The sequence below is a fragment of the Ideonella alba genome, assembly GCF_018069845.1.
GTDB classification, from domain to species: Bacteria; Pseudomonadota; Gammaproteobacteria; order Burkholderiales; family Burkholderiaceae_C; genus Ideonella; species Ideonella alba.
Window position 1 is genome coordinate 225,462 of sequence record NZ_JAGQDD010000004.1, and the last position, 44,155, is coordinate 269,616.

The 44,155-nt window shown below is 69.4% G+C and carries 51 protein-coding genes (1 of these 51 running past the window's edge); 20 read left to right on the forward strand and 31 right to left on the reverse strand.

All coding sequences use genetic code 11. The annotated features are described in order from the left end of the window. The 7 genes from KAK03_RS08710 to KAK03_RS08740 all read right to left on the reverse strand — a co-directional run. A protein-coding gene (locus KAK03_RS08710; RefSeq protein ID WP_210853422.1) for a branched-chain amino acid ABC transporter permease crosses the window boundary here: on the reverse strand, nt 1-637 show its 5' portion. The gene continues 377 nt to the left of window position 1, outside the view; the window shows 637 of its 1,014 coding nt (coding positions 1-637); it begins with the start codon at nt 635-637; its stop codon lies off the left edge, out of view. Further along, nucleotides 634-1,380, reverse strand: coding sequence for an ABC transporter ATP-binding protein (locus tag KAK03_RS08715; RefSeq protein WP_210853424.1), 747 nt, complete (start codon nt 1,378-1,380; stop codon nt 634-636). The genes KAK03_RS08710 and KAK03_RS08715 overlap by 4 nt, the downstream gene beginning before the upstream one ends. Next, on the reverse strand, nt 1,377-2,135 hold the full coding sequence (locus KAK03_RS08720; protein ID WP_210853426.1) for an ABC transporter ATP-binding protein: 759 nt from the start codon (nt 2,133-2,135) through the stop codon (nt 1,377-1,379). The genes KAK03_RS08715 and KAK03_RS08720 overlap by 4 nt, the downstream gene beginning before the upstream one ends. Then, nucleotides 2,135-3,322, reverse strand: coding sequence for an extracellular catalytic domain type 2 short-chain-length polyhydroxyalkanoate depolymerase (locus tag KAK03_RS08725; protein WP_210853428.1), 1,188 nt, complete (start codon nt 3,320-3,322; stop codon nt 2,135-2,137). Before KAK03_RS08725 ends, KAK03_RS08720 begins: the two co-directional genes overlap by 1 nt. Before the next feature lie 8 nt (nt 3,323-3,330). Further along, nucleotides 3,331-4,521, reverse strand: coding sequence for a substrate-binding domain-containing protein (locus KAK03_RS08730; RefSeq protein WP_210853430.1), 1,191 nt, complete (start codon nt 4,519-4,521; stop codon nt 3,331-3,333). A 77-nt stretch (nt 4,522-4,598) separates the two neighbouring features. After that, nucleotides 4,599-4,982 carry an MAPEG family protein gene (locus KAK03_RS08735; RefSeq protein ID WP_247661024.1) on the reverse strand — a complete coding sequence of 128 codons (384 nt, stop codon included), beginning with the start codon at nt 4,980-4,982 and terminating at the stop codon, nt 4,599-4,601. Next, nucleotides 4,979-6,457, reverse strand: coding sequence for a sigma-54 interaction domain-containing protein (locus tag KAK03_RS08740; protein WP_210853432.1), 1,479 nt, complete (start codon nt 6,455-6,457; stop codon nt 4,979-4,981). The genes KAK03_RS08735 and KAK03_RS08740 overlap by 4 nt, the downstream gene beginning before the upstream one ends. A 130-nt stretch (nt 6,458-6,587) precedes the next feature. Here KAK03_RS08740 and KAK03_RS08745 point away from each other — a divergent pair, with 130 nt between their 5' ends. The 7 genes from KAK03_RS08745 (at nt 6,588) to KAK03_RS08775 (ending at nt 14,120) form a co-directional block, all read left to right on the forward strand. After that, nucleotides 6,588-7,583: a Bug family tripartite tricarboxylate transporter substrate binding protein gene (locus tag KAK03_RS08745; RefSeq protein ID WP_210853434.1), complete on the forward strand. Its 996-nt coding sequence runs from the start codon at nt 6,588-6,590 to the stop codon at nt 7,581-7,583. Between the two features lie 10 nt (nt 7,584-7,593). Continuing rightward, nucleotides 7,594-8,373 carry an enoyl-CoA hydratase/isomerase family protein gene (locus tag KAK03_RS08750; RefSeq protein ID WP_210853436.1) on the forward strand — a complete coding sequence of 260 codons (780 nt, stop codon included), beginning with the start codon at nt 7,594-7,596 and terminating at the stop codon, nt 8,371-8,373. A gap of 19 nt (nt 8,374-8,392) precedes the next feature. Beyond that, nucleotides 8,393-9,931 (forward strand): malonate--CoA ligase, encoded by a 1,539-nt coding sequence (locus KAK03_RS08755; RefSeq protein ID WP_210853437.1) that lies wholly within the window; start codon nt 8,393-8,395, stop codon nt 9,929-9,931. Nucleotides 9,932-10,001: 70 nt separating this feature from the next. Next, nucleotides 10,002-11,720 carry a M14 family zinc carboxypeptidase gene (locus KAK03_RS08760; RefSeq protein WP_210853439.1) on the forward strand — a complete coding sequence of 573 codons (1,719 nt, stop codon included), beginning with the start codon at nt 10,002-10,004 and terminating at the stop codon, nt 11,718-11,720. Nucleotides 11,721-11,891: 171 nt separating this feature from the next. Then, nucleotides 11,892-12,503 (forward strand): OmpA family protein, encoded by a 612-nt coding sequence (locus KAK03_RS08765; protein ID WP_210853441.1) that lies wholly within the window; start codon nt 11,892-11,894, stop codon nt 12,501-12,503. Then, complete coding sequence (locus KAK03_RS08770) at nt 12,500-13,363, forward strand: patatin-like phospholipase family protein (RefSeq protein ID WP_210853443.1); 864 nt, start codon at nt 12,500-12,502, stop codon at nt 13,361-13,363. Before KAK03_RS08765 ends, KAK03_RS08770 begins: the two co-directional genes overlap by 4 nt. A gap of 55 nt (nt 13,364-13,418) precedes the next feature. Further along, entirely contained in the window at nt 13,419-14,120 is a 702-nt protein-coding gene (locus tag KAK03_RS08775; protein WP_210853444.1) for a hypothetical protein, read from the forward strand. A 26-nt stretch (nt 14,121-14,146) separates the two neighbouring features. Here the strand turns inward: KAK03_RS08775 and KAK03_RS08780 are convergent, their stop codons facing one another. After that, on the reverse strand, nt 14,147-14,764 hold the full coding sequence (locus KAK03_RS08780; protein ID WP_210853446.1) for a hypothetical protein: 618 nt from the start codon (nt 14,762-14,764) through the stop codon (nt 14,147-14,149). Between the two features lie 57 nt (nt 14,765-14,821). On the opposite strand from KAK03_RS08780, the gene gspG reads away from it, so the two are divergent. The 13 genes from gspG (at nt 14,822) to KAK03_RS08845 (ending at nt 27,743) form a co-directional block, all read left to right on the forward strand. Continuing rightward, nucleotides 14,822-15,262: a type II secretion system major pseudopilin GspG gene (gene gspG / locus KAK03_RS08785; protein WP_210853448.1), complete on the forward strand. Its 441-nt coding sequence runs from the start codon at nt 14,822-14,824 to the stop codon at nt 15,260-15,262. Then, on the forward strand, nt 15,246-15,725 hold the full coding sequence (locus KAK03_RS08790; protein WP_210853450.1) for a pilus assembly FimT family protein: 480 nt from the start codon (nt 15,246-15,248) through the stop codon (nt 15,723-15,725). The genes gspG and KAK03_RS08790 overlap by 17 nt, the downstream gene beginning before the upstream one ends. 6 nt (nt 15,726-15,731) lie before the next feature. After that, nucleotides 15,732-16,088, forward strand: coding sequence for a type II secretion system minor pseudopilin GspI (gspI, locus tag KAK03_RS08795; protein ID WP_210853452.1), 357 nt, complete (start codon nt 15,732-15,734; stop codon nt 16,086-16,088). Nucleotide 16,089: 1 nt separating this feature from the next. Further along, nucleotides 16,090-16,728, forward strand: coding sequence for a PulJ/GspJ family protein (locus KAK03_RS08800; RefSeq protein ID WP_310738522.1), 639 nt, complete (start codon nt 16,090-16,092; stop codon nt 16,726-16,728). Beyond that, nucleotides 16,725-17,711, forward strand: coding sequence for a type II secretion system minor pseudopilin GspK (gene gspK, locus KAK03_RS08805; protein WP_210853454.1), 987 nt, complete (start codon nt 16,725-16,727; stop codon nt 17,709-17,711). Before KAK03_RS08800 ends, gspK begins: the two co-directional genes overlap by 4 nt. Nucleotides 17,712-17,835: 124 nt before the next feature. Beyond that, nucleotides 17,836-19,242 (forward strand): type II secretion system protein GspL, encoded by a 1,407-nt coding sequence (gspL, locus tag KAK03_RS08810; RefSeq protein ID WP_210853456.1) that lies wholly within the window; start codon nt 17,836-17,838, stop codon nt 19,240-19,242. Continuing rightward, nucleotides 19,239-19,727: a type II secretion system protein M gene (locus KAK03_RS08815; protein ID WP_247661025.1), complete on the forward strand. Its 489-nt coding sequence runs from the start codon at nt 19,239-19,241 to the stop codon at nt 19,725-19,727. Before gspL ends, KAK03_RS08815 begins: the two co-directional genes overlap by 4 nt. Beyond that, nucleotides 19,724-20,569, forward strand: a complete 846-nt coding sequence (gspN, locus tag KAK03_RS08820; protein WP_247661026.1) for a type II secretion system protein N — start codon at nt 19,724-19,726, stop codon at nt 20,567-20,569. The genes KAK03_RS08815 and gspN overlap by 4 nt, the downstream gene beginning before the upstream one ends. Nucleotides 20,570-20,571: 2 nt before the next feature. Next, entirely contained in the window at nt 20,572-22,776 is a 2,205-nt protein-coding gene (gene gspD / locus KAK03_RS08825) for a type II secretion system secretin GspD (protein WP_210853458.1), read from the forward strand. A 1-nt stretch (nt 22,777) separates the two neighbouring features. Beyond that, nucleotides 22,778-24,199 (forward strand): type II secretion system ATPase GspE, encoded by a 1,422-nt coding sequence (gene gspE, locus KAK03_RS08830; RefSeq protein WP_210853460.1) that lies wholly within the window; start codon nt 22,778-22,780, stop codon nt 24,197-24,199. A 185-nt stretch (nt 24,200-24,384) separates the two neighbouring features. Then, a complete protein-coding gene (gspF, locus tag KAK03_RS08835; protein ID WP_210853462.1) occupies nt 24,385-25,605 on the forward strand; it encodes a type II secretion system inner membrane protein GspF in 1,221 nt (406 codons plus the stop codon). Between the two features lie 140 nt (nt 25,606-25,745). Then, nucleotides 25,746-26,744: an AAA family ATPase gene (locus tag KAK03_RS08840; protein ID WP_210853464.1), complete on the forward strand. Its 999-nt coding sequence runs from the start codon at nt 25,746-25,748 to the stop codon at nt 26,742-26,744. Nucleotides 26,745-26,849: 105 nt separating this feature from the next. After that, entirely contained in the window at nt 26,850-27,743 is an 894-nt protein-coding gene (locus KAK03_RS08845; RefSeq protein WP_210853466.1) for a 5'-nucleotidase, read from the forward strand. Nucleotides 27,744-27,753: 10 nt separating this feature from the next. Here the strand turns inward: KAK03_RS08845 and KAK03_RS08850 are convergent, their stop codons facing one another. The 23 genes from KAK03_RS08850 to KAK03_RS08960 form a co-directional block, all read right to left on the reverse strand. Then, nucleotides 27,754-28,386, reverse strand: coding sequence for a CPBP family intramembrane glutamic endopeptidase (locus KAK03_RS08850; protein ID WP_210853468.1), 633 nt, complete (start codon nt 28,384-28,386; stop codon nt 27,754-27,756). Between the two features lie 43 nt (nt 28,387-28,429). Further along, the gene (locus KAK03_RS08855; RefSeq protein ID WP_310738524.1) at nt 28,430-28,828 is read right to left on the reverse strand and encodes a GNAT family N-acetyltransferase; all 399 of its coding nucleotides are present in this window, start codon (nt 28,826-28,828) and stop codon (nt 28,430-28,432) included. A gap of 10 nt (nt 28,829-28,838) precedes the next feature. After that, nucleotides 28,839-29,243 (reverse strand): SRPBCC domain-containing protein, encoded by a 405-nt coding sequence (locus KAK03_RS08860; RefSeq protein WP_210853471.1) that lies wholly within the window; start codon nt 29,241-29,243, stop codon nt 28,839-28,841. 80 nt (nt 29,244-29,323) lie between these two features. Further along, nucleotides 29,324-29,692, reverse strand: coding sequence for a hypothetical protein (locus KAK03_RS08865; RefSeq protein ID WP_210853473.1), 369 nt, complete (start codon nt 29,690-29,692; stop codon nt 29,324-29,326). Nucleotides 29,693-29,699: 7 nt separating this feature from the next. Then, nucleotides 29,700-30,221, reverse strand: a complete 522-nt coding sequence (locus KAK03_RS08870; protein WP_210853475.1) for a GNAT family N-acetyltransferase — start codon at nt 30,219-30,221, stop codon at nt 29,700-29,702. Between the two features lie 214 nt (nt 30,222-30,435). Continuing rightward, nucleotides 30,436-31,125, reverse strand: coding sequence for a putative signal transducing protein (locus tag KAK03_RS08875; protein ID WP_210853477.1), 690 nt, complete (start codon nt 31,123-31,125; stop codon nt 30,436-30,438). A 100-nt stretch (nt 31,126-31,225) separates the two neighbouring features. Further along, nucleotides 31,226-31,837, reverse strand: a complete 612-nt coding sequence (locus KAK03_RS08880; RefSeq protein WP_210853479.1) for an energy transducer TonB — start codon at nt 31,835-31,837, stop codon at nt 31,226-31,228. Between the two features lie 376 nt (nt 31,838-32,213). Beyond that, nucleotides 32,214-32,846, reverse strand: coding sequence for a nucleotidyltransferase domain-containing protein (locus KAK03_RS08885; protein WP_210853480.1), 633 nt, complete (start codon nt 32,844-32,846; stop codon nt 32,214-32,216). A 28-nt stretch (nt 32,847-32,874) separates the two neighbouring features. Further along, nucleotides 32,875-33,303 carry a hypothetical protein gene (locus KAK03_RS08890; protein WP_210853481.1) on the reverse strand — a complete coding sequence of 143 codons (429 nt, stop codon included), beginning with the start codon at nt 33,301-33,303 and terminating at the stop codon, nt 32,875-32,877. A 167-nt stretch (nt 33,304-33,470) separates the two neighbouring features. Further along, nucleotides 33,471-34,031 carry a hypothetical protein gene (locus KAK03_RS08895; RefSeq protein ID WP_210853483.1) on the reverse strand — a complete coding sequence of 187 codons (561 nt, stop codon included), beginning with the start codon at nt 34,029-34,031 and terminating at the stop codon, nt 33,471-33,473. A 126-nt stretch (nt 34,032-34,157) separates the two neighbouring features. Then, nucleotides 34,158-34,529, reverse strand: coding sequence for a VOC family protein (locus KAK03_RS08900; RefSeq protein ID WP_210853485.1), 372 nt, complete (start codon nt 34,527-34,529; stop codon nt 34,158-34,160). Between the two features lie 70 nt (nt 34,530-34,599). Next, a complete protein-coding gene (locus KAK03_RS08905) occupies nt 34,600-35,031 on the reverse strand; it encodes a DUF1801 domain-containing protein (protein ID WP_210853487.1) in 432 nt (143 codons plus the stop codon). A gap of 259 nt (nt 35,032-35,290) precedes the next feature. Next, nucleotides 35,291-35,641 (reverse strand): hypothetical protein, encoded by a 351-nt coding sequence (locus KAK03_RS08910; protein WP_210853489.1) that lies wholly within the window; start codon nt 35,639-35,641, stop codon nt 35,291-35,293. 144 nt (nt 35,642-35,785) lie between these two features. Continuing rightward, on the reverse strand, nt 35,786-36,490 hold the full coding sequence (locus KAK03_RS08915; RefSeq protein WP_210853491.1) for a glycine-rich domain-containing protein: 705 nt from the start codon (nt 36,488-36,490) through the stop codon (nt 35,786-35,788). A 127-nt stretch (nt 36,491-36,617) separates the two neighbouring features. Then, nucleotides 36,618-37,010 (reverse strand): VOC family protein, encoded by a 393-nt coding sequence (locus KAK03_RS08920; RefSeq protein WP_210853493.1) that lies wholly within the window; start codon nt 37,008-37,010, stop codon nt 36,618-36,620. Nucleotides 37,011-37,184: 174 nt separating this feature from the next. Beyond that, nucleotides 37,185-37,994 (reverse strand): SRPBCC domain-containing protein, encoded by an 810-nt coding sequence (locus KAK03_RS24920; RefSeq protein ID WP_247661028.1) that lies wholly within the window; start codon nt 37,992-37,994, stop codon nt 37,185-37,187. A gap of 759 nt (nt 37,995-38,753) precedes the next feature. Next, complete coding sequence (locus tag KAK03_RS08930) at nt 38,754-39,464, reverse strand: DUF4386 domain-containing protein (RefSeq protein WP_310738528.1); 711 nt, start codon at nt 39,462-39,464, stop codon at nt 38,754-38,756. A 122-nt stretch (nt 39,465-39,586) separates the two neighbouring features. Next, the gene (locus KAK03_RS08935; RefSeq protein WP_210853496.1) at nt 39,587-40,108 is read right to left on the reverse strand and encodes a hypothetical protein; all 522 of its coding nucleotides are present in this window, start codon (nt 40,106-40,108) and stop codon (nt 39,587-39,589) included. A gap of 911 nt (nt 40,109-41,019) precedes the next feature. Further along, nucleotides 41,020-41,460 carry a hypothetical protein gene (locus KAK03_RS08940; protein WP_210853498.1) on the reverse strand — a complete coding sequence of 147 codons (441 nt, stop codon included), beginning with the start codon at nt 41,458-41,460 and terminating at the stop codon, nt 41,020-41,022. 140 nt (nt 41,461-41,600) lie between these two features. Beyond that, on the reverse strand, nt 41,601-42,197 hold the full coding sequence (locus tag KAK03_RS08945; protein ID WP_210853500.1) for a hypothetical protein: 597 nt from the start codon (nt 42,195-42,197) through the stop codon (nt 41,601-41,603). A gap of 110 nt (nt 42,198-42,307) precedes the next feature. Then, a complete protein-coding gene (locus tag KAK03_RS25510) occupies nt 42,308-42,844 on the reverse strand; it encodes a metal-dependent hydrolase (RefSeq protein WP_210853501.1) in 537 nt (178 codons plus the stop codon). 141 nt (nt 42,845-42,985) lie between these two features. After that, nucleotides 42,986-43,399 (reverse strand): hypothetical protein, encoded by a 414-nt coding sequence (locus KAK03_RS08955; protein ID WP_210853503.1) that lies wholly within the window; start codon nt 43,397-43,399, stop codon nt 42,986-42,988. A 309-nt stretch (nt 43,400-43,708) separates the two neighbouring features. After that, nucleotides 43,709-44,020, reverse strand: coding sequence for a DUF5076 domain-containing protein (locus KAK03_RS08960; protein WP_210853504.1), 312 nt, complete (start codon nt 44,018-44,020; stop codon nt 43,709-43,711). Between the last annotated feature and the right edge of the window lie 135 nt (nt 44,021-44,155).

Sequence of the window (44,155 nt, forward strand, 5' to 3'; positions counted from 1 at the left end):
GCTTGGTGCGGCCCAGCACCCAGGCCAGCAGCGCGAACACGCCCAGCCCGATCACCACCGCCAGCAGCCGGTAGCGCTCGACCGCGGCATCGCCGAGCAGGAGGGCGCCGCGCAGGGATTCCGGCAGCGGCAGCGGGATCTGCGCCGGGCCCCAGATCACCTTGATCAGCTCCTCGCCGATGATCATGCCGCCCATCGTGATCAGGATCTGCTTGAGGTGCTGACCATAGACCGGCCGCACGATCAGCCGCTCGAAGACCAGGCCGATCGCCCCAGCCACGGCCATCGCCACCACCATGGCCGCGCCCACCGCCACCAGGTTGGCGCCCAGCGAGGCCGAGCCGGTCCAGTCGGCCATGCCGCCCATCACGCTGGTGGCCACGAACGCGCCCACCGCGATGAACACGCCGTGGCCGAAGTTCAGCACGTCCATCAGCCCGAAGACCAGGGTCAGGCCCGAGGCGATGATGAAGACGATCAGCCCCATCGCCAGCCCGGCCACGGTGAGCGTGAGCCAGGTGCTGCCGCTGCCCACCAGCGCCGCGCCGGCGGCCATCACCGCGGCCAGCAGCCACAGCGGGCGGGTGTCGAACTGCGCCTTCGGAATGGCCGCGCCGGCCGATGGTGCGTGGCTCATGCGTGCGCTCCCAGCGACAGGCCCAGCAGGCGCTGCTGCAGCCCGGCATCGGCGGCGAGTTCGGCCATGCGGCCGGTGTGGACCACGCGGCCGTCGTCCATCACCGCCACCTGGTCGCCCAGGGCGCGGGCCATCATCACGTTCTGCTCGACCAGCAGGATGGTGGTGCGCTCGCGCTTCAGTTCGGCCAGGCACTGCACCAGGTTCTGCACGATGGCCGGCGCCAGGCCCTTGCTGGGCTCGTCGATCAGCAGCAGCGCACGCGGCTCGATGATGGCGCGGGCCACCGCCAGCATCTGCTTCTGGCCGCCGCTGAGCTTGCCGGCCGGGTAGAGCCAGAACTTGTGCAGCGCCGGGAAGAAACCGAAGATCCAGTCGAGACGGGCGCGGTCAAGCTCGGCCTCGCGGCGCGCGGCGCGGGCGGCCAGCAGCATGTTCTCGCGTACCGTCAGGTCGCTGAAGATGCCCATGCTCTCGGGCACGTAGGCGATGCCGGCGCGGGCGATGTCGGGCGTGGCGAACGCCGAGCCTGGGCCGCCGATGGCCTGGCCGCGGAAGGCCACGCGGCCGGCGCTGGCCGGCCACAGGCCCATGATCGTGCGCAGCGTGGTGGTCTTGCCGGCGCCATTGCGGCCCAGCAGCATCGTCACCTCGCCTTCGGGCACCGCCAGGTCCACGCCATGCAGGATGTGGTACGCGCCGATATGGGTGTGCACCCCGTCCAGTTGCAACAAGGCCGTCATGCGCTGTCTCCGGTGGGTGCCGTGCCCAGGTAGGCCTGCTGCACGACATCCGAGGCGATCACGGCGGCGGGCTCGCCGTCGGCCACCAGCGCGCCCTGGTGCAGCACGACGATGCGGTCGGCCAGTTCGCGCACCACGTCCATCTTGTGCTCGACCAGCAGGATCACGCGGTCCTGGCGCGCCTTCAGCGCGCGGATCAGGTCCAGCACCACCGGCGCCTCGTCCAGGCTCATGCCGGCGGTGGGCTCGTCGAACATGTAGACGCGCGGGTCCAGGGCCATCAGCAGCGCCACCTCGAGCTTGCGCTGGTCGCCGTGCGACAGGCTGGCGGCCAGCGCGTCGCGGCGATCGAACAGGCGCACCGCGGCCAGCAGCTCGCGGGTCTCCTCCAGCCAGTCACGGCGGTCGCGCCAGACCTGCCACAGGTTCAGGCCGCCGCCGTGCCGGGCCTGCACCGCCAGGCGCACGTTCTCCTGCACGCTCAAGCCCGGGAACAGCTGGGTCAGCTGGAAGGCGCGGCCCAGGCCGCGGCGGGTGCGCTGCGGCGCCGACAGGCCGCTGATGTCCATGTCGTCGAGCAGCACCTGGCCCGCACTGGCGGGCAGCTGGCCGCTGATCAGGTTGAAGTAGGTGGTCTTGCCGGCGCCGTTGGGGCCGACGATCGCGGTCAGCGTGCCGGGCGCGAAGGCACAGCTGACCTGGTCCACCGCCACGTGGCCGCCGAAGCGGATGGTCAGGCCGCGGGTTTCCAGCATCAGTCGCAGCTCCCTCGGCGGAACTCGCCGGCCGGCCATTCGCGCAGCGTGGTGGTCTGCCACCACCAGCCCAGCGACTCGCCGCTGCCGGCGGCGCGCACGCCGCCGAAGCCGTCGGTGGTGGCGCGGTCGGCCCAGTAGTGGGTCCAGTTGCTGGCGGTGGTGCAGGCGGCCACCGGCGCATCGGCCGGCGCACCCTGCAGCCGATGCACCATGGCCATCACCGCGCGCAACTGCGGGCCCTGGCGGGTGGCGTAACGCGCATCGTCGTGGCCCCACCAGTCCCAGCAGCCACGCGGGTTGCCCGGCGATGAGGACTCGGTCTGCGGGTACAGCACCACCAGCCGGTTGCTGGCCGCCCAGCGGTTGAAGCCGGCATGGTCGACGAAGTCGCTGCCGATCGCGCCCAGCGATTGGCGGCAGCCGTGCAGCGCCACATGCAGGCCGCAAGGCTTCTCGCGGCTGCAGTCGGCCGGGATGAAGACGCGGCCCTCGGTGGCCAGACCGTGGCCGGTGACGAAGGCGCGCTGGTCGAAGGCCTGCGCCGCTGGCGTGCCCTCCACCCGGGGCCGCGGCGGCCGGGCCTGACCGCTGCCGACCAGGTGGCCCAGCAGTTCGCCGGCCAGGTCGACATCGCAGTCGTTCATGAAGTTGGCCGATTCGGCGGCGCAGGTCGGTCCGAAGTCCTCGGTGACGAAGCTGTGGCCGGCCGGCACGTCGCGCCGCTCGCGCAGGCGCTCGGCGGGCACGAAGGCGCGGTAGAAGGCGCGCAGGTCGTTCATCACGCCTGGGCGCACAGTCTCGTCGCGCGTGCCGCCGAACAGGTAGACGCGGCCCGCCCCCACCTGGCTCAGCGGCGCCAGCTGGCCCTGCTGCGCCGCGCTGCGGGCGCGCTGGACCAGCGCCTCCACCGGAATCGGCTGCTCATGGGCCATGCAGCGGCCCAGCGCCTTGGCCACGTCCCCTTCGGCGCAGCCCAAGGGGCCACCGGCCACCACGCCCACGCCCAGCGTGAAGGTCTCGGCGTGGGCGAAGTGCAGCTGCACCGCCATGTAGCCGCCCGAGGAGATGCCCGACACCGACGCGCCTTGCGCCGGGTCGACGATGCCCGCGGGCAGCGGCGGCAGCGCGGCGCCGGCGCAGGGCACCACGCCGGCCAGCAGCCAGGCGGCCAGGTGTCGCGTCACGCGCGGGCTCAGCGCTTGTTGCGGATGGGGACGTCCATCTCGGACGCCTTGATCTCGCGCACCAGCTCAGGCACGCCCCAGGCGAAGGCCGGGTCGACCTTGATCCTGAAGTGGTACATGCTCTGCATCGCCTGGTGGTCTTCCTTGCGGAAGGTCATCACGCCCTTGGGCGTGTCGAAGCTCATGCCCTCCATGGTGCTGATCAGCTTGGGTGTGGCGGTGTCGCCGTTGGTCTTCTTCAGCGCGGTGACCACGGCCATCGCGGCGCTGAAGCCGCCGGCGGTGAAGAAGTCGGGCGGCTGCTTGAACTGCTTGTAGTGCTGCGCCACCAGCGCCTCGTTGACCGGGTTCTTCGGGATGCCGAAGTAGTAGTAGGTGGCGCCTTCCATGCCGGGGAAGTTCTTGTACGAGGCCATGGCCGGCAGGATGTTGCCGCCGGTGGCGATCTCGATGCCATGGCGCTTGAGGTCCAGGTCGGCGATCTTGAACGGGTTGCCCGAGCCGGCCCAGATGATGAAGATCACCTTGCGGCCCGGCTGGTCCTTGAGCTTGTCGATCAGGCGCTGCGCACCGGCGGTGAAGTCCGTCGTGTTGGTGGGCAGGTATTCCTCGTGGACCAGCTTGGCCTGCTTGATCGCGTCCTTGAAGGCCTTGACGCCATCACGGCCAAAGGCGTAGTCCTGGGCCAGCGTGGCGATCACGGTGCCGGGCTTGTCCAGCGCGACCGCGTTGCTGATCGCGTCCTGGCTGCTGTTGCGGCCGGTGCGGAAGATGTACTTGTTCCACTTGTCGCCGGTGATCGAGTCGGCCACCGCGGGCTCGACCAGCAGGATCTTCTTGTACTCGGCGGCCACCGGCAGCATCGCCAGCGCCACGCCGGACGAGGTGGGACCCACGGCGATGTCGGCCTGGTCGTCGCCATAGGCGGCGGCCAGCAGGCTCTTGCCCAGATCGGGCTTGCCCTGGTCGTCCTTCTCGATGACCACCAGCTTCTTGCCGGCCACCTCCATCGTGCCGTTGGTGGCGTACTCCAGGCCCATCCTGAAGCCCAGCGCCGTCTGCTTGCCATAGGCTTCGAGCGGGCCGGTCTTGCTGTGGATGTGGGCGATGCGGATCTCGCCGGCGGCCAGTGCAGGCAGGGCGGTGCTGCCCAGCGCGATCAGCGCGGCAGCGGCGAGGGTGAGGCGACGCAGGGTCATCGTGTCTCCGGGTCCAGGGTGTTGGATGGAGACACGAGTGCAACGGCCGTGCCTGCACGGCCCCGGACAAACCCGGGTCAGGCGCGCAGCATCCCCACCACGGCGCCGATCAGCAGGGTCAGCGTGGGGCCGATGCTCAGCGCAAAGCCGGCGGTGCGGCTGGCCGGGTTGCGCACGTAGCTGAGCGCGTACACGCCGCGGCCCACCAGGTAGACCAGGCCGCCGACGACGGCCGCGGTGGGCGACCAGAACTGCCCGGCCAGCCACAACGCCGGCAGCAGCATCACCAGCATCTCCAGCGTGTTCATCTGCACCCGGTAATGGCGCTCGAAGACGGGATGCCCGCTGACGGCGGGCGCCGCCACACCGTACTTGCCACGCGCCCAGCCCACGATATAGCTGAAGACGAAGTACTGCAGCAGCGCGGCGATCGCAACCAGGTGAACGGCGGTCATGCTCATGAAGGGCTCCGGGTCAAAGGGGGGTTCAGGGTGCTGAGTTTCTCGTACAAGGTGGCGCGGGCGATGCCCAGGCGCCGCGCGGCGGCCAGCTTGTTGCCGCCGGTGGCCTGCAGCGCCTCAGTGATCAGGCGCTGCTCCAGCGCCGCCACGGCGGCGGGCAAGGACTGACCGTCGGCGGGAGTGTCCGGACCTCGGACAGTGGTCGGCAAGGGCCGCGACTCGTCCACCGCCAGCAGCGGCCGCAGGTGGCGCGCGCCCAGCAGCCGCTCGTCGCTGACCAGGCTGGCCTGCTCCAGCAGGTTGCGCAGCTCGCGGATGTTGCCCGGCCAGTCGTGGCGGGCCAGCCAGTCCAGCGCGTCGGCGGCCAGGCTGCGGGGCGGCAGGCCGTCGCGGCGGGCGATGTCGTCCAGCAGGTGCTCGGCCAGCGCGTCCAGGTCGTCCAGGCGTTCGCGCAGCGCCGGCACACGGATCGGCAGCACGTGCAGCCGGTAGTACAGGTCGGCACGGAACTGGCCGGCCGCCACCATCGCCGGCAGGTCACGGCTGGTGGCGGCGATCACCCGCACATCCAGCGCCACCACGGTGTTGCTGCCCAGCGGCTCGACCTCCTGCTCCTGCAGCACGCGCAGCAGCTTGGCCTGCAGCGGCAGCGGCATGTCGCCGATCTCGTCGAGGAACAGCGTGCCGCCCTCGGCCAGCTGGAACTTGCCGGGTCGGCCCTTGCGCTCGGCGCCGGTGTAGGCGCCGGGCGCCACGCCGAAGAACTCGGCCTCCAGCAGCGTGTCGGGCACGGCGGCGATGTTGACGCCGACGAAGGGCCGCGCCGCCCGCGGGCCCGCGTTGTGGATGGCCTGGGCCAGCAGCTCCTTGCCGGTGCCGGTCTCGCCCAGCAGCAGCACGGTGGCGTCGCTGGCCGCCGCGCGGCGCGCCAGGCGCTTGAGTTCGAGCACCGAGGGGCTGGAGCCCACATAGCTGGCGATGGTGTGCTTGGCACGGCGCCGGCGGCCCTGCTCGGCGGCCAGCTGGCGGCGTGCGTCGGCCAGTTCCTCGGTGAGCCGGCTGAACTTGGTCATCAGCGGCTGCATCGTGGTCTCGGGGTGGTCCAGCAGCACCAGGCCGAGCGCGCCGATCACCTGGCCCAGCTCGTCGCGCAGCGGCAGACGGCTGACCAGGAAGGTGCCGGCCTTGTTGGTCAGCAGGTCCAGCAGGATCGGCTGGCCGGTGTCGATCACCTGGGCCAGCAGGGTGTTGGGCACCACGTCCTCGACCCGCTTGCCGACGAACTGGTCCTCGCGCTCGAAACCCAGCGCCGGCAGGAAGCGCTTGTAGCCTTCGCTGATCCAGACGATGCGGTGGCGCCGGTCCACCACCAGCATGCCCTGGGCAGCCTGGGCCAGGGTGTCGAACATGGTCCGCGCGGCCAGCTCCAGCACCGCTTCGGCGGAGCGTGGCAGGTGGCTGGCGGGCAGGGTCATCGGGCCAGTGTATTGCTTTTGGACACTGATTGTATGGTTTTCAGTCAACGGCGGCTCGGGGAAACGCCTTGGCAGCCCATGCGGGGCCTGCCGTTACGATCCGGGGCAGAACCACAGGACAGGAGACTCCATGCCCTTGATCGACACCGATCGCCGCGCCCTGCTGGCGGCCGCCGCCGGCTCGACCCTGCTGGCCGGGCTGCCGGGCGCCGCGCGGGCCCAGGGCAGCTGGCCGGCGCGGCCGGTGACCATCGTCGTGCCCTTCCCCGCCGGCGGTGGCACCGACGCCTTCGCGCGGCCGCTGACGGCCCATTTGAGCCACAAGCTGGGCAAGCAGTTCATCATCGACAACAAGGGCGGCGCCGGCGGCACGCTGGGCGCCACGCTGGCGGCCAAGGCCGCGCCCGACGGCTACACCTTCTTCATGGGCGCGGTGCACCACGCGATCGCCCCAGCCATGTACCCCAGGCTGGAGTACGACCTGGAGCGCGATTTCGTGCCGGTGGGCCTGATCTCCAGCGTGCCGCAGGTCATCGTCGTCAACCCGCAGAAGGTCACGGCCAAGGACCTGCCCGCGCTGCTCGACTTCCTGCGCCGCAATCCGGGCAAGCTGAACTACGGCTCGGCCGGCAACGGCACCTCACATCACCTGGCGGGCGAACTGTTCAAGCTGCAGACCAAGACCTTCATCACCCACATCCCCTACCGCGGCGCCGGCCCGGCGCTGCAGGACCTGATGGCCGGTCAGGTCGACCTGATGTTCGACGGCCTGGGCAGTTCCGCCCAGCACATCAAGTCGGGCCGCATCAAGGCGCTGGCGGTGGCCTCGGCGCAGCGCGCGCCGGGCTTCCCGGACATCCCCACCGCCGCCGAAGGCTCGGTGCCCACCTACCAGGTCGCCACCTGGTACGGCCTGTGGGCGCCCAAGGGCACGCCGCGCGAGATCGTCGAGCAGATGCAGGCCGAGCTGAAGAAGGCGCTGAGCTCCGACGAGCTCAAGACCACCTGGACCGGCCTGGGCAGCACCGTGCCCACGCTGTGGGGCGATGACTTCGGCCGCTTTGTCAGCGAAGAGATCAAGCGCTGGGGCTCGGTGGTCAAGCTCTCGGGGGCCAAACTCGATTGATACTGCCGGCATGACCGGACATGTTCGACTCGACGCGGCCGATGCCCACGGCATCGCCCGCCTGACGATTGCCCACCCCGGCAAGCTCAACGCACTGGACACCACGATGTGGCGTGAGCTGCGCGCCCACGCCGAGTCGCTGCAGGCCAGCGATGCCCGCGCGGTGATCGTGCAGGGCGAGGGCGGGACCTTCGTGGCCGGCGGCGACATCGAGGAGTTCCCCGCCTTCCGCTTCCAGGCCGACACACTGGCGCATTTCCACGAGGAGATCGTCGCGCCGGCGCTGTGGGCGCTGCTGGCACTGGAGGTGCCCCTGGTGGCCCAGATCGACGGCGCCTGCATCGGCGGTGGCCTGGAGATCGCCTGCTGCTGCGACCTGCGCATCGCCGGCCAGGGCAGCCGCTTCGGCGTGCCGATCGCCAAGCTGGGCTTTCCGATGGCGCCGGCCGAGATCGAGATCGTCGCCCGCGTGGTGGGCGAGACCGTGCTGCGCGAACTGCTGCTGGAAGCCCGTGTGCTGAACGCCGACGAGGCCTTGCGCCGCGGCCTGCTCACCCGCGTGGTGCCCGACGCCGAGGTGGCCGCCGAGGCCCTGGCCAGCGCGCGCCAGATCGCCCGCCTGTCGCCGCAGGCGATGCGCCTGAACAAGCGCGCGCTGCGCCAGTTCGCTCACCGCGACCAGCCCAGCCACCGCGCCGAGCGCGAACCCCATTACGCCTACGCCCCGTCCGACGAACACCGCGAGGGACTGGCGGCTTTCAATGAGAAGCGTCCGGCGGTTTTCCGCTGACGGACCAGGAAAACGACCCATGCTCAACCACAACCTCTTCGTCACGCTGCGCCAGCACTTCCCGGCCGACCTGGATGCCTGCGCGATCGAGACCGCCGATGGCCCCGGCGCACCGCTGTACTACAGCTGGCGCGACCTGGACCGCGCCAGTGCCCGCATCGCCAACCTGCTGGAGTCGCTGGACCTGCCGCCGGCCAGCCGCGTGGCGGTGCAGACCGAGAAGAGCGTCGAGGCGCTGATCCTGTACCTGGCGGTGCTGCGCGCCGGCCATGTCTACCTGCCGCTGAACACCGCCTACCAGGCGGCCGAGATCGAGTACTTCATCGGCAACGCCGAACCGGCGGTCTTCGTCACCACGCAGAAGAACTTCACCTGGGTCAGCCGCATCGCGTTTGCCGCCGGCACCACCCATGTCTTCACGCTGAACGAGGACCGCACGGGCACGCTGCTGGACCGCGCCGCCTTCCAGGCCGACGAGCACACGCCGGCCTTCAAGGAAAGCGACGAACTCGCCGCCATCCTCTACACCAGCGGCACCACCGGCCGCAGCAAGGGGGCGATGCTGTCGCACCGCAACCTGGCCAGCAATGCCCAGGTGCTCAAGCACTACTGGCGCTGGCAAGCGGGCGATGTGCTGATCCACGCGCTGCCGATCTTCCATGTGCACGGCCTGTTCGTCGCCTCGCACGGGGCGCTGCTCAACGGCAGCAAGATGATCTGGTTCGCCAGGTACGACCCCAAGGCGGTGCTGGCGCGCCTGCCCGAGGCCACGGTCTTCATGGGCGTTCCCACGCTGTACGTGCGCCTGCTGGCCGAGAAGGGCCTGGACCGAACGGCCTGCCGGAACATGCGCCTGTTCATCAGCGGCTCGGCGCCGCTGCTGATCGAGACCTTCACCGACTGGCAGCAGCGCACCGGCCACACCATCCTGGAGCGCTACGGCATGAGCGAGACCATCATGCTGACCTCCAACCCCTGCGACCCGGCCGACGGCGCGCGACGCGGTGGCACGGTGGGCTTCCCGCTGCCTGGCGTGGGCCTGCGCATCCGCGATGACGCCGGCCAGGACCTGCCCGCGGGCGAGATCGGCGGCATCCAGGTGCACGGCCCCAATGTCTTCGCCGGCTACTGGCGCATGCCCGAGAAGACGAAGGAGGAGTTCACCGACGACGGCTGGTTCAAGACCGGCGATGTCGGCCAGCGCGATGCGGATGGCTACGTGACCATCGTCGGCCGCAGCAAGGACCTGATCATCACCGGCGGTTACAACGTCTACCCGGCCGAAGTGGAAGGCTTCATCAACGACATGCCCGGCGTGGCCGAGAGCGCGGTGATCGGCCTGCCGCACCCCGACTTCGGCGAGGGGGTGGTGGCGGTGGTGGTGCCCAAGGCCGGCAGCGCGCTCGATGGCACGGCCATCGTCGCCGCACTGAAGTCGAAGATCGCCAACTTCAAGGTGCCCAAGCAGGTCTTCATCGTGCCGGAACTGCCGCGCAACACCATGGGCAAGGTGCAGAAGAACCTGCTGCGAGAGCAGCACCGCGGCCTGTTCGGCTGAGCGACTCCTAGGGACTGTCGCCAGCGAGCCGGCGACGTAGCATCGCGCCTTTCGATCCCGGGAGACCCCGATGTCGCGCCTGACCCTGACCGTGATCGCAGCACTGCTGCCGCTGCTCAGCAGTGCCCACCCGATGAGCGTGGACAGCCGCGCCGAATGGCAGGCCGAGGCCGACGCCGAGCGCGCCACCGCTCGCTACTACCGCGTGCAGTTCGCCAATCCCGAAACAGCCCGCAAGGCCATGATCAGCCTGCACGAGGCCGTGGTCGACGGTCACTGGAAGCAGGCGGTGCTGGTGATGCAGCTCGACGACGAGGAGCTCGCCCGCCTGCGCCCCTTTGCGCGCCGCATCGATCCGGCGGACGACTTCGCCGCGCTGCGCCAGCGTCAGCTCGACGCACTGTCGCGCCAGGCCAACCCGCGCATCCTGGGGCGCGCGGCCTCGCAGGACGTGGGCGCCGAGGCCATCCCCGGCTACAGCTGCTACGAGACGGTCGAGGAGACCCAGACCGCCGCCCAGGCCCTGGTCAGCGCCCGCCCCACGCTGGCCAGCTACAACGTCATCGGCAGCAGCTGGGAGAAGGCCAACGGCCTGGGCGGCTACGACCTGAAGGTGCTGAAGCTGACCAACTCGGCCATCGGCGGCGACAAGCCCAAGCTGTTCGTCAATTCGGCCATCCATGCCCGCGAGTACGTCACCGCGCCCACCGCGCTGGCGCTGGCGCAGCAGCTGGTCAACGGCTACGGCACCGACCCCGAGGCCACCTGGATCCTCGACCACCACGAGGTCCACCTGCTGCTGCACACCAACCCCGATGGCCGCAAGAAGGCCGAGACCGGCCTGCTGTGGCGCAAGAACACCAACCGCAACTACTGCGGGGCCAACAGCAACAGCCGCGGCGCCGACCTGAACCGCAACTTCACGTTCAACTGGAACATCACCAATGGCCAGGGCTCGAGCAGCAGCGCCTGCGCCGACACCTACCGCGGTCCGTCGGCCGGCTCCGAGCCCGAGATCCAGGCGGTGCAGGCCTATGTGCGCTCGCTGTGGCCGGACCGCCGCGGCACCGGCGTGGGTGACGCGGCACCGCGCGACACCAGCGGCATCCACATCGACCTGCACAGCTATGGCCAGCTGGTGCTGTGGCCCTGGGGCTCGACCGCCACCCTGTCGGGCAACGCCACCGACCTGCAGACCCTGGGCCGGCGCTTCGCCTACCTCAACGGCCACTTCCCCGAGCAGTCGATCGGCCTGTACCCCACCGACGGCACCAGCGACGGCATCAGCTACGGCGAGCTGGGCGTGGCGGCCTACACCTTCGAGATGGGCACCACCTTCTTCCAGGGCTGCGGTAGCTACCCGGCCATCAAGGCGGGCAACCTGGCGGCGCTGATGTACGCCGCCAAGGTGGTGCGCGCCCCCTACCTGCTGCCCTCCGGCCCGGACGCGCTGTCGCTGGGGCTGAGCGCCAACAACGTGACGCCAGGCACGCCGGTCACGCTGCGCGCCACGATCGACGCCACGCGCTTCAGCAACGCCAACGGCAAGCAGGCCACGCCCCGGATCAGCGCCGCCACGGCTTATGTGGACGTGCCCCCGTGGGCCCCCGGCGCCACCGGCCTGCCGATGGCGGCCACCGACGGCGCCTTCGGCGGCAAGACCGAGGCGGTCCAAGTCAGCCTGCCCACCGCCGGGCTGTCGCCGGGCCGCCACCTGGTGTGGGTGGCCGGCACCAACGCGAAGGGCCGCACCGGCCCGGTCAGCGCGGTCTTCCTGGACATCCAGTGACCCTCGGGCGGCCCGGTGCCGCCCGTGCACAAATCGGCACCGGCGTCGGCCGGCGCCGACGCGGGCAGCCGCCTGCGTGACAGGTTGCCCGCGGGCCGCGGCCAGGGGGCAGCCGTGCACCACGGGCCTGCCTAGAGTGCAGCCTGTCTTGTGCTGCCACCCGCCTGCCGAATGCCGCGTCTTCGCCCTGCCCTGTCCGCGCTCAGCGCCTGTCTGCTGCTGGCGGCCTGCCAATCCACCCCGCCGGCTGCGCCGCCCCCGGCGCCCGCCACGCCTTACCGCGGCGCGGTGCTGGCGGTCGACCAGACCGAGCGCGGCGTGCAGATCGTGCTGCCCGGCAGCGTGCTGTTCGAGTCGGGCAAGGCCACTTTTCAGCAGGCCGAAGCGGCGCCCTTCCTCGACCGCGTGGCGCAGTTGCTGCTGACCAAGACCGACAAGCGCGTGGCCGTGGAAGGCCACACCGACACCGACGGCAGCGCCAACCTCAACGAGCAGCTGTCGCTGGCCCGCGCGCGCGCCGTGGCCGACGCGCTGAGCAGCCGCGGCGTGCCGGCCGCGCGCCTGGAGGCCGCCGGCTTCTCGTTCCGCCGGCCGGTGGCCTCGAACAGCACCGAGGACGGCAAGCGCCTGAACCGGCGGGTCGAGCTGGTGGTGCTGGGCGAACAGCTCGCCACACTCACCGCCAACGAGCCGCCCGGCGCCTTCGAGTCGGCCTGGGCGCGGCTGCGCAGCCTGATCGAGCAGGGCCGGGTGCAGGCGGTCGACGCCGCCGCGCCGAAATGACAGCGTCGCGCCGCGCCCTGCTGGGCGCCACCGTCCTGGGCCTGGCCCTGCCCGCCCGCTCGCAGCCGCGCCCGCGGCTGGCCCTGGCCCTGGGCGGCGGCTCGGCGCGCGGCTTCGCCCACATCGGCGTGGCCCGTGCGCTGGAGCAGGCCGGCATCGCGGCCGACCTGGTCGTGGGCACCAGCGCCGGTGCGCTGGTCGGCGCCTTCCTGGCGGCTGGCTGGAGCGCGGCACAGATGGAAGCCTTCGCGTTGCAGGTGCGCGAGGCCGACGTGGCCGACTTCGCCAGCGCCGGGCGCCGCGGCATGCTGGCCGGCGAGGCCCTGGCGCGCATCGTCGCCGAGCGCCTGCGCGGCGCGCAGATCGAACAGCTGCGCACCCCCTTCGCCGCCGTCACCACCGACCTGCGCAGCGGCGAGCTGGTGCTGCTGCGCCAGGGGCCGGTGGCCGACGCCGTGCGCGCCTCGTGCAGCATCCCCGGGGTCTTCGTGCCGCCGATGGTGCAGGGGCGGGAGCTGGTCGACGGCGGCCTGGTCTCGCCGCTGCCGGTGCGCGCGGCGCGCCAGCTGGGCGCCGAGCTGGTGCTGGCGGTCGATGTGGCTGCGCGCCCGCGTCGCCACGACCTGAGCGGCCTCTACGAAGTGGTGCTGCAGTCCTTCGAGATCATGGGCCGTGCGCTGGCCGACCAGGAAGCGCTGCAGGCCGACCTGGTGGTCCGCCCGGACACCGCACAGTTCGCCAGCAGCGACTTCGGCGCCCGCCGCGAAATGATCCAGGCCGGCTATGAGGCCACGCTGCCGCTGATCCCGGCGCTGCGCAAGCGCCTGGATGGCCTGGCGGCGCGCCCCCGCCGGGGCTGAGGCCGCTGCGCCACAGGCGCTGGCCGCTGGGGCGACCAGGGCCTACCATGCGGGCATGCTGGCCCTGCAGCGCCTGCCGCGACTGTCTTCGCTCCGACCGCCACACGGGTGGACGGCCCGTGTCCGCGCCGCGGGCCCGGTGCTGGCGCTGGCCCTGCTGGGCGCCGGTGCCCACCCGGGGCTGCGTGCCGCGGGGCATCCGCTGCTCGGCAGCTGTGCCGAACCCCTGACCCCCGACTGCGCCGAGCGGCTGGAAAGCCGCGCGCTGCAAGCCCATGGTGAGCAGGCGCGCCGCGAGTCCGGCCAGCTCAGCCTGAGCCCGCCGGTCGACGCGGCCCGGCCGCCCACGGTCCGCTGGCTGGGCCCCTTGGCCGACAGCGGGCTGGACCTGCTGGTCGAATTTCCGCCTGGCCAGCCCCCGGCCTACCGTCTGGCGGGTGAGGGTGCGCCGCCGCTGCGGCTGCCCGGCCCGGCCTGGCCGGCGCCCGGCGGCCGCCTGCTGATCAGCACCGGCACGCTGGCCGAGGACCAACCGGTGGTGGTGCTGCTGGGACGGGTGGAATCACGCTGGCGCGTGCTGCTGCGCCAGGAGGCCTCGCCGGGCGGCCGGCTGAGCTTCATCGGCTGGCGCAACGACGGGGCCGCGGCGCGGCTGCAATGGCAATGTCGGGGTGGGTCGGCGCTGGCGCTGCAGCTGCGCGACGGGCCCTACGGCTGGGACTGGGTGCCGCCACTGCCGTCGCGCTGCGGGCGCTGAGCGCCGCCGCGCGGCGGGCGGCCGCCTCACTCGTCGTCTTCGTCGTCGGCGGTGCTGGCGGCCTGGGCACGTCCCGGCTGCGGAGCGCGCTGCACGTCGGCGGGCTGGCCCATCGGACGGATGGCGGCGCCGGGCTGGCCCATCGCGCCGGGCTGCAACAGCGCGCCCGGCTGACCCGGCATCGGCCGCGGCTGGAAGCCGCCCGCCACCGCCGGGGCGCTGCTGCGCGTCGGCTCGGGCAGGCGCAGTTCGGTCTCGGCCGGGCCGCCACGCGGGCCCAGCGAGGCGCTGCGCCGGCCCACGGCCAGCAGCACCAGGTCTTCGGTCACCGAGGCGCCGGTGCGGAAGGCCTTGGCCGGCTGGCCACCCACCGAGATCAGCGCCACGCCCTGCGGTGAATGCTCGGCACCGCGCGGCGCCACCACGCCCAGCAGTTGCAGCGCGCTGTCGCCGGCATCCTCGTCGTCGGCCTCGGCCGCCGCCACCGCGCTGCTGCCCAGCAGGCGGTGCAGGTCGCCACCGGCAGGCAGGCCGCGCGCGGGGGCCTGGGCGTGCGCGGGCAGGCCCGGACCGCCGGCGCCCAGCTTCAATCCCCAGAACGTGGCAGCCAGGGCCACCAGCGCCCAGACGGCAAGGCTTAACAATCGCGTCCGCATCCGACGATTATCATCCAGCGATCCCGCAGCACGAGCCCTCCGCCCATGAAGCACCCCCTGTTCACCGCCCGCCGCCTGGTCCAGCGCGGCTTCACCCTCATCGAGCTGATGGTGGTGCTGGTCATCATCGGCGTGCTGGCCGCGCTGGTCGTGCCCAATGTGCTGGACCGCGCCGATGACGCGCGGGTGACCGCGGCGCGCACCGACGTCGGCAACCTGATGCAGGCGCTCAAGCTCTACAAGCTCGACAACCAGCGCTACCCCACCGCCGAGCAGGGCCTGGAGGCCCTGGTGAACCGGCCCAGCGCCGGCCCGGCGCCGGCCAACTGGAAGAAGTACGTCGACAAGCTGCCCGCCGATCCCTGGGGCCGTCCCTACCAGTACGCCAACCCCGGCGTGAAGGGCGAGATCGACGTCTTCACACTGGGCGCCGACGGCCAGCCCGGCGGCGAAGGCAAGGACGCCGATATTGGCTCCTGGCAGTAAGCCGACCCGGCCGCAACGCCGCGGCACCGGCGGCTTCACGCTGCTGGAGCTGATGATCGTGGTCGCCCTGATCGCGGTGGCCACCGGCGTGGCGGTGCTGGCGCTGCGCGACGCCAATGCCAGCCGGCTCGAGGAAGAAGCGGCGCGCCTGTCGGCGCTGTTCGAGGCCGCCCGGGCCCGCTCGCGGGCGACCGGCCAGCCGGTGAACTGGCTCCCGGTGCGCGAGCAGGGCGACGGCTTTGCCTTCAGCGGCCTGGGCGAGCGCGCCGGCCTGCCCACGCAGTGGCTGGACGCCCGCACCCGCGCCGAGGTGATCGGCGCGCCGGTGCTGCACCTGGGCCCCGAGCCGGTGATCGGCGCCCAGCGCGTGGCCCTGCGCCTGGAAGATCGGCAGGTGGTGCTGGCCACCGATGGCCTGGGCCCCTTCGCCGTGCTGGAGAGCAGCGCGCTGGCGGCGCGCTGAGGCCCCATGCGCAGTCGCGGCTTCACGCTGGTCGAGGTGCTGGTCGCGGTGGCCATCGTCGCCATCGCGCTGGCCGCGGGCAGCCGCGCCGGGGGCGCCCTGCTCGACAACTCGCAGCGCCTGGGCGACGTGATGATGGCCCAGTGGTGCGCCGAGAACCGGCTGAGCGCGATGCGCCTGGCCAAGCTCTTCCCGGACGTCGGCCAGGTCGACGACGAGTGCACGCTGATGGGCCGGCGCTTCGTGCTCAAGCAGCAGGTGCGGGCCTCGTTCAACCCCAGCTTTCGCATCGTCGACCTGGGCGTGGCCGACGACCAGGGGCAGCCGCTGGTGCGGCTGTCCGTGATCATTCCGAAGTACTGACGTGAACCGGCCCGGGTCATCGCGCGGATTCACGCTGGTCGAGGTGCTGGTGGCGCTGTTCGTGATGGCGGTGCTGGCGGCCATGGCGTGGCAGGGCATCGACGCACTGGCGCGCAGCCGCGACGGCGCGCAGCAGGCCAGCGCGCAGATGATGCGCCTGGGCAATGTGCTGGCGCAGTGGGAGCAGGACCTGAACCAGATCCAGGACAGCGCCGCCGCGCCCTCGCTGCGCTTCGACGGCGCGGCGCTGCGCCTGACCCGGCGCACGCCCGAGGGCCTGCAGTTCGTCGTCTGGACGCTGCAGGACCGCCAGCTGTGGCGCTGGGCCTCGCCGCCGGTGACGCGGGTGCGAGACATGCAGGACTGGTGGATCCGCGGCCAGCAGTGGAGCGCGATCAGCGGCGATGCGCTGCGCATGCTGGGCGACCTGGACGGCTGGCAGGTCTACTACTGGCGGCTGACCGACAACAACTGGTCCAACGCCCAATCCACCGGCGACACCGCCCCCGTGCCGGTGCCCCCGCCCAAGGGCGACAACCCGCCCCCGGACTTTGACCGCGAGCTGCTGCCCCGCGGCGTGCGCCTGCAGCTGCAGATGCCCGGCGGCCCGCTCACCCGCGACATCGTGCTGCGCCCATGAGCCGTGCCGCCCTGAGCTCCCGTCTGCGATCCGCCCAGCGCGGCGCCGCGCTGCTGCTTGCGATGCTGGTCGTCACGCTGGTGGCCACGCTGACCGCCGGCATGGTCTGGCAGCAGTGGCAGGCGGTCGAGGTGGAGGGCGCCGAGCGCGCGCGCAGCCAGGCCAGCTGGCTGGTGCAGGGCGCGGTCGACTGGGCGCGGCTGATCCTGCGCACCGACCTGCAGGACACCAAGCACCGCAACATCGACTCGCTCGACGAGGTCTGGGCCACCCCGCTGCAGGACGTGCGCCTGTCCGAGTTCCTGGCCGCCGACCGCGACAACAGCGCCGACAGCAGCGGCCTGGATGCCTTCCTGACCGGCCGCATCACCGACGCCCAGTCGCGCTACAACCTGCGCAACCTGGTGCAGGACGAGAAGGAGGATGCCGACGTCCAGCTGCAGCTGATGCAGCGCCTGTGCGACACCCTGGGCCTGCCGCGCGACGTGGCCACGCGCATTGCCGACGGCATGAACGGCGCCTCGCTGGCCGAGGACCAGATCGACGACTCCGAGCGCGTCGCCCCCGGCTCGCCGCTGACGCCGATGCGCATGGAGCAGCTGGCCTGGCTGGGGCTGGACGGCGAGACCATCCGCCGGCTGGAGCCCTTCGTGGTGATCCTGCCCTCACTCACCGGCATCAACCTCAACACCGCCCCGCCCGAGGTGCTGATGGCCGCCGTCGAGGGCCTGGACCGCGCCACCGCCGAGCGCCTGCTGCGGGCCCGGCTGAACGGCGGCTTCGGGACGCTGGCCGACGCCAAGAAGCTGCTGCCCGAGAAACTGCAGCTGTCCGAGAAGCTGCTGGGCGTGAGCTCGCAGTACTTCGAGGTGCTGGGCGAGCTGCGCTACGACAGCTTCGTCGTGCGCGAGCGCAGCCTGGTGATGCGGCGTGGTCAGGACGTGATCGTGATGCGCCGCGAGACGCTCCCCCCAGAATCATGACCGTCCGGCCCATGAGGGATGCCGCCTGCCGGCTCGACACCATAATGCGGTACAACGCTGGCCAGGGTGCGGCCCGGGGCTGCGCTCCGACGTACCCTGCGCCTAGCGGCCCCGAATTCCGTCCATGTCCATCCTGATCGTCCTCTTGCCGGCCCCGCCCCGGCTGTCCGTGCAGGCCCCCCCGCAGGCGCCCGCCGAAGGCGCCGCCCCCGAGTGGGACTGGGTGCTGGCCAGTGACACCCGGCAGTTGATCCGCCAGGGGCGTGATCCCCTGGAACGGCTGCCGCGCGCCGGCAGCGTGGTGGCGGTGCTGCCGCCCGAAGCGCTGTCCTGGCACCGCCTGCCCGTGCCCAAGGCGCCGGCCGCGCGGCTGCGCGCGGCGCTGGCCGGTCTGCTCGAGGAATCGCTGCTCGAGGACGAGGCCGACCTGCACCTGGCGCTGGCGCCCGGCTGGAAGGCCGGCGAGCCGGGCTGGGTGGCGGTGACCCACCGGGCCTGGCTGCGCGGCCAGCTGGCGGCGCTGGAGACCGGCGGCGCCACCGTGGACCGCGTGGTGCCGGCCTGGGCCCCGGACGGTGAACCGGCCGGTCACGCCTACGCCCCGGCCCAGCCGGGCGCCCAGACCCTGGCCTGGCGCGACCCCGACGGCCTGGCCTGCCTGCCGCTGCATGGTGGCGGCGCCCGCACCTGGGTGGCCGGTCGCAGTGCCGGCGCCTCGGTGCGCTGGAGCGCCTCCGGCGACAGTGCCCAGCCCCTGGCCCACCTCGACGCCGAGACCGTGGCCGCCCGCTCGGCCACCGACCTGGCCCTGGCCGCCGCCGCCTGGGACGGCAACCTGCGCCAGTTCGACCTGGCGCCGCAGCACCGCGGCAGCCGCCTGCTGCGCGACGGCTGGCGGCGCTTCCGCAGCGACCGCGCCTGGCGCCCGGTGCGCTGGGGCCTGGTGGCCCTGGTCGCGGTGCAACTGGTGGGCCTGAACGCCTGGGCCTGGCAGCAGCGCGACGCCCTGGCGCGGCAGAAGGCGGCAATGGCCTCGCTGCTGCAGGGCAGCTTCCCGCATGTGCGCGCCGTGATCGACCCCGGCGTGCAGATGCAAAAGGAGATCGAGCTGCTGCGCGCCAGCGCCGGCCGCCCCGGCGAGACCGACCTGGAGCCGATGCTGCAGGCGGTGGACGCCGCCTGGCCGCCCTCGCGCGGCCCGGCCGACTCGATCAAGTTCGAGCCCGGCAGCCTGACCCTGGCCAGCGCCGGCTGGACGCCGGCCGAGATCGATGGCCTGCGCAGCCGCTTGCAGCCCTTCGGCCTGGACGCCGAGGCCGCACCCGGACGCCTGGTGATCAGCCGCCTGGACCCGCGCCGGGCGCCGCCCGCTGCCGCGGCCGCTGCGCCGCCTGCGCGACCGCCCGGCCCCGGTGCCCAGGGCATGGTCCCGCCCGCAGCGGCCCAGGGCGCGTCGATGCCGCCCCCGCCAGGCCAGCCCTTGCCGCCACCGCGCCAGAGCCCTGCCCAGGGCACAGGGGATGAGCAATGAAGCCGATGCTGTTGCCGCTGCAGACCCGCTGGGCCACGCTGGCCCCGCGCGAGCAGACCCTGGTGCGCCTGGCCGGTGCGGTCGTGCTGCTGGGTCTGCTGTGGTTCGTCGGCCTGCAGCCGGCCTGGCGCACCTGGCGCGAGGTGCCCCCGCAGCGCGAGGCGCTGGAGGCCCAGTTCCTGGGCATGCAGCGCCTGGCCGCCGAAGCGCGCGAGCTCAAGGCCCAGCCCGCCGTCAGTGGCGAGCAGTCCCGCCTGGCGCTGAAGGCCGCCACCGACCGCCTGGGCAGCAAGGTCAAGCTCAACGTCGTGGCCGACCGCGCCACGCTGAACGTCACCGACCTGTCCCCCGCCGCGCTCACCGGCTGGCTGGCCGAGGTGCGCAGCGGCGCCCGGGCGCGCCCGATCGACATGCAGCTCAGCCGCAGCCAGGCCGGCCTGAGCGGCCAGGTGGTGGTCAGCCTGCCGGCGAGCGCCGCCCCATGATGCGCCGCCGCCCCCACCTGTCCCAGCCGCTGCGCGGCGCGTCCGCGGTCGCCGGCCGCGCGCCGCGCGTCTGGGCCTGGGCCACGCTGGGGGCGCTGCTGGGCCTGGTGGCCGGTCTCGTCACCCAGGCACCGGCGGCCTGGCTGGCGCAGGCAGTGGCGCGCCTGAGCCAGGACCGCGTGCAGCTGGTCGATCCGCAGGGCACCGTCTGGCAGGGCAGCGCGCTGCCGGTGCTGGCCGGGCCGACCGGCTCGCGCGACGCCTCGGTGCTGCCCGCGCGGCTGCACTGGCGCGCCCGGCCCACCTGGCTGGGTCTGCGCTGGCAGCTGCAGCAACCCGGCCACATCGACGCCCCGCTGCAGATCGACTGGCAGCCCGGCTGGGGACGCCAGCGCATCGAACTGCAGGGCGCCGCCGGCGCACTGGGCCACTGGCCGGCCGCCTGGCTGGCCGGCCTGGGCGCGCCGCTGAACACCTTGCGGCCCGGGGGCGAATTGCGGCTGTCCAGCAGTGGCCTGCGCTTCGAGAGCGACGCCCAGGGCTGGCGCCTCGAAGGCCAGGCGCGCGTCGAGCTGCTGCAGTTCAGCTCGCGCCTGTCCAGCATCGAACCGCTGGGCAGCTACCAGCTGCTGCTGGCGCCCCAGGGCGACCGGCGCGTCGCCCTGCAACTGTCCACGCTGGACGGCGCGTTGCGCCTGACCGGCCAGGGCGAGATCGGCGCCCAGGGCCTGCGCCTGCGCGGCGAAGCCTCGGCCGCACCGGGCCAGGAGGCCGCGCTGAACAACTTGCTCAACATCATCGGACGGCGCGACGGCGCGCTGTCGCGTCTCTCGATCGGGTGACCATGGCCAAGCTCCATCACTTCTCCTTCCGGCACGGCGCCCTGGCGCTGGCCCTCGCGCTGGCCTGGCCTGTCCAGGCCGCCGACGGTGACATGCCGATGCCCGCCACGCGCGCCAAGGCGCCGGTCACGCTGAACTTCGTCAACGCCGAGATCGAGATGGTCTCGCGCGCGATCGGCACCATGCTGGACCGCCAGATCCTGGTCGATCCGCGCGTCAAGGGCTCGCTGACCATCACCTCCGACAAGGCGCTGCCGCCGCAGGAGGCCTGGCGCAGCTACCTGGCCGCGCTGCGCGGCCTGGGCTTCACGGTGGTCGAGAACGCCGGCCTGCTGAAGGTGGTGCCCGAGGCCGAGGCCAAGCTGCAGGCCGGCACCGTGGTGGTGGGTGCGCCCACCGTGCGCGGTGACCAGATCCTGACCCAGATCTTCCGCCTCAACCACGAGAACCCGAACAGCCTGGTCGCCATCCTTCGGCCGCTGATCAGCGCCAACAACACGATCAACGCCAACGCCGGCAACGGCACGCTGGTCATCACCGACTACGCCGACAACCTGCAGCGCCTGGCCAAGATCATCGCCGCGCTGGACCAGCCGGCGGCCTCCGAGGTCGAGGTGGTGACGCTCAAGCACGCGCTGGCCTCCGAGCTGCAGCCGCTGGTGCAGAAGCTCTCCGAATCGGCCCCCACGCCCGGCGTGCCGGGCGCCGCACAGTCGCAGTCGGCCGCCACCAGCGTGATGGCGGAGCCGCGCAGCAACTCGCTGATCGTGCGCGCCGCCAACCCGGCCCGCCTGGCCAGCGTGAAGGCGCTGATCGACAAGCTCGACAAGCCGATCGCCGACGGCGGCCCGGCCGGCCAGATCCGCGTGGTCTACCTGAAGAACGCCGACGCCACCAAGCTGGCCGAGGTGCTGCGCGCGGTGCTGGCCAGTGCCACCTCGGGCGCCGGTGCCGGGTCCGGCGGCAGCAGCAGCCTGACCGGACTGGAGGGCGGCAGCCGCCCGGGCTCGATCGCCGGCACCGGCAGCAGCACCAGCAGCAGCAACACCGGCGTGGCCGGCACCGGTGGCGCCAGCGCGGCGGCCACCACGCCGGTGGCGTCCTCAGCCCGCCCCTCCACCGGCGGCCAGATCCAGGCCGACCCGGCCACCAACTCGCTGATCATCTCGGCGCCCGAGCCGGTCTACCGCCAGCTGCGCCAGGTGATCGACCAGCTCGACACCCGCCGCGCGCAGATCTTCGTCGAGTCGATGATCGTCAAGGTCGATGCCAGCAAGACCGCCGACTTCGGCATCCAGTGGCAGGGCCTGCTGTCCAACAGCAGCAACACCCGCGGCATCGTCGCCGGCACCAACTTCGGCTCCGGCGGCAACAACATCATCAACCTGTCGCTCGGCGGCGCCACCGCCAGCACCACCGGGACCACCGGCACCAGCATCACCGTGCCCGGCCAGGGCCTGAACATCGGCTTCATCAACAAGCTCAACGGCGTCTACACGCTGGGCACGCTGGCGCGCTTCCTGGAAACCCAGGCCGGCGCCAACATCCTGTCCACGCCCACGCTGCTGGCGCTGGACAACGAGGAAGCCAAGATCGTCGTCGGCCAGAATGTGCCCTTCATCACCGGCTCGTTCACCAACACCGGCACCGGCAGCGGCGCCACCAACCCCTTCCAGACCATCGAGCGCAAGGACGTGGGCCTGACGCTGCGCGTCAAGAGCCAGGTCGGCGAAGGCGGCACGGTGCGCATGACCATCTACCAGGAGAACTCCTCGGTCAACAGCAACACCACCTCGGGCCTGATCACCGACAAGAGCGCGGTCGAGACCACCGTGGTGGTTGACGACGGCCAGATGATGGTGCTCGGCGGCCTGATGAAGGACGAGTTCACCGACAGCGACGGCCGCGTGCCCGGCCTGGCCAGCGTGCCCATCCTGGGCAACCTGTTCCGCAACGACAGCCGCACCCGCGTGAAGAGCAACCTGATGATCTTCCTGCGGCCGGTGGTGGTGCGCGACCAGGGCAGCTCCGACCGCATCGCGCTGGACCGCTACGAGGCGATCCGCGCCACCCAGCGCAGCACCCAGCCCGAGCCGAGCATCCTCACCCCGATCAACGAGGCCCCGGTGCTGCCCGAGCTGCCCGGCACCCGTCCGGCGCAGCCGGCTCCGGCCACGACCGCACCCGCCACGACCGCGCCGAACTGACATGGGCCAGCGCCACCCCCTGCCCTACGCCTTCGCCAAGGCCAACCACCTGCTGCTGGAGGACGACGGCCAGCAGCTGCTGCTGCGTGTGGCCCCGGGCACGCCGCCCTCGGCCATCGGCGAGGTGATGCGCCTGTACGCGGTGGACACCTGCGAGGCCGAGGACACCGCCGCGCTGGACCAGCGCCTGGCCGCCGCCTATGCCGGTGGCGAGGCCAGTGCCGCCGCAGTGGTGGGCGAGGTGGAAAGCGCGGTCGATCTGTCGCGCATGATGCAGGAGCTGCCCGCGGTGGAGGACCTGCTGGAGGCCGCCAACGACGCGCCCATCATCCGCATGCTCAATGCGCTGCTGACGCAGGCCGCCAAGGACGGCGCCAGCGACATCCACATCGAGCCCTACGAACGCAGCTCCAGCGTGCGCTTCCGGGTGGACGGCAGCCTGCGCGAGGTGGTGCAGCCCAACCGCGCACTGCACGCCGCGCTGATCAGCCGTCTGAAGATCATGGCCGAGCTCGACATCGCCGAGAAGCGCCTGCCGCAGGACGGCCGCATCTCGCTGCGCATCGGCGGCAAGGCGATCGACGTGCGCGTCTCCACGCTGCCCAGCGCGCACGGCGAGCGCGCCGTGCTGCGCCTGCTCGACAAGAGCGAATCCAAGTTCACGCTCGAAGGCCTGGGCATGAGCGGCGAGGTGCTCACCGACTTCGACCGCCTGGTCAAGCAGCCGCACGGCATCGTGCTGGTCACCGGCCCCACCGGCTCGGGCAAGACCACCACGCTCTACGCCAGCCTGGGCCGCCTGGACACCTCCACCACCAACATCCTGACGGTGGAGGACCCGGTCGAGTACGAGCTGCCCGGCATCGGCCAGACCCAGGTCAACGCCAAGATCGACCTGACGTTTGCCAAGGCCCTGCGCGCCATCCTGCGCCAGGACCCGGACGTCATCATGATCGGCGAGATCCGCGACTTCGAGACCGCGCAGATCGCCATCCAGGCCTCGCTGACCGGCCACCTGGTGCTGGCCACGGTGCACACCAATGACGCGCCGTCCACCGTGGCGCGCCTGATCGACATGGGCGTCGAGCCCTTCCTGCTCAGCTCCAGCCTGCTGGGCGTGCTGGCCCAGCGCCTGGTGCGCAAGCTCTGCCCGCACTGCAAGACCCAGGGCCGGCGCGGCCGCTGGAACGCCGTAGGCTGCCCCGAATGCAGCCACACCGGCTACAAGGGCCGCACCGGCGTGTATGAGCTGATGGTGGTGGACGACAAGGTCCAGGCCCTGATCCACAACCGTGCGGGCGAGGTCGAGATCATCGCCGCCGCCAAGGCCCGCGGCATGAAGGCCATGCGCGAGGACGGTGAGCGCCTGGTGACCGAGGGCATCACGTCGATGGAAGAGGTGGTCCGCGTGACGCGCGACTGACTATGAGCCCCCAGGCTTGCCGCTTCGCGTCTTCGCCACCCCCCAAGGGGGCTGTCCCGGCTTGGGGCGGCCCTGCGCCGGGGACCTGGCGCCCCCAGGCTTGCCGCTTCGCGTCTTCGCCACCCCCCAAGGGGGCTGTCCCGGCTTGGGGCGGCCCTGCGCCGGGACGGGTCTGCTGAGTTCCTATGCCTGCTTATCGCTATGAAGCCCTCGACGCCGCCGGCAAGGCCCGCCATGGCCTGGTCGAGGCGGACAACGCCAAGGCGGCGCGTGCGCTGGTGCGGGCGCAGCAGCTGGTGCCGCTGTCGGTCGATGCCGTCGGCAGCGAGAACGGCGGCGGCGGCGCCAGCGGCCCGCGCTTTCGGCGCCGCGCCTACAGCAACGCCGGACTGGCGGTGTGGACGCGCCAGTTCGCCGGTCTGGTGGGCTCGGGCCTGCCGCTCGAGCGCGCGCTGACCGCGCTGGCCGACGAGGCCGAGGAACCGCGCCAGCGCGAGCTGATCGCCCACCTCAAGTCCGAGGTCAACGCCGGCAGCCCCTTCGCCCGCGCGATGGCCAGCTGCCCCAAGGATTTCGACGAGGTCTACCGCGCCGTGGTCGCCGCCGGTGAGCAAAGCGGTGCCCTGGGCGCGGTCATGGAGCGTCTGGCCGACGACCTGGAAGAGCGCCAGGCGCTGCGCAGCAAGGTGGTGGGCGCGATGCTCTACCCGATGGTGGTGTCGCTGATCGCGGTGGTCATCGTCACCTTCCTGGTGACCTACGTGGTGCCGCAGGTGGCCGGCGTGTTCACCAGCAGCAAACGTGCGCTGCCCGGCCTGACCGTGGCGATGCTGGCGATCAGCGACTTCATCCGCCACTGGGGCTGGGCGGTGCTGCTGCTGCTGGCCGCCGGCGGCGGCGCCTTGGCGATGGCGCTGCGCAACCCGGCCTTCGCCGAGCGCTTTGACGCCGGCTTCCTGAACGTACCGCTGTTCGGCCGCCTGGCCCGCGGCTACAACGCGGCGCGCTTTGCCGGCACGCTGGCCATGCTGGCCGGCGCCGGCGTGCCCATCCTGAAGGCCCTGCAGGCCGCCGCCGAGACCCTGGGCAACCGCGCGATGCGCGCCGACGCCATGGACGCCCTGGCCCAGGTGCGCGAGGGCGCGCCGCTGGCCAGTGCGCTGGCCGGCAAGAAGCGCTTTCCCGGCCTGCTGGCCATGTTCAGTCGCCTGGGCGAGCAGACCGGCCAGCTGCCGCTGATGCTCGACCGCGCCGCGCGCCAGCTGGGCTCCGAGGTGCAGCGCCGCGCGCTGACCATGGCCACGCTGCTCGAGCCGCTGCTGATCGTCGCCATGGGCGGCGTGGTGATGCTGATCGTGCTGGCGGTGCTGCTGCCCATCATCCAGCTCAACACCTGGGTGAAGTAAACCCCGATTCGCATCCGGGCCCGGCACTTGCTAGATTGTCTGTGCCGGGATCGCGGCGCTGTTCGGGCCTTCGTGCACCCTCGACATGCCGCAGTCTGGCACCCTGGCCAGCCGGCCTGCAGCGTCTGGAGGTGTTGTTGATGTCGACCTCGCACGAAATCGCCACCGTGCCCCCGGGCGGGCGCATCCCGATCGCCCGCATGCGCCATGTCTACCGCCTCGACGAGGTGGAAAAGCGCCTGGGCAAGCTGCCCGAGCGCGAGCATGAACACCTGCGCCACACCTACGAGCGCATGCTCGAGAAGGGCCCCGAGCGCTTCCAGGTCAAGCCCTCGGGCCTGCCGGCGATGCACCATCTGTATGACGAACTGCCCAATTTCGGGGAGGTGCTCGACGACGTGAAGCGCCAGCTGGCGCTGTGCGAGGACAGCCGCGACGCGCTGGAGATCACCCCCATGCTGCTGCTGGGCCCGCCCGGCGTGGGCAAGACGCATTTCGCCCGCGAGGTGGCCAAGCTGCTGGGCACCGGCATGGGCTTCATGAGCATGGGCTCGCTGACCGCCGGCTGGGTGCTCTCGGGCGCCTCCAGCCAGTGGAAGGGCGCCCGCCCCGGCAAGGTGTTCGAAACCCTGGTCGACGGCAACTACGCCAACCCGGTGATGGTGGTCGACGAGATCGACAAGGCGCGCGGCGAGCACGCCTACGACCCGCTGGGCGCGCTCTACAGCCTGCTCGAACACGACACCGCCGGCAGCTTCACCGACGAGTTCGCCGAGGTGCCCATCGACGCCAGCCAGGTCATCTGGGTGGCCACCGCCAACGACGAGCGCGCCATCCCCGAGCCCATCCTGAACCGGATGAACGTCTACGAGGTGCAGATGCCCGACGCCGCCGCCGCGCGCGCGATCGCCGGCCGGCTGTACGCCAGCATCCGCGCCGCCCACGACTGGGGCCAGCGCTTCGACCCCGAGCCCTCCGACGAGGTGCTCGACCGTCTGGCCGAGATGGCCCCGCGCGAGATGCGCCGGGCCTGGATGACGGCGTTTGGCAATGCACGCCTGGATGGCCGCGGCACCGTGCTCTCGCGCGACCTGCCGGCCCCGGCCGGGCGGCGCAACGCGATCGGCTTCGTGCACTGAAGCCCCCTGGCTGGCCACCCCGTCCCCCCAAGTCGGGGCTCCGCCCGCCTTGGGGCGGCCTGGCGGCGGGCGGTTCTCATTGATCAGGCGCGTAACATCGGCCGCATGCCCGCCAGCCTGCAGGACCGCCTGGTCGTCGCGATCTCGTCGCGCGCCCTGTTCGACTTCGAGGACGAGAACCGCGTCTTCGAAGCCGCCGACGACCGCGCCTACATGCAGCTGCAGCAGCAGCGCCTGGACCAACCGGCCCCGCCCGGCGTGGCCTTCTCGCTGGTGAGGAAGCTGCTGGCCTTCAATGCTGGCGGCACGCCGCGGGTGGAGGTGGTGATCCTGTCACGCAACGACCCGATGTCGGGCCTGCGCGTGTTCCGATCGGCGGCGCACTACGGGCTGGGCATCGAGCGCGGCGTGTTCACCCGCGGCCGACCACCGTGGCGCTACCTGCGGCCGCTACGTGCCCACCTGTTCCTATCGGCCCACGACGGTGACGTTCCACCGGCCTTGGCCGCTGGGACACCTGCCGCGCGCGTTTTTCCACACGGCGCACGTGCTTCCGACGCCCACCCCGACGAGCTGCGCATCGCCTTCGACGGCGATGCCGTGCTGTTCTCGGATGAGGCCGAGCAGGTCTTCCAGCGCGAGGGCCTGCCGGCCTTCCAGCGCCACGAGCAGGCCAAGGCCGCCACGCCGCTGCCGCCGGGCCCGTTCAAGCCGCTGCTGGATGCGCTGCACCGCCTGCGGGCCGAGCCCGGCCCCATGCGCATCCGCACCGCGCTGGTCACCGCCCGTGGCGCGCCCGCCCACGAGCGCGCGGTGCGCACGCTGATGGACTGGCAGGTGGAGGTGGACGAGGCGCTGTTCCTGGGCGGCCTGCCCAAGGGCGATTTCCTGCGCGAGTTCGAGCCCGACTTCTTCTTCGACGACCAGACCGGCCATGTGCAAGGCGCGCTGTCCCACGTGCCTGCCGGCCATGTGGCGGCGGGTGTGGCCAACGCCTGAGGCCACCGCCCTACAGGGTCGGCACGATGTCCCACAGGATGTGGGCCAGCACCGGCGGCCACAGGTCCTGGCGCCACACATAGGCCAGCGACAGCAGCACACCGAAGGTCGCCACCCAGACCACGCCCAATGGTCCCTGGTACAGGTGGTAGAGCACCCGCACCAGCAGAGGCACCCCCAGCGCCACCGACAGGCCATGGCCGCGCAGGCCCCGCACCAGCACGCCCAGCAGGAAGACCTCCTCGAAGCTGCCATTGACCACGGCCAACCCGACGCGGGAAGCCAGGGAGGTCTGATCGAACGAGAAGGCGATCACATCGCCCTCGCCCGCCACGCCCAGCGCCGACGTGGTCAGCGTGCCACCCAGCCAGCAGGCCACGAACAGCAGCAGGCCGATGCCGGTGCCGGCCAGCGTCGGCTGCGGGTAGAGCGACGCGATGTCGAAGCGGCGCGCGCGCAGGTACAGCAGGGCCGCCAGGGCCAGGACCAGTTCCACCCCGACCATCTGCCAGTTGCCATCGTCGGTGAAGCGGGCATCCGGGAAGCCGGACAGCACCGCCTGCACCGACCACAGGGTGAACAGCCCGAAGCAGATCAGGGCCACCACGGCACTCTCGGACCAGCTCAGCGTGGACTTGGGCATGCGGCAGGGTACCAGTTCGACGGGGTCGTCCGGCCCGACCCGCTCAGCGCTGGCGTGGCCGCTCCATTGCCACCGTGGACACGCGAAAGCCCAGCCGGCTGAAGAAGGCCTCGGCGCCCTCGCGACCCGCGCGCAGCACCCAGGTGATGCTGGCATCCTCACCCATCAGGTGCTGCACCAGCCGCGTCCCCAGGCCCTGCCGGCGACACGCCGGGTCCACCACCACGATCGACAGGTAGCCGTTCGACAGGCCGTCGGTGATCGCCCGGGCAAAGCCCACGACCTGCCCCTGGTCGTTCAGCGCCACCACGCTGCGCTGGCTGGCCGCCACCAGGCGCGCCAGGTCGGCCGGGCTGCCTATGCGATGCGCCCAGCCCTGGGCGCACAGCAGCCGCCACACCGCCGGCAGCTCGTGGGGCGCCACATCCCGGACCTGCGTCACCGGGCGCCGCTCATGACCCGACCACGTGGCGCGCGAAGTTGTCCAGGATCGCCTGCCAGCCGGCGCGCTGCTGTTCCTCGGAATGGGTGGTCTCGGCATCGAAGGTGACGGTGACGAGCACGCCCTGCGCGCCGTCCTCGAACCTCACCTGCCCCACCCGGTCGCCGAACGCGTACTCAATCAGCGCCTGCGGCTCGACGCGCGTGTACTCGCCCGCGAAGTCAAAGCCGAAGGAGCCGTCCTTGGCCTCCATGCGCGACGAGAAGCGGCCCCCTGGCCGCAGGTCCACCGTGGCCGCCGTGGTGTGCCAGTCGGGTGAGGCGGTGTTCCACACCAGGATGTCGGCGGGCGTGGTGTAGGCGCGCCAGACCTCGCTCAACGGGGCCGCGACGCGGGTGGACACGACAATCTTCATGGGGGCTCCTTCAGCCGTGGCGGTCGGCGCATGACGCCATCGGAGATGATGAACGGCCGGCCAGTCTACGGGCCCCGCCTTCAGTCGACAAAGCCCTGCGCGCGGTAGCTGGCCCGGGCCGACTGCGTGAGCCGGTCCAGCTCCTCGAACAAGGCCGGCTCCAGGGTCTTGAAGTTGAAGCAGGACTTGCCCTGCATCCGCGCGGTCAGCGCCGGCGAGATCGACGCCAGCAGCGCCGGCTGCAGGTACACCGGCATCAGGTGGAAGGCGACCATCGCCTTCTTCCGCTGCACGGCGCCGAAGAACAGCGGCTTCTTGTTCGGCTGCACGTGGTGGGTGTCGACGTAGAACTGCGTGTCATCGTCGTGCTGGACCAGCAGCCCGTCGGTGTGCCGGGCCAGGATCTGGCGCAGCGCCGCGTACACGGTGGTCAGGTCGGTGGTGGCCATACGTGCCTCACTCCTTCGTGAGCGCAGCGGGCGCCCGGCAGACCATGTGGTGCTCATCATGGACGCGGTCCCCCACCCGCATCGACCCCCGCTCGGTGCCGAAGACCTCGAAGCCCAGGGACCGGTACAGGGCCACCGCAGCCTGGTTGCCGGTCTGCGCGCTCAGGTTCACCTGGGCCAGCTGCCACTGCGTCCACGCATGGTCCAGCGCCGCCGCCAGCAGGCGGCGCCCGATTTCCCGGCCCCGGCCCTGCGGCACCACATACATGCCCCAGACCACCCCCTTGTGCGCCAGCTTGCGCATGCTCTCGCGCTGCAGGCCCACCACGCCCAGCAGCGTGTCGCCGTCGAACGCCCCGAAGACCACGCCATCGGCCTTCGGCGCGAGCTGCGCCTGGGTGGCCTCCAGCGGCCGGTCGCACTCTTCCTCGTAGGACGAGGCAAAGGCCGCGGGCTCCTCGGTCAGGCCGCGCAGGCGCACGGCCCGGAAGCGGGCGGCATCGGCTGGGTTGAGCAGTCGGATCAGCATCGGGTGGGGCTATCGCGCGGTGGGTGTCAGGGGGGATTCTGGGGCGTGCGCCGGTGCGCTGTCACGGGTCGGCGCGCATCCAGGCCTGTCGGCGGCTCGGTGGTGAGCCCGCAGGCGCCTCGGAAGGATCGCGGTATGCGGCAGAGGCATCGCGCCTCGCTCGCCTGGAGGCGACGGTGGCACGCCCATGCCAGATCGGCGCAAGGACCCGGCGTCATGCCAGTTCGCTGAGCGACCAGCCCGCCGCCAGCAGAAGCAGGGCGACCAGCCCAGCGGGCACAACCAGACTTCGCCGCTGGAACCTCGGTCCGTAGGTGGCCAGCAGCGCTCGGCTCTGATCCTGCCCGGACACGAAATACCACACCAGCGTCACCGCCGACATCGCCAGGCTGGCTCGGAAGATGACCCCGGGCCCTGGGTTGAGCCGATGCATGACGGCCGTCGCGCCGACACTGGCCAGCGTCAGCACGATCAGCCACACCCATCGGGCCCGTCGGCGCGCGCCGTCACGCAGCGTGGCCGCATTGGCCCATTGCACCGCGGCACCGAACACCGGCGTGAGCACCAGGCTGAGCAGCGCCGCCCGGTCCGGGCTGAACACCGGCGAGGCTTGCACCTGGTAGGTGGGTCCCGCCGCCTGCTCGCCCTCCAGTTGGAAGGCGCCGGCGTGGAACTGGGCGATCACCTGCAGCGCATCGCGGGCCTGCGCGGCAGGCACCAGCACCCTGACGCCACCCACGGCCTGGGTCATCCAGGCGTTGGCTTGAACGGTGTGCGCGTCCGCCACGCGAGGCGCCAGTCCAGCGGACTCCAGCACCCCCCTCAGCAGATGCGCTTCCGTGGCGCTTTCACAGGTGGCCACCCGGACCACATCACCGTCGCCTGGCTCGGCGGGCTCGGACACGCTGTTGACCTCCTTGGAACCGCGGTCAGTGTGCCATGCCGATGCGCGCGGCGGCCTCCGTGGACGCTCGACGCGGACCGCTGTCACCCGGGACGACTCACTACTCCAGCTTCCAGAGGTACTCGATGCGGGTCCATCCTTCCACCGCTTGGCCGTTCAACCGCGCAGGCTCGTACTTGCACTGGCCCAGCATCGTGATGACGGCCTCGTCCAGCGCCTTGTGCCCGTAGGACGGACCAGCGGACTGGACCAGGTACTTGCCCAGCAACTGGCCGGTGGACGAGATCTTCAAGGCCACAACGGTCGTTCCCACGGCCTCGGCCCTGACTGCCACGAAGGGGTAGTCCAGTCTCGGACACACCGTCGACACCAACAGGGCAGACCTGAACTCGGCGTTCGCGGCAAAGAAGGGCACCACCTGACCGATCGCCGACACGGCGGTGTCCGGCACCGGCTGCGACAGCAAGGCCTGCTGGGCTCGCTGATAGCAGCGCCGGGCCAACGCGGCCTGCGCGGCCTGGCGTTCGCCTGCGCTGCCCTCCTGGGGCAGTCCGGGGGCCTCTGAAGCGACGCACTCGCACACACTGTTGCGAAAGGCCGGAATGGCCGGCAGCGGATCCCTTGGCGTGACCCCCCATCGCAACTGCTGCTCACACTGTGAGTGGGCGGCCGACTCGGAGACCTTGTCGGCGGCGGCCCAGGCTGGCGTCACGCATGACACCACCGCCAACCACGACAAGACGATCGGTCCGGCGATGGTTCGAGGCGCTGGACTCGAAGAACGACAGCGCCATCGACGAGGCGGCCCACCCCACCTCGAAGCCGTTGAAGGGCGGGCGGACGAAGGCGTTCCAAGCGCCCGCGCCTCGTCTGGGGCGGTGGCCTCGTGCACGCCACACGACGGACCGCGCGCCGTTTGATCCGTTCTCATGCTGTGGTCCTCCCTCGCCCCTGCACCACGCCTGACGGCTTGACATGGGGCGAGCAGCCATTCTGAGGCACGGCCCAGGCCCGTGACCAGCCCCTGCCAGGCCCAGTCGGCCGCCCGGGGCAGAGCGTGCCGACGGGTGCCACGGATCGGGTATCGGTCAGGCATGGCCCTGACCGGCGAGCAGACGCACCAGGTCCGCGATCGCCTGCTGGCTGGCGCCCGGCTCCAGCGCCAGGCAGTAGGCCTCGTAGGCGGGGCGATCAAACGCCTGGAGCCAGCGCAGAGCCTTCTTCGGGCCTTCGAACCACAGACCTCGCTTGTGGAAATAGTCCTCCAGCAGCGCTTGCAGCAGCCAGACGCGGCGGTAGTGAGCTTCCGCGTCGCCACGTGCGCTGCGCGCGAGCATCTTGTGCGCCCAGACGTCGCGGGCCGCCACCTCGTTGGCACTGAGACGCTCCGGTCCTTGGCGGTACAGGGCATCCAGGCGATCGAGGAAGGTGGTTGCCAGCGCACCGCGTTGCAGCAGGATCTGGCTGCCCCGCAGGCGCAGACTCTCGGCCGAGGCTTGCGAGAGGTCCGCCTCGGGGTACACCCACACGTCCAGGTAGACCGGACCTTCCTGGCGCGCGATCCGGAATGCCTGCACCACCGTGCCGAAGGCGGCGATGTCGAGATCGCTGTCGTCGGTCGCGGTGCCGTCGGCGTGCGAGCCGTACAGCAAGATGGTGTGAACCCCGTGACTGGACACGAGCTCCTGGCAGATCGCCTCGACCATCGCCGTGGGGGTCATGGGGGTCCCTGTGGTGGGCGCCGGGCCTTCACCGGCCCCAGTCGATGACGATGCCGGTGCCGGGAATGGGCAGCGACTTGAACGGCGCCATGTCCATGTTCAGGCGCACGCCGCGGCCACGTTCGTCGTACACCATGGCGACCTTGATGTCCGCGTCGCGGTAGGTGCGGCAGACCAGGTGCTTCACCGGCACGCGCGCATACACCAGCGTCTCACTCGTGCAGCGCGACAGGAAGCGCGGCTTCTGCTCGCGGCAGCGCTCCGGCGTGATCTCGGACACCGGCACCCCGAGGCCCCGGAAATGTTCAACAGCGTCTTTCGCCGTGCGCCGCAGCAGCCCGCTGTCCATCAGTTCAGCGTGGAGCGCGTCGAACTCGGCGGTGCAGGCCCCGCCGGTGAACAGGGGCGGCGACAACGCCACCCAGACCGCCGCCACCGCGGCATAGAAGCGCCACATCAATTCCTCCTGGTGTCATGGGCCCCACTTCAACACCCGTGGGGCCGCCCTGTCATCCCCATTCGGATGCAGGCGGCCCTGGCAGGCGTGCGGGGTGATCGATGATCGCGCGAAGCGGTGACCTTGCCCAGCCGCACTGGGCTGGGATGGGGTCACGACGCGGCCGGTCATGGCCGGTCAGCATGAGCGACGCGTCCGCCGGCCTGCTGCAGCACCTTCAGGCACCGGTCTCGAACCGGCACCAGCCGCGTCGAAGAGACCTTCATGAGGGCGCGCCGCCGACGCTCACGTTCGGCCACTCTGGCCGCATCGTTGTCGACGAAGGCCTCACCCATGAACTCAACGCCAGGGCAGGACAGGTCGCCGCCCTCTTGCCTCAGCGCCGCCAAAAACCGCCGGGCGTGGTCGCCAGACGCGCGCCCCAGCATCGCATGAAGATCCTCGAGATCGGCGCCGGGGCGTGTGGTGTGCACCAGCCGCACGGCGATGGCCAGGGATGCCGGGTCCCCTTGTCCCACACGCGCCGCCAGAGTTCGCAGGTCGCGGGTGGTCTCTTCGCCAAGGTCGGCGTTGCCGCCTGGGATGCTGTACTCGATCCTCTGGACCTGTTGGGCACCGGCTGGCGTCGGTCGCGCGATCCAACGCTCCCACGGGGTGGCCGCCGTCGCGCTGGTCACCGCACCTGACAAGGTCAAGGCCCACAGGACAGGACGGCATGCTTGCATCATGACTGGACTCGTGCTTTTTGTTGACGCCAGGCGCCTCGACCTCAGCGCGCACTGGGGTGGCTGGCTGCGCTCAGACCACCCTTGTGCAGTCGATAAGGGACGCGTTGTGCCCATGCCCTTGCCCGTCTATTCACCGGGTTCGTGGTATGCGGCTTCGATGTTGTGCCCATCGGGGCCGATCACAAAGGCGGCGTAGTACTTTCCGCTGTACTGCGGGCGCCAGCCGGGTGCACCGTTGTCCTGGCCGCCTGCCTGCAGCGCAGCCACGTAGAAATCATGAACCTGTTGTCGCGAATGGGCCGTGAAGGCCAGGTGGAGATGGTGTGTCTTCTGTTCCGTCCGGCGAATGCACAGCGACGACGGGCTGTCCGGACGACACAGCTCAATGCCCAGGGGACCTTCGGAGACCACCTCGACACCCAGGGGAGCCAGCACCTTCAGAAAGAACGCCTTGGCCTCCTCATAGTGGCTGACCGAGAACACCACGTGATCGAACATGGCGCAATTGTCGACCAGGAGGGTTCGACCAGACAAACAACGCGCCCCCCTTCTCCGAGGCGCGAGCAGCTCACAACTGCTCAAGCCACTGGCGCACCAGGCTGGCCACGAGTGCCGTGTGTTCTCGCGCCGACGCCGTGTTGGCCAGCGTGATGACGCAGCGGTCAGGGGCCGCCCACTTGATGAACGGCTCTGCACCTGACAGAGCAAACCTGCGCGGCGACGCCTGCCGCTTGGCGCCGGTGTGCAGGACCAGCTGAAGGGTCGCAGGCGGATGAAGCTTGAAGGTGGCGAAGTGGTCGGCCAGCGCAAAGCTGGGCGCGTTCCACTTCACGTCCTCCGTGATGCGCGGATCCACCGCCAGGATGGCCTGACGCAGGAGCTCGATGCCTTCCTTGTGCGGGTGCGCCAGGCTGGCGAGGAATGCGTCCACGCCGCCCATGGGCGCGGCAGCCTGGCGCGAAGAGGTGGAGGTTGGCATCGGCTTCTTGCTGTGCGGCATGACGTTCGTGAGGATCCGGCGAACCTGTCTTGATGTCTGCTGTGCGGTCGACCACGATGGCGTCCACCAGGGGGACCCGATGGACGCCAAGAATGACACCAAGACTGTGTGCCGTAAACCGGCTTCTGGGACCGCCGAAGAGAAGCGCGAACGCTCATCCATCCATCCGACAGCCCTTGGGTTGGCGGTCAGGCGGGTCCAACGCCCAGGCTCGCCAGCGTGAAGACCATGACAAGCCGCTCCGCAGCAAAGCGCCAGGTCAGCGCAGCCACCACACCAACGCAGCGGCCACTGCCAGCGCGAGAACCAGCGCCAACCAGGTCGGCAACTCAAGGTCGCCATCCGAGCTCTCGAACGCCAGCAGACCCGACAGCATGCTGCCGATCAGTGACCCGACCTGCGAGCCCATGAGGAAACCACAGGCCGCCAAGACACCAGCCAGCCAGAGAATCCAGGCCAGTGGGTCGCCGATGTAGCGCCCCGGCCCCATGCGCTGCGAGAAGACCCCGAACAGCCAGACCAGTGCAGCGCCGATGCCGGCACCGAACAGCGCTCCAATACAGGCAGAGCTTGCCCGCTCGCCGAGGGTCATGCTGCGCGGTGCTTTCACGTCTTGGCGTCCAGGTTTCGAACTGGGTCGATCCCCAGTGCGTGGCCCGCCCGTCCCGGCTGCAACGCCGGTCGGCCTGGCAGCGCCGGGTCTGGCGTGCCCAGGTGTGGGGTGCGCACCTTTGCAGGGCAGTGGGTCATCGCTTCAGTCTCCACCGCCGCAGCCCCCGCCGCCACAGCCGTCCCCTCCGCCATCGCCGCCGTCGCTGCCACTGGACGATCCGTCGGCGAATCCGTCGGTGCCGCCATCGACGGCGTCACTGGCAAAGTCTCCGCCACAGTAGGTCGCCGCCGCACCGTGGCCGGGGTCACCTGCTCGCTGAACGCCACTGCAGTCAGGGACATAGCGAAACCCGTTGGGAATGTTCAGCTTGGCGTCCAGGGCGAACAGCAGCGGCAGCCGGGTGGCTGACCTGGGGTTGATGTTCTCTTCCTTGCAGGCGTACCACCAGCAACGGCGCAGTCCTTCATTCCTCTGGCGGTCGCTGCCCAGGATGGCGGCCGGCGAATGGTGAAGAAAACGACCAAAGGCGCTGTGGCAGAAGACCTGGTAGTTCCTGGTGTAGAGGATGAACTCGTGCCACAGGTCATCGACCACCTGGCTGGGCATCGAAACAGACTTCCTCCCGCTCTTGAGATGCGCCAGAAAGAACTGGCGCAGGCCATGGGCAACCAGCTGACAGTCCTTGGTGGTGAGGTGGGGATGCTTGGCCTTGAGCTTCTCGAACAGGCCCCGGGGAAACTCCGCGTGGCGGATGTGGGACTCTCTGCGCAGCGCCGCGTACCGACGCCACAGCGCAGCCGCCAGCAGGACGCTGGTGAGGGCGGTGATGGCGAGGAAGAACTGCATGGAAGAGGCCTGTCGTTGATACCAAGAGACGAGCCAGGCGCCAAGCCGGTGGCGATCCACCCAAGCAAAGGATCAGGCCGCACTGTCTTGAGGGCCAGGCTACTGAGCGCCTGCCGGCATGGTCAGGTCACTTTGGCCTGTGAAGAGCGCAGAGCTTGTTGCCGTCGGGGTCTCGCACATAGGCCAGATACATCGCCCCAAGTTTGCCGTCGCGCAAGCCGGGCGGTTGTTCGATCGACTGGCCACCATTCGCGACCGCGACGTCGTGGAACTGTTGTACCTGCTCCGGTGAGCTGCACTTGAAGCCGATCGTTCCCCCGTTGCCGAAGGTGGCCGATTCGCCGTTGATGGGTTCACTCACACAGAACGAACTGCCTTCGTGACGATAGAACAGGCGGACCTGACCGGTGGCGTTTTTATTGCGGGAGGGCTCGCCGGCGCCCAGAACCGCGAGCACGGCGTCATAGAAACGCTTGGAGCGCTCAATGTCATTCGTACCGACCATGACGTGGCTGAACATGCAAGTCTCTCCGAGATGTTGGTTGTCGACGCAGAAAGCGGCGGTGTCGCCAGCGTCGCAGTATGCGGCCTGACAGTAGAGGTCACCGGGGCGACGCGGAAGGGCAGCGCGGCCGTGCTGCCGATGATGGAACTTGGCGGCTGCACGGCCAGACTCACCTGCCGTGGCGCCTCGCTAGACGGCACCTTCATTCTTGGCGAGTGCCTGGGCCAGACGGTCCAGATTCTGCTCGTTGGCAGGCTCAACAATGGGCCTGAGGCCTTGTGCCGTCTTGCTGTCCTTGAAGGTTTGCTCCCAAGTCAGGTGAGTTCCTTGCTCAGCCGGCTTGAGTGTCACGGTCAACGTGTAGTGCGGGTGCGCGACGTGTTCGATGACCACCTTCGCTGCAGGCTCCAGCGCGGCGAACACGCTCTCGTTCGCGTAGTCCTTGCCGTCGGCGCTGTGCATGACGAACTTCCACTGGCCGCCGGGTCTGAACTCGAAGATCTCGAAGGTGTTCGAGAATCCGGCCGGCCCCCACCAGGCGGCGAGGACACTGGCGGATGCGAAGGCGTTGTACACCGCCGCAGGAGAGTGCGGAAGCGTTCTCGACGTGCTGAGGGTTCGGTCTTGAAGCATGGCAGGAGCAGGCGGATTGAACGGGGCACTATGCCTCAGCGCGCGCCACGACTCGCGCATCAGCATGGCCGTGGTGACCAGGCCCAGCAGACATATGGGTGTGCGGGCTGCTTCTGAGGAAGACCACTCATCATAGGTTGCCAGAAGCCCGGCTTGCGACGCCAACGCGAAGAGGAATGTTGCGGCGGACAGGGCCGACACGCCGGCAAGAAAGCGGTACTTGGGCCAAGCCAATGCGGCGGCTGATTGAGCGAGCCAGAGTGCTCCGGTTGGCATGGCCAGCCAGATGGCCAGCACCAACAGAGGCATGCTGTGTGCGACGCTGAAGAACAGCATCTGTGGGCCGGACAAAGTGAAGCCGTACATCTCGAACGCAGCCCAAAGTACGCCCGGAAGCGATAGGAACGCTGACCAGCGTAGAACTTGACGCGCCATCGTGGGACCACGCTGCATTGCGATGCCTGACGTAGGAGCTGAGCCGCGCACGTCGGCATGGCGCTGGGCTCGCTGTACCGATGATGACCTAAGCCGGGAAGCGGGCCAAGTGCCATGTCGGTGGGCGTGGGTTCCAGCGAGGGGTTAGGCCTCACTGCTTTTGCTCTGGCGCAAGCGTTCCAACTGGCGACACGAACGAGCACTGGCGACTGCTACTGGTTGTGCCCGACCATGAAAGTGCCAGCGTCGCCGGAGAAGCTGAAGCCTTCGAGTTGCGCAGGCGATGCACCACCGTCTTGGACGCGCAACTCCGTGCCCGAAGTGAACCGGAGCGCAAGCCTGGTTCCCGGCTGAGCAGGGGTTGCAGTGGCTTGCTGACCGATGAGCTGGAGTAGTGCGTCGGAGAAGCCAGGCTCGCCATGGGCAAAGACTGCGGAGCCACGGTGAACTGAAGCCTGGTTGTAGACACTCAGTATCTCGCCCTGAAACACGAGCTGGAATTAGTCGTGAACAAAGACGACCTGGGACAAGGGGACGCGAGGAGCGATGGCCACAGCGGATTCAGGAGATGACTAACGTTTGAGCCAAGAGGGCGACGGCAGTGTGACGCCAGGCCCGCGAGGCGGAGGATAACCAAAGCCACCTCGCTGTCCTGCTGACACGCCGTTGGCGCTCCGCTTGAGCGAAGCCTTAGGCCGCACTCGTGGTGCCTGTGCGTGCGCCATTGACTACCAGCCACAAGCCAAGCCCAACCTCGTATATGAACATGGGGAGCATGGCAAGGTAGAAGAAGTCTGTTGTAGATGGCGTGATCACCCAGGCAATCGCGTAGATCGCCAGCATGAGTGATGAGACGATGCCCCAACCAGCGAGGACTCGTGGCACGTACGCGGATTGGAAGAGCAGCCACGCAAAGATGGCAGACCCGATGCCAAGCGGGATGAATCCGATGGTCAAGCCAGCGCCCTGAGCTCGCAGGGCCAAGCCCGCCAGACCTGCGAGTTGCTCGGCATTGAAGGCCTTGACGTACTCGCCCCCGCCAAGCAGGGATGCCGCAGCGAGACCAAACGCGACGGCAGAGAAATGAGCGCCAACTTCAACCAAGCGAAAGAAGGCAGCCAGGAGCGCCAGCTTGGTGTTGACGGGCTGCAGCAACTGATGCAGCGACCAGACCAGGACGACAACACCTGCGAAGGTGATGAGATCGGTGGCCAGACCGAGCCTGAACAAACCTTGCGAGTAGATGATGTTCTGTGCAGTTTGCGCGGCGCTTTCACTCACCAGTAGGGAACCGCGAACGTAGCCTTCGCCGAAAAGCGCGGTGGCCATCGTTATGAGGTACATCGCTCCGGCAATTCTTGCGATGCACTTTGGAGGCTCGGTGCGGAACGGTTCTGGCATCTGGATTCACTCGTGGTGGATCTCACAGGGACTTGGATGTGCGGCCTATCGTTCGAGCCAAGCTGCCTGCGGAGGCTTACGTTGCATGCCGTAGCGGGTTGGCGTGAGCCACGGGTCAGGCGTCACGGTCCCAGCCACTCTGACCAAAGACTGCCTTTCGGATGAGACGCAATGCCTCTGCCAAGGGCTGCATGGTTCCAGCGTTCAAGTGGTTCGGCGTACTCCTCCCCATGCTTCAGCGCTTCAGGTTTGCCGATGAGATAGATGCCTTGGTCCGGGCCCCGACCGAAGCGCTGGGTGAAGCTGTAGTGTTCCCTCATTCCGGGAACCCATACCGTGACCGCAAGGACGTCCATGCCAGTTCCATCTGGTCGTCGAGAGATCCCTTCTCTGCCGAAGGCCCACCAGACCCTTGCTCGCTTTGCCTCAGAGAGGCTTGTCCAACCCTTGGCGACAGCTTCCTCCTGAGTCTCTGACTCAAAGTCCAGTACCTGCCGTCCAGCCGCATCGGTGACAACTGCAAACGGGCAGATCAGTTCGCCTTCGCGGTTCGAATCAGCAATGGCTGCACAGTGCATGAGTACGAAGCCGGCGTACTCAACAGCATCGTCGGGAAGCGAAGAACGGAACAGCGAACCGAGCATGGCTTGTGTGACGCCTAACGTTCAACGTAAGAGGCTGGGCGCAGGCCTGCCCAATGGACGGAAGGGGTTAGGTGCCGACCCGCTTCTTGAGGCGACCTTCACGTCTGGCCGCAAGCACATGACCGAGCACTGCACTTAAGACGCCGAGCATTGGTATGGTAGTGAAGAAGGGCCCGCACTGACGATAGGCCTTCCGTAGGTGACGTAGGCGAAGAGGCTTGAGAGCGCGCCGGCATGGCGCTTGGCCCGCTGGACGAGATGATGGCCAAAGCCGGGAATCGGGCCAAGTGCCATGAGGGTGGGCGTCGGTTCCAGCGAGTGGTTAGGCCTTAGCCGCATGGACCAAATGCGAGTGCGCGAAAGAAGATGGCGCCGTACTCCACGAGAGAGTTCGGTGGCCCAGGATAGAACGGCGCTGTGGCTGACTCAACCAGGACGAACAGTAACGGTAGCCCGATTGCGAAGGCCACCTTGCGCCCGATGGATGGAAGTAGAGAGCTTGGGCATGCCAGGGCAGCAACGTACAGCGTCATGCTGACTCCTCGGAAGGCCTCCTTGTGCCAAACGTACCCGCCGCACGATGCTATGCCGAAGTAGAACGCACCCAGCAGCACGAAACAGGCGCAAACCAAGACAGCCGCGTTGGCGATGGTGGCTTTGATTCGGCCGTTCCGGCTCGGTGAGCGGTTTACTGCGTGGCACGGAGTTGGTGTATTCATCGGATGCAAGAGAACCGAGGACGGCGTGTTCTGAGGCTTCACGTTCGAGCTGAGCCGCGCACGCCGGCATGGCGCTTGGCCCGCTGTACGGATGATGACCTAAGCCGGGAAGCGGGCCAAGTGCCATGTCGGTGGGCGTCGGTTCCAGCGAGGGGTTAGGCCTCGCCGGGGTGGCACCGTTGCTGCGTGGCGCTACCAGAGTTTCCACCATGGTTTGCGGTTGGCATTCGCCTGTGCTGCGCATGCGTTGAGCCGGGACTGCTCTCGTGCGCCAAACTCTTGTAGCCAGCCGGCAAACTGCACACGCTCCCTCTCACCTTCAGCTGTAGAAGAAAAGAACTTCACCAGCAAGGGATGATGCTGCGCAAGCCACTCAACCGGAATTCGAGAAGCTTGAGTGGCGCTGTCGTCGGATGTGAAGTAGGCGACCAGGCCATTCAGAAACCGCCTGTCGTCGGGCTTCCCAGGAGGAGCGACCTGAACGTACTGCTCTTGGCCATGCTCCCCGACCAAATGGACTCGGAGTTCTCGGCTCTCAAACACTCGAACGGTAAGTCCAGGTGATTGCCGCTCATTGCTGGGAAGCTCGATGAGTCCGTGATTTGCAAGGTAGTCGGCAAAGGCGTCTGGCATGTGCGGCGCTTTTCTGCGAGGTCTAACGCAGAGTTAACCGGGCGACGACGGATGGACGCCTTGCCCGCGAGGTGCAGCATAGACAGCGAGCGCCTCGCGGGCAAGGTGGCCAGCCGTTGGCGCTCCGGTTGAACGACCTGTTAGGCATCGCGTTCTGCGCGCTGAAAGCGGCCACCTTCTTTGTCCATTCGCTCAAGGTGCGCCTGTACGAAGAGAACTTCGTCTGCAAGCGGCTTCATCTCATAGTCTTCATCGAGCAGGCGGAACTCGCCGGTGTCCACGAAGTAGGCTCGGAAGAAGTGCCCCGGAACTTGCGTGTCGATCGGTTTCGCTCCGACATACTCTGGGAAGAAGCATCCGATAGCGCCATTGGAGAAGTATTTGTCGACTCGCTCGTCGAAGTGCTCGATCGCGTTGCGGAGATCACGCCTGAACAGTGGGCTGGTCTCGTCCATGGCGAAGCATTCGCGAAGAACATCGCCTCGCGCTTTGAACGCTGCGCGGACAGGCCAGAAGTAGCGAGAAAGTGCTGCGGCCTGAAGAACCATGTTCTGAAGCTCGTTCAGAATCAGCCGTGCCGGCAGTTGATCCACGTCTTCTGGCGTTGGTCGCTCCGGCAGTTTCCCGAAGATCTTCTCCAGGCGGATGATGGAGCGGGACGCTGAGACGCTGTTGAACAGCATGCTCTGGATGTAGAACGCCTCGTACATCGGCTGGATTGGCGGGTCGGCCTGCATGCGATGCCTAACGTTGAAGCTGAGGGGCCGAAGACAGCTGGCCGCGCGCAGCGATGATGAACTGGTGAGCGTAGCGCGGCCAGATGGCGGAGGTCCACTCCAGCGAAGGGTTAGGCCGCATTCGGACGACGGCGCCTCTTGGCGTAGAGCGCACCTAGTAGAAGGCTGGGTAGCCACACCCAAAGTAGCTCCGAGACGAGTACGCGGAGACCTGGCTCGCCGAAGAACCGCCGAAGGCTTAGAGGAGAGGCCTCGATGGGACGGAAGGGTGCGAAGTAGCGCTCGCCTGATAGCGGCCAAAGCAGTGCGGCACCATGGCCCGCATTTGTGCAGGTGTCTAGTAGCGGGTGAGAGGCTGCGCATACCAGGAGGTACAGGAAGGGACCACCTGCGCTTAGTTTGGTGACCCGCGCCCAAGTAAAGGCCATTGCGGCTGCGAGAAGTACAGCAAATGCCAGCGAGTGACTGGCTCCGCGATGGCCAAACTCACTATCGTATGGAACGCCAAGCCGCAGCAGTGCAACGTCCGCGTCGGGAATGCACGACGCCAGCAGCCCAAGCGCGAACAAGCTGGGCAAGACTGCGGACTTGCCAAGTGCCACTCGACCAGCGATGGGAACTGCTACGTGGCTAAGGATGCTGGGCATCGTCTATGCGGCCTAACGTTCGAGCTGAGCCGCGCACGCCGACATGGCGCTTGGCCCGCTGTACGGATGATGACCTAAGCCGGGAAGCGGGCCAAGTGCCATGGCGGTGGGCGTCGGTTCCAGCGAGGGGTTAGGCCGCACTCAGCGTAGCTCGACGGACTTAAGGAGTTCCAGAAGGGGTGCCAAGTCGGGTCGCTCTTTGCCAGCCATAGAGATGTGGATGTCGAACCAAATCCCATCAACGTAGGCTGCTGCCAGAACATGCGCTTGCCGGATCGGCAACCCTGCGGGCTGATCCAAGAAGAACGTAGCTCCCTTGAATTGTCCGCTCGCGATCAGAGTCAATTCCGTCGCATCCTTGTAGCTCTTGTTCGAGAGCGCAGCCTTGAGGCAGTTGTCCGCGTCCGAGCATGCTGTCGACTTGTCGATGTAGACAGACAAGTTCAGCTTTGTCCTATCACTGGCGAGTAAGTAGTAGACGGCCGAGTCGTCTTCTCGCCGCTGCTCACGCTGTATCGTCCAATCGCTCTTCGGTAGGGATACCGCAGGCTTCATCTGAAGCAGTGAAAGCACACGTTCGCGCTCCGTGTCGCGAACGTCCGCGTGTGCGCCCGCAAAGATCAGGCAACCAAGGATAGAGAGCGAGGAAGGTCGAAGCATGAGGTGCGGTGGTTGTGCGGCCTAACGTTCGAGCTAACCGGACCGCGGAGGCGAGCGCCGTAAGCCCGAGCTGAGATGATGCACCATGTGCCTCCGCTCGGGCTTGCGGCGCTTGCCGTAGCGGGTCCGGTTGAGCGAGCGGTTAGGCCGCACTCGCTGAGCACAACAGCTTGGGTGGTGGCCACGCTCGCGCTGATAGATTGCCTACGAATGGCCCGGGTGGAACCCGCCACTGACGTCGGATGTCGGTGTATCCAACTCGTCGTTCAGACTTTGGAGGATGCTGGCAACTGAATCAGCGGCATCAACTCCGCGTTCCTCAGACCAAGCGTTTGCGATATGTCTGACGACATCGGCAAGGAAGATGCCCCAGGCTTCCGTCTCCTTGTGTCCTTGGCCATCAAAGAAGCCGATGTTCAGTGTGCAGTGCATTCCTTGCTCCGCGATCCATCCGCTGAGCATCTGAATAGAGTTGTCGTCGCGCACGGCGGCAGGAGGTACAACCAGCGACTTCATTCGACTCCTATGCTGGACTCAAGAAGGGGGCGCCGCGAGGAGTATGTTCCGCGCGGCCTAAGGAAGGTCTGCATAAATCGCCCCACGCCCTGCTTGGCACCGACGTGAAGCCCTGAGACGATAGGGTCCATGAAG

What these genes read in the sequence shown, in the direction of transcription:
- KAK03_RS08715 (WP_210853424.1), bottom strand. Translation starts at nt 1,380, where the DNA reads ATGACGGCCTTGTTGCAACTGGACGGGGTGCACACCCATATCGGCGCG.
- KAK03_RS08720 (WP_210853426.1), bottom strand. Translation starts at nt 2,135, where the DNA reads ATGCTGGAAACCCGCGGCCTGACCATCCGCTTCGGCGGCCACGTGGCG.
- KAK03_RS08730 (WP_210853430.1), bottom strand. Translation starts at nt 4,521, where the DNA reads ATGACCCTGCGTCGCCTCACCCTCGCCGCTGCCGCGCTGATCGCGCTG.
- KAK03_RS08735 (WP_247661024.1), bottom strand. Translation starts at nt 4,982, where the DNA reads ATGAGCATGACCGCCGTTCACCTGGTTGCGATCGCCGCGCTGCTGCAG.
- KAK03_RS08740 (WP_210853432.1), bottom strand. Translation starts at nt 6,457, where the DNA reads ATGACCCTGCCCGCCAGCCACCTGCCACGCTCCGCCGAAGCGGTGCTG.
- KAK03_RS08745 (WP_210853434.1), top strand. Translation starts at nt 6,588, where the DNA reads ATGCCCTTGATCGACACCGATCGCCGCGCCCTGCTGGCGGCCGCCGCC.
- KAK03_RS08750 (WP_210853436.1), top strand. Translation starts at nt 7,594, where the DNA reads ATGACCGGACATGTTCGACTCGACGCGGCCGATGCCCACGGCATCGCC.
- KAK03_RS08755 (WP_210853437.1), top strand. Translation starts at nt 8,393, where the DNA reads ATGCTCAACCACAACCTCTTCGTCACGCTGCGCCAGCACTTCCCGGCC.
- KAK03_RS08760 (WP_210853439.1), top strand. Translation starts at nt 10,002, where the DNA reads ATGTCGCGCCTGACCCTGACCGTGATCGCAGCACTGCTGCCGCTGCTC.
- KAK03_RS08765 (WP_210853441.1), top strand. Translation starts at nt 11,892, where the DNA reads ATGCCGCGTCTTCGCCCTGCCCTGTCCGCGCTCAGCGCCTGTCTGCTG.
- KAK03_RS08770 (WP_210853443.1), top strand. Translation starts at nt 12,500, where the DNA reads ATGACAGCGTCGCGCCGCGCCCTGCTGGGCGCCACCGTCCTGGGCCTG.
- KAK03_RS08775 (WP_210853444.1), top strand. Translation starts at nt 13,419, where the DNA reads ATGCTGGCCCTGCAGCGCCTGCCGCGACTGTCTTCGCTCCGACCGCCA.
- gspG (WP_210853448.1), top strand. Translation starts at nt 14,822, where the DNA reads ATGAAGCACCCCCTGTTCACCGCCCGCCGCCTGGTCCAGCGCGGCTTC.
- gspI (WP_210853452.1), top strand. Translation starts at nt 15,732, where the DNA reads ATGCGCAGTCGCGGCTTCACGCTGGTCGAGGTGCTGGTCGCGGTGGCC.
- gspK (WP_210853454.1), top strand. Translation starts at nt 16,725, where the DNA reads ATGAGCCGTGCCGCCCTGAGCTCCCGTCTGCGATCCGCCCAGCGCGGC.
- gspL (WP_210853456.1), top strand. Translation starts at nt 17,836, where the DNA reads ATGTCCATCCTGATCGTCCTCTTGCCGGCCCCGCCCCGGCTGTCCGTG.
- KAK03_RS08815 (WP_247661025.1), top strand. Translation starts at nt 19,239, where the DNA reads ATGAAGCCGATGCTGTTGCCGCTGCAGACCCGCTGGGCCACGCTGGCC.
- gspN (WP_247661026.1), top strand. Translation starts at nt 19,724, where the DNA reads ATGATGCGCCGCCGCCCCCACCTGTCCCAGCCGCTGCGCGGCGCGTCC.
- gspD (WP_210853458.1), top strand. Translation starts at nt 20,572, where the DNA reads ATGGCCAAGCTCCATCACTTCTCCTTCCGGCACGGCGCCCTGGCGCTG.
- gspE (WP_210853460.1), top strand. Translation starts at nt 22,778, where the DNA reads ATGGGCCAGCGCCACCCCCTGCCCTACGCCTTCGCCAAGGCCAACCAC.
- gspF (WP_210853462.1), top strand. Translation starts at nt 24,385, where the DNA reads ATGCCTGCTTATCGCTATGAAGCCCTCGACGCCGCCGGCAAGGCCCGC.
- KAK03_RS08840 (WP_210853464.1), top strand. Translation starts at nt 25,746, where the DNA reads ATGTCGACCTCGCACGAAATCGCCACCGTGCCCCCGGGCGGGCGCATC.
- KAK03_RS08845 (WP_210853466.1), top strand. Translation starts at nt 26,850, where the DNA reads ATGCCCGCCAGCCTGCAGGACCGCCTGGTCGTCGCGATCTCGTCGCGC.
- KAK03_RS08850 (WP_210853468.1), bottom strand. Translation starts at nt 28,386, where the DNA reads ATGCCCAAGTCCACGCTGAGCTGGTCCGAGAGTGCCGTGGTGGCCCTG.
- KAK03_RS08860 (WP_210853471.1), bottom strand. Translation starts at nt 29,243, where the DNA reads ATGAAGATTGTCGTGTCCACCCGCGTCGCGGCCCCGTTGAGCGAGGTC.
- KAK03_RS08865 (WP_210853473.1), bottom strand. Translation starts at nt 29,692, where the DNA reads ATGGCCACCACCGACCTGACCACCGTGTACGCGGCGCTGCGCCAGATC.
- KAK03_RS08870 (WP_210853475.1), bottom strand. Translation starts at nt 30,221, where the DNA reads ATGCTGATCCGACTGCTCAACCCAGCCGATGCCGCCCGCTTCCGGGCC.
- KAK03_RS08885 (WP_210853480.1), bottom strand. Translation starts at nt 32,846, where the DNA reads ATGACCCCCACGGCGATGGTCGAGGCGATCTGCCAGGAGCTCGTGTCC.
- KAK03_RS08890 (WP_210853481.1), bottom strand. Translation starts at nt 33,303, where the DNA reads ATGTGGCGCTTCTATGCCGCGGTGGCGGCGGTCTGGGTGGCGTTGTCG.
- KAK03_RS08895 (WP_210853483.1), bottom strand. Translation starts at nt 34,031, where the DNA reads ATGATGCAAGCATGCCGTCCTGTCCTGTGGGCCTTGACCTTGTCAGGT.
- KAK03_RS08900 (WP_210853485.1), bottom strand. Translation starts at nt 34,529, where the DNA reads ATGTTCGATCACGTGGTGTTCTCGGTCAGCCACTATGAGGAGGCCAAG.
- KAK03_RS08905 (WP_210853487.1), bottom strand. Translation starts at nt 35,031, where the DNA reads ATGCCGCACAGCAAGAAGCCGATGCCAACCTCCACCTCTTCGCGCCAG.
- KAK03_RS08915 (WP_210853491.1), bottom strand. Translation starts at nt 36,490, where the DNA reads ATGCAGTTCTTCCTCGCCATCACCGCCCTCACCAGCGTCCTGCTGGCG.
- KAK03_RS08920 (WP_210853493.1), bottom strand. Translation starts at nt 37,010, where the DNA reads ATGTTCAGCCACGTCATGGTCGGTACGAATGACATTGAGCGCTCCAAG.
- KAK03_RS24920 (WP_247661028.1), bottom strand. Translation starts at nt 37,994, where the DNA reads ATGTACGGCTTCACTTTGTCCGGCCCACAGATGCTGTTCTTCAGCGTC.
- KAK03_RS08930 (WP_310738528.1), bottom strand. Translation starts at nt 39,464, where the DNA reads ATGCCAGAACCGTTCCGCACCGAGCCTCCAAAGTGCATCGCAAGAATT.
- KAK03_RS08935 (WP_210853496.1), bottom strand. Translation starts at nt 40,108, where the DNA reads ATGCTCGGTTCGCTGTTCCGTTCTTCGCTTCCCGACGATGCTGTTGAG.
- KAK03_RS08940 (WP_210853498.1), bottom strand. Translation starts at nt 41,460, where the DNA reads ATGCCAGACGCCTTTGCCGACTACCTTGCAAATCACGGACTCATCGAG.
- KAK03_RS08945 (WP_210853500.1), bottom strand. Translation starts at nt 42,197, where the DNA reads ATGCAGGCCGACCCGCCAATCCAGCCGATGTACGAGGCGTTCTACATC.
- KAK03_RS25510 (WP_210853501.1), bottom strand. Translation starts at nt 42,844, where the DNA reads ATGCCCAGCATCCTTAGCCACGTAGCAGTTCCCATCGCTGGTCGAGTG.
- KAK03_RS08955 (WP_210853503.1), bottom strand. Translation starts at nt 43,399, where the DNA reads ATGAAGCCTGCGGTATCCCTACCGAAGAGCGATTGGACGATACAGCGT.
- KAK03_RS08960 (WP_210853504.1), bottom strand. Translation starts at nt 44,020, where the DNA reads ATGAAGTCGCTGGTTGTACCTCCTGCCGCCGTGCGCGACGACAACTCT.